General features: G+C 72.5%; 54 protein-coding genes, 1 pseudogene and 1 riboswitch (1 of these 56 cut by a window edge). Of the genes and pseudogenes, 24 read left to right on the top strand and 31 right to left on the bottom strand.

Annotated features, from left to right (window positions below; translation table 11 throughout):
* Window positions 1-116: 116 nt before the first annotated feature.
* The 3 genes from ACFV20_RS06760 to ACFV20_RS06750 all read right to left on the bottom strand — a co-directional run bounded on the left by ACFV20_RS06760 (window position 117) and on the right by ACFV20_RS06750 (window position 2,093).
* Window positions 117-590: a C40 family peptidase gene (locus tag ACFV20_RS06760; protein WP_362243388.1), complete on the bottom strand. Its 474-nt coding sequence runs from the start codon at window positions 588-590 to the stop codon at window positions 117-119.
* 3 nt (window positions 591-593) lie between these two features.
* Window positions 594-806, bottom strand: a riboswitch (cyclic di-AMP (ydaO/yuaA leader).
* 336 nt (window positions 807-1,142) lie between these two features.
* The gene (locus ACFV20_RS06755; RefSeq protein WP_385653172.1) at window positions 1,143-1,451 is read right to left on the bottom strand and encodes a hypothetical protein; all 309 of its coding nucleotides are present in this window, start codon (window positions 1,449-1,451) and stop codon (window positions 1,143-1,145) included.
* A 6-nt stretch (window positions 1,452-1,457) separates the two neighbouring features.
* On the bottom strand, window positions 1,458-2,093 hold the full coding sequence (locus tag ACFV20_RS06750) for an ATP-dependent Clp protease proteolytic subunit (protein ID WP_385653170.1): 636 nt from the start codon (window positions 2,091-2,093) through the stop codon (window positions 1,458-1,460).
* 88 nt (window positions 2,094-2,181) lie between these two features.
* Between ACFV20_RS06750 and ACFV20_RS06745 the strand changes: the two genes are divergently transcribed.
* Both ACFV20_RS06745 and ACFV20_RS06740 read left to right on the top strand, forming a co-directional pair.
* Entirely contained in the window at window positions 2,182-2,469 is a 288-nt protein-coding gene (locus ACFV20_RS06745; protein ID WP_381428773.1) for a type II toxin-antitoxin system prevent-host-death family antitoxin, read from the top strand.
* A gap of 125 nt (window positions 2,470-2,594) precedes the next feature.
* A complete protein-coding gene (locus tag ACFV20_RS06740) occupies window positions 2,595-3,731 on the top strand; it encodes a hypothetical protein (protein ID WP_385653168.1) in 1,137 nt (378 codons plus the stop codon).
* A 354-nt stretch (window positions 3,732-4,085) separates the two neighbouring features.
* On the opposite strand, the gene ACFV20_RS06735 is transcribed toward ACFV20_RS06740, so the two are convergent.
* A complete protein-coding gene (locus ACFV20_RS06735) occupies window positions 4,086-5,078 on the bottom strand; it encodes an ABC transporter permease (protein ID WP_385653166.1) in 993 nt (330 codons plus the stop codon).
* 152 nt (window positions 5,079-5,230) lie between these two features.
* Here ACFV20_RS06735 and ACFV20_RS06730 point away from each other — a divergent pair, with 152 nt between their 5' ends.
* The 8 genes from ACFV20_RS06730 to ACFV20_RS06695 all read left to right on the top strand — a co-directional run bounded on the left by ACFV20_RS06730 (window position 5,231) and on the right by ACFV20_RS06695 (window position 12,445).
* Window positions 5,231-5,872, top strand: coding sequence for a TetR/AcrR family transcriptional regulator (locus ACFV20_RS06730; RefSeq protein ID WP_385653164.1), 642 nt, complete (start codon window positions 5,231-5,233; stop codon window positions 5,870-5,872).
* 112 nt (window positions 5,873-5,984) lie between these two features.
* The gene (locus tag ACFV20_RS06725) at window positions 5,985-6,287 is read left to right on the top strand and encodes an urease subunit gamma (RefSeq protein ID WP_385653162.1); all 303 of its coding nucleotides are present in this window, start codon (window positions 5,985-5,987) and stop codon (window positions 6,285-6,287) included.
* A gap of 12 nt (window positions 6,288-6,299) precedes the next feature.
* Window positions 6,300-6,611, top strand: coding sequence for an urease subunit beta (locus ACFV20_RS06720; RefSeq protein ID WP_053674249.1), 312 nt, complete (start codon window positions 6,300-6,302; stop codon window positions 6,609-6,611).
* A complete protein-coding gene (locus ACFV20_RS06715; protein WP_385653159.1) occupies window positions 6,604-8,325 on the top strand; it encodes an urease subunit alpha in 1,722 nt (573 codons plus the stop codon). Before ACFV20_RS06720 ends, ACFV20_RS06715 begins: the two co-directional genes overlap by 8 nt.
* A gap of 10 nt (window positions 8,326-8,335) precedes the next feature.
* Entirely contained in the window at window positions 8,336-9,010 is a 675-nt protein-coding gene (locus ACFV20_RS06710) for an urease accessory protein UreF (RefSeq protein WP_385653157.1), read from the top strand.
* A 115-nt stretch (window positions 9,011-9,125) separates the two neighbouring features.
* Window positions 9,126-9,803: an urease accessory protein UreG gene (gene ureG / locus ACFV20_RS06705; protein WP_385653155.1), complete on the top strand. Its 678-nt coding sequence runs from the start codon at window positions 9,126-9,128 to the stop codon at window positions 9,801-9,803.
* A 116-nt stretch (window positions 9,804-9,919) separates the two neighbouring features.
* Complete coding sequence (locus tag ACFV20_RS06700; RefSeq protein WP_385653153.1) at window positions 9,920-10,678, top strand: urease accessory protein UreD; 759 nt, start codon at window positions 9,920-9,922, stop codon at window positions 10,676-10,678.
* Between the two features lie 159 nt (window positions 10,679-10,837).
* Window positions 10,838-12,445, top strand: a complete 1,608-nt coding sequence (locus ACFV20_RS06695) for an alpha/beta hydrolase (protein ID WP_385653150.1) — start codon at window positions 10,838-10,840, stop codon at window positions 12,443-12,445.
* Window positions 12,446-12,495: 50 nt separating this feature from the next.
* On the opposite strand, the gene ACFV20_RS06690 is transcribed toward ACFV20_RS06695, so the two are convergent.
* Window positions 12,496-13,527, bottom strand: a complete 1,032-nt coding sequence (locus ACFV20_RS06690; RefSeq protein ID WP_385653148.1) for an NAD-dependent epimerase/dehydratase family protein — start codon at window positions 13,525-13,527, stop codon at window positions 12,496-12,498.
* Between the two features lie 59 nt (window positions 13,528-13,586).
* On the bottom strand, window positions 13,587-14,303 hold the full coding sequence (locus tag ACFV20_RS06685) for a lysophospholipid acyltransferase family protein (RefSeq protein ID WP_385653146.1): 717 nt from the start codon (window positions 14,301-14,303) through the stop codon (window positions 13,587-13,589).
* Between the two features lie 360 nt (window positions 14,304-14,663).
* Between ACFV20_RS06685 and ACFV20_RS06680 the strand changes: the two genes are divergently transcribed.
* On the top strand, window positions 14,664-15,119 hold the full coding sequence (locus ACFV20_RS06680; protein ID WP_385653143.1) for an RpiB/LacA/LacB family sugar-phosphate isomerase: 456 nt from the start codon (window positions 14,664-14,666) through the stop codon (window positions 15,117-15,119).
* Here ACFV20_RS06680 and ACFV20_RS06675 read toward each other — a convergent pair whose 3' ends face one another.
* The 5 genes from ACFV20_RS06675 to ACFV20_RS06655 form a co-directional block, all read right to left on the bottom strand.
* Window positions 15,120-16,358, bottom strand: a complete 1,239-nt coding sequence (locus tag ACFV20_RS06675; protein WP_385653140.1) for a PP2C family protein-serine/threonine phosphatase — start codon at window positions 16,356-16,358, stop codon at window positions 15,120-15,122. It lies immediately after the preceding gene.
* A gap of 58 nt (window positions 16,359-16,416) precedes the next feature.
* Window positions 16,417-18,897 carry a SpoIIE family protein phosphatase gene (locus tag ACFV20_RS06670; protein WP_385653138.1) on the bottom strand — a complete coding sequence of 827 codons (2,481 nt, stop codon included), beginning with the start codon at window positions 18,895-18,897 and terminating at the stop codon, window positions 16,417-16,419.
* A gap of 155 nt (window positions 18,898-19,052) precedes the next feature.
* Window positions 19,053-20,306, bottom strand: coding sequence for an ornithine--oxo-acid transaminase (gene rocD / locus ACFV20_RS06665; protein WP_385653135.1), 1,254 nt, complete (start codon window positions 20,304-20,306; stop codon window positions 19,053-19,055).
* Window positions 20,303-21,124 carry a dimethylargininase gene (ddaH, locus tag ACFV20_RS06660; RefSeq protein ID WP_385653133.1) on the bottom strand — a complete coding sequence of 274 codons (822 nt, stop codon included), beginning with the start codon at window positions 21,122-21,124 and terminating at the stop codon, window positions 20,303-20,305. Before ddaH ends, rocD begins: the two co-directional genes overlap by 4 nt.
* Window positions 21,125-21,250: 126 nt before the next feature.
* Window positions 21,251-21,766: an Lrp/AsnC family transcriptional regulator gene (locus ACFV20_RS06655; RefSeq protein ID WP_385653131.1), complete on the bottom strand. Its 516-nt coding sequence runs from the start codon at window positions 21,764-21,766 to the stop codon at window positions 21,251-21,253.
* 122 nt (window positions 21,767-21,888) lie between these two features.
* Here ACFV20_RS06655 and ACFV20_RS06650 point away from each other — a divergent pair, with 122 nt between their 5' ends.
* Genes ACFV20_RS06650 through ACFV20_RS06635 form a run of 4 tightly spaced genes read left to right on the top strand, consistent with a single transcriptional unit; the run spans window position 21,889 to window position 25,988 of the window.
* Entirely contained in the window at window positions 21,889-22,638 is a 750-nt protein-coding gene (locus ACFV20_RS06650) for a LytR/AlgR family response regulator transcription factor (RefSeq protein WP_385653128.1), read from the top strand.
* A 2-nt stretch (window positions 22,639-22,640) separates the two neighbouring features.
* Window positions 22,641-23,036 (top strand): hypothetical protein, encoded by a 396-nt coding sequence (locus ACFV20_RS06645; protein WP_385653198.1) that lies wholly within the window; start codon window positions 22,641-22,643, stop codon window positions 23,034-23,036.
* Between the two features lie 25 nt (window positions 23,037-23,061).
* Window positions 23,062-24,777, top strand: a complete 1,716-nt coding sequence (locus ACFV20_RS06640) for a cation acetate symporter (protein WP_385653125.1) — start codon at window positions 23,062-23,064, stop codon at window positions 24,775-24,777.
* On the top strand, window positions 24,774-25,988 hold the full coding sequence (locus ACFV20_RS06635; RefSeq protein WP_385653124.1) for a sensor histidine kinase: 1,215 nt from the start codon (window positions 24,774-24,776) through the stop codon (window positions 25,986-25,988). Before ACFV20_RS06640 ends, ACFV20_RS06635 begins: the two co-directional genes overlap by 4 nt.
* A 4-nt stretch (window positions 25,989-25,992) precedes the next feature.
* On the opposite strand, the gene ACFV20_RS06630 is transcribed toward ACFV20_RS06635, so the two are convergent.
* The 5 genes from ACFV20_RS06630 to ACFV20_RS06610 all read right to left on the bottom strand — a co-directional run bounded on the left by ACFV20_RS06630 (window position 25,993) and on the right by ACFV20_RS06610 (window position 30,587).
* Window positions 25,993-26,172, bottom strand: coding sequence for a hypothetical protein (locus ACFV20_RS06630; RefSeq protein ID WP_385653121.1), 180 nt, complete (start codon window positions 26,170-26,172; stop codon window positions 25,993-25,995).
* 81 nt (window positions 26,173-26,253) lie between these two features.
* The gene (locus ACFV20_RS06625; RefSeq protein ID WP_385653119.1) at window positions 26,254-27,204 is read right to left on the bottom strand and encodes a cytochrome c oxidase assembly protein; all 951 of its coding nucleotides are present in this window, start codon (window positions 27,202-27,204) and stop codon (window positions 26,254-26,256) included.
* Between the two features lie 163 nt (window positions 27,205-27,367).
* Window positions 27,368-28,393, bottom strand: coding sequence for a 6-phosphofructokinase (locus ACFV20_RS06620; protein ID WP_385653118.1), 1,026 nt, complete (start codon window positions 28,391-28,393; stop codon window positions 27,368-27,370).
* A 203-nt stretch (window positions 28,394-28,596) separates the two neighbouring features.
* Window positions 28,597-29,325: a type 1 glutamine amidotransferase gene (locus ACFV20_RS06615; protein ID WP_385653117.1), complete on the bottom strand. Its 729-nt coding sequence runs from the start codon at window positions 29,323-29,325 to the stop codon at window positions 28,597-28,599.
* A 23-nt stretch (window positions 29,326-29,348) separates the two neighbouring features.
* The gene (locus ACFV20_RS06610) at window positions 29,349-30,587 is read right to left on the bottom strand and encodes a MurT ligase domain-containing protein (RefSeq protein ID WP_033307230.1); all 1,239 of its coding nucleotides are present in this window, start codon (window positions 30,585-30,587) and stop codon (window positions 29,349-29,351) included.
* 158 nt (window positions 30,588-30,745) lie between these two features.
* Here ACFV20_RS06610 and def point away from each other — a divergent pair, with 158 nt between their 5' ends.
* Window positions 30,746-31,285 (top strand): peptide deformylase, encoded by a 540-nt coding sequence (def, locus tag ACFV20_RS06605; protein ID WP_385653112.1) that lies wholly within the window; start codon window positions 30,746-30,748, stop codon window positions 31,283-31,285.
* A gap of 70 nt (window positions 31,286-31,355) precedes the next feature.
* Here the strand turns inward: def and ACFV20_RS06600 are convergent, their stop codons facing one another.
* Window positions 31,356-32,000 (bottom strand): TetR family transcriptional regulator, encoded by a 645-nt coding sequence (locus tag ACFV20_RS06600; protein ID WP_385653110.1) that lies wholly within the window; start codon window positions 31,998-32,000, stop codon window positions 31,356-31,358.
* 172 nt (window positions 32,001-32,172) lie between these two features.
* Between ACFV20_RS06600 and ACFV20_RS06595 the strand changes: the two genes are divergently transcribed.
* Window positions 32,173-33,399: an acyl-CoA dehydrogenase family protein gene (locus tag ACFV20_RS06595; protein ID WP_385653108.1), complete on the top strand. Its 1,227-nt coding sequence runs from the start codon at window positions 32,173-32,175 to the stop codon at window positions 33,397-33,399.
* On the opposite strand, the gene ACFV20_RS06590 is transcribed toward ACFV20_RS06595, so the two are convergent.
* From ACFV20_RS06590 to ACFV20_RS06555, 8 genes and pseudogenes are all read right to left on the bottom strand, one after another.
* Entirely contained in the window at window positions 33,396-33,917 is a 522-nt protein-coding gene (locus ACFV20_RS06590; RefSeq protein ID WP_385653106.1) for a cupin domain-containing protein, read from the bottom strand. The genes ACFV20_RS06595 and ACFV20_RS06590 overlap by 4 nt on opposite strands.
* A gap of 7 nt (window positions 33,918-33,924) precedes the next feature.
* The gene (locus ACFV20_RS06585) at window positions 33,925-35,301 is read right to left on the bottom strand and encodes a cytochrome P450 (RefSeq protein ID WP_385653104.1); all 1,377 of its coding nucleotides are present in this window, start codon (window positions 35,299-35,301) and stop codon (window positions 33,925-33,927) included.
* Between the two features lies 1 nt (window position 35,302).
* Window positions 35,303-36,367 (bottom strand): annotated as a pseudogene (locus ACFV20_RS06580) (type III polyketide synthase); the annotation flags it as partial.
* A gap of 143 nt (window positions 36,368-36,510) precedes the next feature.
* Window positions 36,511-36,747: a DUF6213 family protein gene (locus ACFV20_RS06575; protein ID WP_234749462.1), complete on the bottom strand. Its 237-nt coding sequence runs from the start codon at window positions 36,745-36,747 to the stop codon at window positions 36,511-36,513.
* Between the two features lie 25 nt (window positions 36,748-36,772).
* Window positions 36,773-38,158: an NADP-dependent succinic semialdehyde dehydrogenase gene (locus ACFV20_RS06570; protein WP_385653102.1), complete on the bottom strand. Its 1,386-nt coding sequence runs from the start codon at window positions 38,156-38,158 to the stop codon at window positions 36,773-36,775.
* A 76-nt stretch (window positions 38,159-38,234) separates the two neighbouring features.
* Window positions 38,235-38,696 (bottom strand): NUDIX domain-containing protein, encoded by a 462-nt coding sequence (locus ACFV20_RS06565; protein WP_385653100.1) that lies wholly within the window; start codon window positions 38,694-38,696, stop codon window positions 38,235-38,237.
* Window positions 38,693-40,231 carry an ATP-dependent DNA ligase gene (locus ACFV20_RS06560; RefSeq protein WP_385653097.1) on the bottom strand — a complete coding sequence of 513 codons (1,539 nt, stop codon included), beginning with the start codon at window positions 40,229-40,231 and terminating at the stop codon, window positions 38,693-38,695. The genes ACFV20_RS06565 and ACFV20_RS06560 overlap by 4 nt, the downstream gene beginning before the upstream one ends.
* A gap of 116 nt (window positions 40,232-40,347) precedes the next feature.
* Window positions 40,348-41,280: an NAD(P)/FAD-dependent oxidoreductase gene (locus tag ACFV20_RS06555; protein ID WP_385653095.1), complete on the bottom strand. Its 933-nt coding sequence runs from the start codon at window positions 41,278-41,280 to the stop codon at window positions 40,348-40,350.
* Window positions 41,281-41,357: 77 nt separating this feature from the next.
* Here ACFV20_RS06555 and ACFV20_RS06550 point away from each other — a divergent pair, with 77 nt between their 5' ends.
* The 6 genes from ACFV20_RS06550 to ACFV20_RS06525 all read left to right on the top strand — a co-directional run bounded on the left by ACFV20_RS06550 (window position 41,358) and on the right by ACFV20_RS06525 (window position 46,643).
* The gene (locus ACFV20_RS06550) at window positions 41,358-41,930 is read left to right on the top strand and encodes a helix-turn-helix domain-containing protein (RefSeq protein ID WP_385653092.1); all 573 of its coding nucleotides are present in this window, start codon (window positions 41,358-41,360) and stop codon (window positions 41,928-41,930) included.
* Between the two features lie 116 nt (window positions 41,931-42,046).
* Window positions 42,047-43,012 (top strand): NADPH:quinone oxidoreductase family protein, encoded by a 966-nt coding sequence (locus ACFV20_RS06545; protein WP_385653089.1) that lies wholly within the window; start codon window positions 42,047-42,049, stop codon window positions 43,010-43,012.
* A complete protein-coding gene (locus tag ACFV20_RS06540; RefSeq protein ID WP_385653086.1) occupies window positions 43,009-44,190 on the top strand; it encodes an acyl-CoA dehydrogenase family protein in 1,182 nt (393 codons plus the stop codon). The genes ACFV20_RS06545 and ACFV20_RS06540 overlap by 4 nt, the downstream gene beginning before the upstream one ends.
* Complete coding sequence (locus ACFV20_RS06535) at window positions 44,187-45,260, top strand: acyl-CoA dehydrogenase family protein (protein ID WP_385653083.1); 1,074 nt, start codon at window positions 44,187-44,189, stop codon at window positions 45,258-45,260. The genes ACFV20_RS06540 and ACFV20_RS06535 overlap by 4 nt, the downstream gene beginning before the upstream one ends.
* A 203-nt stretch (window positions 45,261-45,463) precedes the next feature.
* On the top strand, window positions 45,464-46,327 hold the full coding sequence (locus ACFV20_RS06530; protein ID WP_385653081.1) for a phosphatidylinositol-specific phospholipase C/glycerophosphodiester phosphodiesterase family protein: 864 nt from the start codon (window positions 45,464-45,466) through the stop codon (window positions 46,325-46,327).
* A gap of 121 nt (window positions 46,328-46,448) precedes the next feature.
* Window positions 46,449-46,643, top strand: coding sequence for a hypothetical protein (locus ACFV20_RS06525; protein ID WP_385653078.1), 195 nt, complete (start codon window positions 46,449-46,451; stop codon window positions 46,641-46,643).
* A 2-nt stretch (window positions 46,644-46,645) separates the two neighbouring features.
* On the opposite strand, the gene ACFV20_RS06520 is transcribed toward ACFV20_RS06525, so the two are convergent.
* The 6 genes from ACFV20_RS06520 to xylB form a co-directional block, all read right to left on the bottom strand.
* Window positions 46,646-47,878 carry a phosphodiester glycosidase family protein gene (locus ACFV20_RS06520; RefSeq protein WP_385653076.1) on the bottom strand — a complete coding sequence of 411 codons (1,233 nt, stop codon included), beginning with the start codon at window positions 47,876-47,878 and terminating at the stop codon, window positions 46,646-46,648.
* Between the two features lie 128 nt (window positions 47,879-48,006).
* Window positions 48,007-49,179 carry an NUDIX domain-containing protein gene (locus ACFV20_RS06515; protein ID WP_385653075.1) on the bottom strand — a complete coding sequence of 391 codons (1,173 nt, stop codon included), beginning with the start codon at window positions 49,177-49,179 and terminating at the stop codon, window positions 48,007-48,009.
* Between the two features lie 3 nt (window positions 49,180-49,182).
* On the bottom strand, window positions 49,183-49,584 hold the full coding sequence (locus ACFV20_RS06510; RefSeq protein ID WP_385653073.1) for a luciferase family protein: 402 nt from the start codon (window positions 49,582-49,584) through the stop codon (window positions 49,183-49,185).
* A gap of 118 nt (window positions 49,585-49,702) precedes the next feature.
* Window positions 49,703-50,302: an N-acetylmuramoyl-L-alanine amidase gene (locus tag ACFV20_RS06505; RefSeq protein WP_385653070.1), complete on the bottom strand. Its 600-nt coding sequence runs from the start codon at window positions 50,300-50,302 to the stop codon at window positions 49,703-49,705.
* A gap of 308 nt (window positions 50,303-50,610) precedes the next feature.
* A complete protein-coding gene (locus tag ACFV20_RS06500; protein ID WP_385653069.1) occupies window positions 50,611-51,819 on the bottom strand; it encodes an ROK family protein in 1,209 nt (402 codons plus the stop codon).
* A gap of 15 nt (window positions 51,820-51,834) precedes the next feature.
* Complete coding sequence (xylB, locus tag ACFV20_RS06495; RefSeq protein WP_385653067.1) at window positions 51,835-53,280, bottom strand: xylulokinase; 1,446 nt, start codon at window positions 53,278-53,280, stop codon at window positions 51,835-51,837.
* Window positions 53,281-53,453: 173 nt separating this feature from the next.
* On the opposite strand from xylB, the gene xylA reads away from it, so the two are divergent.
* A protein-coding gene (xylA, locus tag ACFV20_RS06490) for a xylose isomerase (protein WP_385653065.1) crosses the window boundary here: on the top strand, window positions 53,454-54,383 show its 5' portion. Its footprint extends 237 nt past the window's final position; 930 of the gene's 1,167 nt are visible here — the first part of the coding sequence; the start codon lies at window positions 53,454-53,456; its stop codon lies beyond the right edge, outside the window.

The following is a 54,383-nucleotide window of genomic DNA, read 5'->3' as shown; positions in this document are numbered from 1 at the left end:
TGGCCCGGTCCTTTTTTTTATACCCCCCCGCCTTGGGGGTGCGGTTCACCCCGCGGCGCCGGGGCCCCGCCCGGGGGGGGGGCGCCGCGCCCGCCCCCCCCCCCACGCCGGGCGGATCACTTCACGCGCCCGTACCAGACGCTCTTGGTCCAGATCTTCTGGAGCCGCACCACGTCCCCGCTCTTCGGGGAGTGCCAGAGCTTGTTCTTACCCGCGTAGATGCCGACGTGGTACACGTTGCTGCCCGAGTGGAAGAACACCAGGTCTCCCGCCTTGCGGTTCTTGGCGGAGATGTGGCGGGTCTTGTTGTACTGCTGGGCAGCCGTGCGGGGGAGCTTCTTGCCGGCCTTCTTGAACGAGTAGAGCGTGAGCCCGGAGCAGTCGAACCGGTGCGGACCGGTGGCCCCGTACTTGTAGGGTGCACCCTTCTTCGAGGCCGCTATCTGGAGTGCCTTGGTCGCCGGCGTGGCCGCCGCGGCGTCGGAGGCGAAGCCGGGTGCCACGATCGAGCCGCCCACCGCGGCGATGGTGAGCGCCGAGGCGGTGCCGGCCCGGGCCATGAGCGACGGGACACGATTGAGCGCAGTCATGCGCAACCCTTCGTCAGCCGCCTGTGAAGGATGACCTGTCGGATTCGGGCTGACAAAGTTGCCCGGCCGCTGACGCGGCTTCACCCCAAGGGCTGCTCGGGTCCGGTCATGGCGTGACCGTCCCGGCGACCCGTCGTGCTTGGGTCCTCCACTCCTGCCGATCCACTCCTGTCGACCGGTCATCCGGGCGGCGGCAGGACTCGGCGTCCGCCCGGATCGCCCCGCCACAGCGGCGGGGGCTTGTCGTCAGACAGGGATCTTGGCGCATGCGTGTCCGGATTTCCCAACGGAACCGGGGATTTGTGTTGTTACTCACCACTCACCCGTTCGGGTGGACGCGTGTGCGTTCGCACCGCTGTCCACGGGTTCGCGGACCGCCGGACCAGCGGCGGAATGCCTCATTCCGCCCGGTGTCCACGCGCGTTGCGCAACCGGAAGGGTCCGGAAATCGGTCTCCCGCCTACGCCGAACAGGGGTACGTCTTTTGGTCCGTTTCAACTCACCTCCCGACGCTCCGTCGACGGGGCGGGCGAGCGGGTCGGCGATTCCGCGTCAACTGACGGACTCCGGGGGCAGGGTGAGCCGGGCGGTGCGCCGCTCGCCGTCCAGCACCCGCAGCGCCCGGGCCAGGGTCTGCGCGTGGAGCTCCGTCTCGCCCCGCTGGTGCATCAGGGCGAGTGCGTCACGCAGCGCGGTCGCCTTGCCGACCAGGGCCTGGGCGGCGCGCAGTCCGCGGTAGGTGTCGCCGTCCTGGGCGGGGTTGATACGGCCGAGCAGGTCGACGACCTCGAGGTAACGGTCGATCAGCTCCGCCTCGGCGCGCGTCAGGGCGGGCAGGGGCGGCAGTTCGGGCGGGAGCACCTGGCCTCACCGACCGGTCGGCGGGGCCAGGGTGGCCGTGCGGCTGGGGATGATCCCGTCGATCAGGCCGTATTCCACCGCCTCCTGGGCGGTGAGGATCTTGTCCCGCTCGATGTCCGCGCTCACCTGCTCCCGGGTGCGGCCCGTGTGCAGCGCGAGCATCTCCTCCATCCGGCTCCGGACGCGCGTCAACTCCTCGGCCTGGATCGCCAGATCACTGGCCTGCCCCCGGACCGGCTCGGGCAGCGCGGGCTGATGGATCACCAAGCGGGCGTCGGGCAGCGCGAATCGCTTGCCGGGCGTGCCGGCGGCCAGCAGCAACGAGGCGGCGGCACCGGCCTGGCCCAGGCAGATCGTCTCCACGTCACAGGTCAGGTACCGCACGGTGTCGTACAGGGCAGTCATCGCGTGGAAGGTGCCGCCGGGGGAGTTGATGTAGAGCGAGATGTCGCGCTCCGGGGCCTGGTGCTCCAGGTGCATGAACTGGGCCATGACGTCGTTCGCCGAGGTCTCGTCCACCGGCGCCCCGAGGAAGACGATCCGCTCCTCCATGAGCTTCGAGTACGGATCCATCGTCCGTTGCCCGGAGCCCGTGCGTTCGGTGAACTCGGGCAGCACGTAGCGGGCGGACGGTCGGGTCATGACGAATCCCTCCTCGCGGCAGAGCCGTCTCCGGCGGCGGCTCATCTGTAAAAAATGTACAGGACGTACGTCGCGATAGGATGGGGGCATGGCCTACGAGATTCCGGTGACGCAAGCCAGGGCTGAGCTCGCCGACCTGATCAACCGCGTGGTGTACGCCGGCGAACGCGTCGTCGTCACCCGGCACGGCAAGCCTCTCGTCGCCCTCGTCTCGGCCGATGACCTGCGGCGACTCGAAGAGACCCAGGAGCTCGCGGAGGTCGCGGAGGAGCAGGTGGTCAGCGCGGTCTCCACGGTCCGCGAGGTCGCTTCCGCCCCTGGCGAACCCCAGCGGTTCGGCATCGCGGCGGAGCACCGCAGGGCCGGGCCGGCCTAGGCGGTTTCGTAGGGATCAGTGGGACGTGGATCTGGGCATGCCGGTCACGCTGCGGTTGCTGCTCCTGCGCCCACCGCGTTACCTGGAACGGGCGGAGCGAGGCTCACGGAGCGCGAGGAGCAGTGATGATCACGCAAGAGCAGGTCGATCGAATTCTCCGGCTGGACGGGAACGGACTTCCGCTCGTCTCGCTCTACATCCCCGCGGAACCGGACAGGACGGGCCGCCGCGCGTTCCTGACCCGGGTGGCGAGCCTGCTGGACCGCATCCGGCCCCTCGCGGAGGATCGCTCACTTGAGCACGCCGCGCGGCTCTCGCTCCGCGACGACATCGCGAAGATCGGGAAAGCGCTCGAGGAGGAGCCCCACAGACCGGGCACTGTCGCCGTCTTCTCCTGCAGCGGCAACGGCGTCTACGAGCAGGTGTGGCTGCCGCGAACCACTCGTGAACGCCTCGTGGTGGACGCCGATCCGTACGTCCGTCCGATGCTGGGCGTGCTCGACGAGTATTACCGCACCTGCGCGGTCATCGTGGACAAGGGGACGGGCGAGGTCTGGGAGCACTACATCGACGACGCCCGGGAGCTGGAAACGATCCGCGACCGTACGCTGCGCAAGCCCAACTACGCCGCGGGGCTCGCCGAAAACCGGGTCCGCAACAAGGCCGACGAGCTCAGCAAACGGCACTACCGGCGGCTCATCGGCGAGCTGAAGCAGCTGTTCGGGACCGGGCGCTTCGACCTGCTCGTCATCGGCGGCCACTCTTTCGAGGTACCGGCCTTCATCGAATTTCTCCCGCGCGAACTGCGGGACCGGCTCATCGGCAGCTTCACCGTCGACCGCGAGACCGCCACGCCCGAGGACATCAAGCAGAAGGTGCAGGAGCTCGTCTCCGACCACGCACACCAGGAGCAGAGGGAGCTCGTCGGCGAGATCCTGGAAGCCAAGGCGGCCCGGCTGCCCTGCGCCGTCGGGCTCGACGAGACGCTGTGGGCGGCCTCGCTGGCCGCGATCCGGACGCTGGCGGTGGACGAGGAGGCGGTTGCTCCAGGCGTCGTCTGCGACCGGGACGGGCTGCTTGCGCGCTCGGGAGAGACCTGCCCGCTCTGCGGGGAGCCGCTGCGCGAGGTCCCCGACGTCATCGACGAACTGACCCAGAGCGTCATCGACGACGGCGGCGACGTCCGGCACATCGAGCCGGAGACGGAACTTCGCGCGCACCGGGCCGGGGCACTGCTGCGCTTCGAACTTCCCCCGCAGTAGGCCGGCGCGAGATGGTCCGCCGAATCCTTTGACCACCTCGCACAACAGGAGTAATCATTGCAAATAGGACCGGTCAACCGCGACAGGGCTCCCTCGCGGAGTACCTGTCGGGCACCGGCCAGGTCCCCGGCGAGTTCTGAGATACGAGTAGTGGGTTGATCGGAAATTTCCGGGGACCGTCTGTGTGCGCATGCCCTTGGGCCCGGATCGACGCCCCGGGCCCCCTCGAAGATGACCTGCACCCGTGGTGGTGGGCGGCTAGGACCGGACCGACGGAAAGACCGTGCGCCCCCGTCCGCTACGGCGGGGACGCACGGTCCACTTCTTGGCCCCTCCGGGTCGTGCGCGTGGCGGTCAGGCCACCGCCGAGAGTTCCCGCCGCTCGGCCGCGGGTCCACCGCCCGTCTTCCGGGCCCGGAGCGAGCTGCCGAGCAGTACGGCGCCCAGGCCGAGAGCCGCCCACCAGGCCAGGGTGAGGGCCGGTCCGGTCGCCGCCGCGCCGTCGAAGTACGACACCGAGCGCAGCAGCGTCGTCCCCGCGCCCGGCGGGAGCCACTGGCCGATCGCGCCGGCCGGCTCCGGCAGCATCTGCGGGGCCGACGTGGCGCCGGAGAAGGGGTTGCCGATCAGCATCACCAGGGCGGCCCCGATGCCCGTGCCGGCGGAGCCGACGAGGGCGGCGAGCCCGGCGACGGCACCGCTGACGGCCAGCGTGGACAGGGCGAGCACGCCGGCCTCCGTCCACCAGGCGCCGCCGAGTGCCCCGAGCCAGCTGTGCGCGATCCCCGCCGCGACCACACCCACCAGGGCGGACGCGCCGAGCAGCGCGAGCACGGCACGGCGTCCGCGCAGCCCCAGCAGGGTGACCACCGCGCCGGCCGCGATGCCGGCCAGGGCGAGGGGCAGCACGGCGGCGTTCAGCACCGCGCCGCGCGGATCGCCGGACGGCGTGGGCACGACGTCGACCGTCCGCACCTGGGTGCCCTCCATGGCGGACTGCCGGCCCACGGCCTGCTGCAGGAACTGAGCGACGGCCGGGCCGGCCGCGGACGCGGTGAGCAGTTCCGGCCCCTCGGGGGTGACCACGAGCGCGCCGTACACGCTCCGGTCCTCGATGGCGTCCCGGGCGGCTGCCTCGTCGGCGTAGCGGTGGATCTCGAAGGCGCCCTCGTGCCGCTCCAGCTGTCGCTCGACCTGGGTCACCGCGGAGGGCGGTCCGGCCACGCCCAGGGGCAGGTCGCGGGGTGCGATGCGGGAGGCGGGCCAGGCGAAGGCCCACAGGGCGAGGGCTGCCAGGACGGGCACGAGGACGACGACCGCGATCACACGGCGGTTGCGGGAAGGCATGAGGGTCTCCTGAGGAGAGCGGAACCGGGCGGCGGGGCCGGGAAACGGGTCCCGGGCCACTAAAGAGAAGGATCGTTCGTTTTTCTCTGCCTTCACCGTGCTCCGGTCGCGGCGTCTTGTCAAGAATGAATATTCGTTTTACTTTGGGGATCATGGCTCGCGTGTCCCAGCAACATCTCGACGCCCGCCGCCGCCAGATCCTCGACGGCGCCGCGCTCTGCTTCGCCCGCAACGGCTTCCACGCCACGTCCATGCAGGACGTGCTGAAGGAGGTCGACCTCTCCGCGGGGGCGGTGTACCGCTACTTCAGCGGCAAGGAGGAGCTGATCGGCGCGATCGTCGCCGAGACCCTCGGTTCCGTGCGCGAGGCCTTCGAGGAGGCGGCGCGGCAGAGTCCGCCCCCGCCGCCGGACGAACTCGTCGCCTCGGTTCTCGGCAGGACGCTCGCAGCCCGTGAGTCCCTGGTCGTGGACGGCCGGCCCGCCTTTCCCCGGCTCGTCATCCAGGTGTGGACGGAGACCCTGCGCAACGAGGAGCTGGCGGCCCTCCTGCAGGAGGGCTACGGCTCGGTCCGCGCGGCCTGGGGGAGGATCGTCGAGGGCTATCAGGAGGCGGGCATGATGCGGGCGGACGTCGCCCCGGACCACGTGGCCCGCACGATGATCGCCTGCGTGCTCGGGTTCATCGCGCAGCAGTCCCTCTTCGGACCCGCCCCGGTCGAGGTCCTTCAGGACGGCCTGCGGGCCCTCACGGGCATGCGGGGCGAGGGCACCGGAGGATCACAGCTCGGTTAACGTGCCCGAAACGCGGTCCAATTAGCCTGCCGATCCGCGCCACCTGGCACTTTGCCCCGTGGCCGCGGCAACCGGCCCCGCACGGCCCGGAGTGACGACTGTGAGGTGGAACGTGCAGCTGACCCCGCACGAGCAAGAACGACTGCTGATCCACGTGGCGGCGGACGTGGCCGAGAAGCGCCGGGCCCGCGGGCTGAAGCTCAATCACCCCGAGGCGGTCGCGCTCATCACCTCGCACATCCTCGAGGGCGCCCGGGACGGCCGCACCGTCGCCGACCTCATGGCCTCCGGACGCAAGATCCTGACCAGGGACGACGTCATGGAGGGCATCCCGGAGATGATCCACGACGTCCAGGTCGAAGCCACCTTCCCGGACGGCACCAAGCTCGTCACCGTCCACGAGCCGATCGTCTGACGGGAGACCGCCGTGATTCCCGGAGAGATCCTCTTCGCCGAGGACCCGATTGCCTACAACGAGGGCCGAGAAGTCACCCGGCTCACCGTCCTGAACGCCGCCGACCGGCCCGTGCAGGTCGGCTCCCACTACCACTTCGCCGAGGCCAACCCCGGCCTGGAGTTCGACCGCGCCGCCGCGCGCGGCAAGCGGCTGAACGTCGCCGCCGGCACCGCCGTGCGCTTCGAACCCGGGATCCCCGTGGACGTGGAGCTCGTTCCGCTGGCCGGGGCCCGTGTGGTGCCCGGACTGCGCGGGGAGACCGGAGGTGCCCTCGATGCCTGAGATCTCGCGTGCCGCGTACGCCGACCTGTTCGGCCCCACGACCGGTGACCGGATTCGGCTCGCCGACACCGACCTGCTGGTCGAGATCGAGGAGGACCGCTCCGGCGGCCCCGGACTCGCCGGTGACGAGGCCGTGTTCGGCGGCGGCAAGGTCATCCGCGAGTCCATGGGCCAGGCCCGCGCCACCCGCGCGGAGGGCACTGCGGACACCGTCGTCACCGGTGCGGTGATCATCGACCACTGGGGGATCGTCAAAGCCGACGTGGGCATCCGCGACGGCCGGATCACCGGCATCGGCAAGGCCGGCAACCCCGACACCATGGACGGCGTCCACCCCGACCTGGTCATCGGCCCGGAGACCGAGATCATCGCCGGCAACGGGCGCATCCTCACGGCCGGTGCGATCGACGCGCACGTCCACTTCATCTGCCCGCAGATCGCCGACGAGGCGCTCTCCTCGGGCATCACGACCCTCGTCGGCGGCGGCACGGGCCCCGCGGAGGGCTCCAAGGCCACCACCGTGACGCCCGGTCCCTGGCATCTCGCCCGGATGCTGGAGGCGATGGAGGCCCACCCGCTCAACATCGGCCTGCTCGGCAAGGGCAACACCGTCTCCCACGAAGCGATGCTGTCGCAGATCCGCGGGGGCGCCCTCGGCCTGAAGCTGCACGAGGACTGGGGATCCACCCCGGCGGTCATCGACGCCTCGCTGACCGTCGCCGAGCGGACCGGCATCCAGATCGCCATCCACACCGACACTCTCAACGAGGCCGGATTCGTGGGCGACACCCTGGCTGCCATCGCCGGCCGGGGCATCCACGCGTACCACACCGAGGGCGCGGGCGGCGGGCACGCGCCGGACATCATGACCGTGGTCTCCGAGTCGTACGTGCTGCCGAGCTCCACCAACCCGACCCGGCCCTTCACCGTCAACACCGCCGAGGAACACCTCGACATGCTGATGGTGTGCCACCACCTCAACCCGGCCGTGCCGGAGGACCTGGCCTTCGCCGAGTCCCGCATCCGGCCGTCCACGATCGGGGCGGAGGACGTGCTGCACGACCTGGGCGCCATCTCGATCATCTCCTCCGACTCCCAGGCCATGGGACGCGTCGGCGAGGTCGTCATGCGGACCTGGCAGACCGCCCACGTCATGAAGCGGCGGCGGGGCGCACTGCCCGGCGACGGCCGGGCCGACAACCGGCGAGTCCGTCGCTATGTCGCCAAGTACACGATCAACCCCGCGCTCGCCCAGGGCCTGGCCCGGCACGTGGGGTCGGTGGAGAGCGGCAAGCTGGCCGACCTGGTCCTCTGGGAACCGGCGTTCTTCGGCGTCAAGCCGCAACTCGTCATCAAGGGCGGGCAGATCGCCTACGCGCAGATGGGCGACGCGAACGCCTCGATCCCCACTCCGCAGCCGATCCTGCCGCGCCCGATGTACGGCGCGATCGGGCGGGCCCCGGCCTCCAACTCCCTCAACTTCGTCGCCCCCCTGGCCGTCGAGGCCGGGCTGCCGGAGAGGCTGGGGCTCGGGAAGCGGTTCGCGGCGATCGAGTCGACGCGCGGGGTCACCAAGGCCGACATGCGCGAGAACGACGCGCGGCCCGAGGTGCGGGTCGATCCCGACAGCTTCGCCGTGTACATCGACGGGGAGCTGGTCGAGGCGACACCCGCAGCCGAACTTCCGCTGGCTCAGCGCTACTTCCTGTTCTGAGGGTGGTCCGATGTCGCGTGCAGCGCTGCTCGTCCTGGCCGACGGACGGTTTCCCGCGGGGGGCCATGCGCACTCCGGTGGCGCCGAGGCGGCGGTGAAGGCCGGGCGGATCAGTGGGGCGGCGAGCCTGGAGGCGTTCTGCCGGGGGCGGTTGCACACGGCCGGGCTGGTGGCGGCCGGCCTCGCGGCGGCGGCCGCCCTCGGGATCGACCCCGTCGCCCTCGACCGTGCCGCGGACGCCCGTACGCCGTCGCCCGCCCTGCGGGTCGCCGCGCGCAAACTGGGGCGGCAGCTGCTGCGGGCCGCCCGCGCGACCTGGCCGTCCGCCGAACTGGACGCACTCGGCAGGCAGTTCCCCAAGGGGGCCCATCAGCCGGTGGTGCTCGGACTGGCGGCGCGGGCGGCGGGGCTCGGGCCGCGGGACGCGGCGTACTGCGCGGCGTACGAGAACGTGAGCGGGCCCGCCTCGGCGACCGTGCGGTTGCTGAGCCTCGACCCCTTCGACGCGACCGGGGTGCTGGCCCGGCTGGCGCCCGAGGTGGACCGGGTCGTGGACCGCGCGGTGGAGGCGGCACGTCTGAGCGTGGACGGCGGCGTCGACGCCCTGCCCGCCGCGTCGGCGCCCCTGCTGGAGATCGGAGCGGAGGCGCACGCGGGGTGGCCTGTCCGGCTGTTCGCCTCATAACCGCCCTCCGGGCCCCGTGCAGATCAACTCCCCAAGGGGTGCGGGGACTTGCGTGACCCGGCCCCCACCCACCCGCACTCCGACACCAGCGCACACCACCCCGAAGGAGCCGCACATGCACCTCGACCACAACCACGACGGCCCCGCCACCGTGAGCGCGGACGCCCACCGCCCCGACGGCACCCGCAGAGCACTCCGCATCGGGCTCGGCGGCCCCGTCGGGTCCGGCAAGACCGCCACCGTCGCCGCGCTCTGCCGCATGCTGAGGGACGAACTGTCGCTCGCCGTCGTCACCAACGACATCTACACGCGAGAGGACGCCGAGTTCCTGCTCCGCGAGGCCGTGCTGCCGCCCGAGCGGATCACGGCCGTGGAGACCGGCGCCTGCCCGCACACCGCGATCCGGGACGACATCTCCGCCAACCTGGAGGCGGTGGAGGACCTGGAGGACGCGGCCGGGCCGCTGGACCTGGTGCTCGTGGAGTCCGGCGGGGACAACCTCACCGCGACCTTCTCCAAGGGGCTCGTCGACGCGCAGATCTTCGTCATCGACGTGGCCGGGGGCGACGACATCCCGCGCAAGGGCGGGCCGGGCGTGACCACCGCCGACCTGCTCGTCGTCAACAAGACCGACCTCGCCCCGTACGTCGGCTCCGACCTGGCCCGGATGGCGGCCGACGCCAAGGCGCAACGGGCCGAACTGCCGGTGGTCTTCCAGTCGCTGCGCAGCGAGGCCGGGGTGGCGGACGTCGCCGCGTGGGTGCGGTCGCGGCTCGCCGAGTGGACCGCGTGAGCGTGCGTGCCGGAGCCGGAGCCGGACCCGGAGCCGGACCCGGAGCCGGACCCGGAGCCGGACCCGGAGCCGGACCCGGAGCCGGTGCCGGTCCGCTCCGAGCCGGTGCCGGTGCCGTGGCCGGGGTGCGGTCCGTCGCGCGGATCGTCGCCCGGGACGACGGGCGGGGCGGGACCTGTCTGCCCGTGCTGGAGAGCGACGGGCCCCTGGCGCTGCGACGCACCCGGGCCGCCGGCACCGGGGCGCGGGTCATGCTGGTCGGCGCGATGAGCGGGCCGCTCGGCGGTGACCACTTCACCGTGGAGGGCCGGGTGGAGGAGGGCGCGCGCCTGTCCGTCGGGTCGGCCGCGGCCACCATCGCCCTGCCCGGACAGTCCAAGGGCGACGCGCGCTACGACGTCCGCCTCACCGTTGCCGGCCAGGGCGAACTGCACTGGCTGCCGGAGCAGTTGATCTCCGCCCGGGGCAGTGATCTGAAGGTCGACACCCGCGTGGAACTCGCCGCCACGGCCCGGCTCGTGCTGCGCGAGGAGCAGGTGCTCGGGCGCGTCGGTGAGGAACCAGGCCGCCTCACGAGCCGTCTGACCGTCCGGGTCGCCGGACAGGCCGTGCTCGACCAGGAACTGGCCTGCGGGCCCGGCGCCCCGGGCGGCTGGGACGGCCCCGCCGTACTGGCCGGGCATCGTGCGGTCGGGCAACTGGTCGTGGTGCGACCGGAGTTCGCCGCCGAGCCGGTGACGGCCGCGGTGCTGGGGGAGGGGGCCTCGCTGGTGCCGCTCGCCGGGCCCGCCGCGCTGGTGACCGCGGTGGCGCCGGACGCCCTCCGGTTGCGCCGGCTGCTCGACGAGGCCCTCGCGTCGCTCCAGCGGGCGTAGGTCGCGGAGTTCCGTCCCCAGCCCCCTGGGCGTCCGTAGAGCAGAACCGCCTCTCCGTTTATCGGATTGGCAAAGAAGGGCGCCCGGCCCTTTTGTCAGGGACCTCACAACCGGGAGGATCGCCCGTACTGATCTCGACGAGGTACGGGGAGGTCCCCCTTGAGGGGTTCGAGACCGAAGAGGCGGGTGGCGGTGCTCGGTTCGGCCGGCGCGCTCGTCACCGCCACGCTGATAGCCGGCGCCGTCGCGGCGCCCACCGCGAACGCGAGTGCCGGCGCGGGCAGCGGCCACGGCCGGGACCGCGAGGCCCGGGGCACCGCGATCGCCGCCGCCCGGGCCGCGAAGGCCGGCATCGACTGGCAGGACTGCCCGGCCGACTGGAACCTGGCCAAGCCGATCCAGTGCGGGTACGTCACCGTGCCGCTCGACTACGCCAGGCCCCACGGCAAGCAGATCAAGCTCGCCGTCGACCGCATCGGCAACACGGGCACCCAGGCCGAGCGGCAGGGCGCGCTCCTGTACAACCCCGGTGGCCCCGGCGGCTCCGGGCTTCGCTTCCCGGCCCGGGTCACCAACAAGAACGCCGTCTGGGCCAACGTGGCCAAGGCCTATGACTTCGTGGGCTTCGACCCGCGCGGCGTCGGCAAGTCCACGCCCATCTCCTGCGTCGATCCGCAGGAGTTCGTCAAGGCTCCCAAGGCCGACCCGGTGCCCGACTCCGAGGCCGACAAGCTCGCCCAGCGCAAGCTGGCCCGCGAGTACGCCGAGGGCTGCCAGGAGCGCAGCGGCGCCATGCTGCCGCACATGACCACGCTGAACACCGCGCGCGACCTCGACGTCATCCGCGCGGCCCTCGGCGAGAAGAAGCTGAACTTCCTCGGCGTCTCCTACGGCACCTACCTGGGCGCCGTCTACGGCACCCTCTTCCCGGGCCACGTGCGCCGCATGGTCGTCGACAGCGTCGTCGACCCCTCCCGGGAGAACATCTGGTACCAGGCCAACCTGAACCAGGACGTCGCGTTCGAGGGCCGCTGGAAGGACTGGCAGGACTGGGTCGCCGCGAACGACGCGACCTACCACCTCGGCACCACCCGCGCCGCCGTCCAGGCGAAGTGGCTGGAGCTGCGGGCCACCGCGAAGAAGAACCCCCTCGGCGGGGTCGTCGGCCCGGCCGAGCTCATCTCCTTCTTCCAGAGTGCCCCGTACTACGACTCCGCCTGGGCGTCCACCGCCTCGGTCTTCAGCAAGTACGTCGCCGGCGACACCCAGGCGCTCGTCGACGCCGCCGCCCCGGACCTGTCCGACACGGCGGGCAACGCGGCCTCGGAGAACAGCAACGCCGTCTACACGGCCGTGGAGTGCGCTGACGCCCCCTGGCCCACCAACTGGCGCACGTGGGACCGGGACAACACCCGGCTGCACCGCGACCACCCGTTCATGACCTGGGCCAACGCCTGGATGAACCTGCCGTGCGCCACCTGGCCGACCAAGCGTCAGACGCCGCTGCACGTCAAGACCGGCAAGGGTCTGCCCGGCGTGCTCATCGTCCAGTCCGAGCGGGACGCGGCCACCCCGTACGAGGGCGCCGTGGAGCTGCACAAGCGGTTCAAGGGCTCCCGTCTGATCACCGAGAAGGACGCGGGCTCCCACGGCGTCACCAGCCTGGTGAACCCGTGCATCAACCCGCGGGTGGACAGCTACCTGCTCACCGGCAAGCTGGACGGTGCCGACGTGACGTGCGCACCGCACGCCACGCCGAAGCCGTAGCCGTCGTCCGACGGGGGTGAGGGGCGGCCGGGACACCGGCCGCCCCTCACCTATGTCCGGCGGGCCGCGAACCAGGCGTCCTCCGCCGCGTAGTCGAAGAGGTCCGGGTAGGCGCGGGCCAGGGTCGGGAACGCCTCCCGCCAGTGCTGCTCGGACAGCCGGCGGGTGAGCCACTCGACCGTCTCCGGCAGGCTGTCCCGGTAGGTCACCACCGGCCGGTAGCCGAGCTCCCGTTCCGCGGCGGTCATGTCGCACACCACCGGCGACTCCACCGACCAGGGCGTCGCGCCCACGGACGCCGACGCCGGCCCGTCCAGGAGCACGGTCCGCGTCTCCACCCCCATGACCGCGTCCACGGCCGCCCCGATCTCCGCCACGGTCGGCGGCCGCGGATCGCAGGCGTTGAGGACCCGCGAGCCCGGCCGGGCCGCCGCCAGCCGGATCAGTTCGGCGACGTTGCGGGCGGCCGAGGTGTGGAAGAGGCTCCCGCCGCGGAAGGCGAGGACCCGCCCGCGCCGGCCGTCGAGGTTGCGCTTGACGAAGAACAGCTCGCGGGGGAGCGGGCTGTGCGGCCCGTGGACCGCGCCCGGGCGCAGCACGGTCGTGGGCAACCGGTCTGCCGCCGCGAGCAGTTCGCGTTCCAGCGCCGCCTTGCGGGTGCCGTACGTGGTGTCGCCGGGCGGGACCGTCGCCTGGTCCTCCGTGATCGGCACGGGGTACCGCGGGAGCCCGTCCGGCTCGCTCATGGTGTCGAAGCCACGGCCGGTGCCGTCGTCGTACACCGCCACCGTCGACAGCACCACGGCCGCCCCGATCCGGTCGGCCAGGTCCGTCAGCTGCCGTGCGTGCCGGGCCGAGTAGGCGACCAGGTCGACCACGAGGTCGCAGCCGTCGCCGATCAGCCCGGCGAGCGCCGTGTCGTCCTCGCGGTCCAGCCGCCGCGTCCGCACCCCGCCGGGCCCGCCCTCGTCCGGGCCGCCGCCGCGCGAGAGGGCCGTCACGTCCCAGCCGTCCTTCGCCAGGGCCTGAACCGCCGGTCGCCCGATCTGTCCGCCCGCCCCGATCACCACAGCACGTCTCATGCCGTGACCGTAGATCGCCGGGGGACCGGGCGGGAACGGTCCTCTGCCGACAGCAGAGCTCAACCGAGGGGCATGCGCCGGAACTTCCGCTCCTTGGTGGCGGCCTCCTCGGCCTTGACCACGGCCGCGTACCGGTCGACGTACTCCTGCTCGGAGAGGGAGAGGATCGCGTACATGATCTCGTCGGTGATGGCGCGCAGGACGGCCTTCTCGTTCTCCATGCCCTCGTAGCGGGAGAAGTCGAGGGGCTCGCCGAAGCGGATCGCCACGGGGCGGATGTGGGGGATGACCTTGCCGGGCGGCTGGGCCTCGAAGGTGCCGATCATCGCGCAGGGGATCACCGGGACGCCGGCCTTGAGGGCCATCACGGCCACCCCGACCTTGCCCTTGTAGAGCCGGCCGTCGTGCGAGCGGGTGCCCTCCGGGTAGATGCCGAGCAGCTCGTCCTTGGCCAGCACGCCGAGGCCCTCGCGGATGGCGGCCTGGCCCGCCTCCTTGCCGGAGCGGTCGACCGGGATCTGCCCCGCGCTGCGGAAGAAGAAGGCCGTCAGTCTGCCCTTGATGCCCGGACCCGTGAAGTACTCGGCTTTGGCGAGGAAGGTGATGCGCCGTTTGAGGATCGCGGGCATCAGGAAGTGGTCCGAGAACGACAGGTGATTGCCGGCGATGATGGCGGCGCCCTCCGCGGGCACGTGCTCCAGGCCCTCTATTCGAGGCCGGAAGACCAGTCGCAGCAGCGGGCCCAGTAGCACGTATTTCAGCAGGTAGTAGAACAAAGCGGGCGCTCCTCGACTCTCGCGGTGGACTCAGCCGCCGCGTTCCAGCAGGTCAACCGGCATGTCGTGGGGTGCCAGTGTAGGTGCAGGCACGTCCACCGGGCACCTCGTGCGGGCGGACCGCACAGATCCTTCGCCTTTTGACTGATGGTCAGTCAGACGGGTGCATCCGGTGGTGCACATGCGGTTGGGGAGGACCGCGGGACCAGCGTGCTGCGCCATCCGGGTGGCGGGCAAGCCGAACGGGTGGCCTGGCGCGATACCGGGGGTGCGTGGCGGGACGGTGGCTCTTGCCGACGGGCGGTGGCTGTGCGCCGGTGGCCCGGGCCGCCCCGCGCCCCGGCGAGTACCCTGCCAGGCATGCGGATCTCTGTTTCCTCGGACATGGACGAACCCGTCGCCCGCTCCCTGGTGGCCGCCCTGCGCGAGCGGGGCCACGAGGTACGCCTCCACGGCGCCCTGCGCCCCGGGGACGATCCGCAGTGGGCGGTGTGCTCCGAGGCCGCGGCCCGTGAGGTCGCCGAGGGCGCGGCGGACCAGGCGGTGGTGTGCTGCTGGACCGGCACGGGCGCCTCGATCGCGGCGAACAAGGTGCCCGGCGCCCGGGCGGCCCTGTGCACGGACGCCTACACGGCCGACGGGGCGCGCCGCTGGAACGACGCGAACGTGCTCGCGCTCAGCCTGCGTCTGACCTCGCAGCCGCTGCTGGAAGAGATCCTGGACGCCTGGTTCGCCGGAGAGCCCAGCGCGGACGCCGAGGACCGGCAGAACGTCGACCGGGTCCGGCTGCTCGACCACGGCAAGGCCCGGATGTAGTCACAGGCGCACGATGATCAGCGCGGTGTCGTCGGTGGCGCCCCCCGGTGGCAGCAGCTCCGCCAGTACGGTGTCGGCGAGCGTCTCGGGGTCCTGGTCCCGATGATCGCGCAGGGCGTCCGCGAGCCGGTACAGGCCTGTGTCGATGTCCTCGTGGCGCCGCTCGATCAGGCCGTCGGTGTAGAGCACGAGCGTGGCACCCGGCGCGTACCCGGTCTCCGCCTGGGGTCTCGGGATCGGGTCCGGGCGGGCGTCGAGCGGGGTGTCCGTGGCACGGTCGAGGAACTCCGTGCGGCCGTCGGCGTGGACGAGCACGGGCGGGGGATGTCCGGCGCTGCTGTAGGTGATGACATGGCGGTCGCAGTCGATGAAGGTCGTGGCGGCGGTCGCCGACTCGGCCCCGTCGATGACGTGGGCGTAGCGCCCCAGCACGTCCAGGGCCTGGGCCGGCCCGTCGGCGACCCGGGAGGCGGCGCTGAGCGCGCTGCGCAACTGCCCCATCACCCCGGCGGCCTCCAGCCCGTGCCCGACCACGTCGCCCACGGCCACGCCGATCCGGTCGCCGCCCACCAGATCGACCAGGTCGTACCAGTCGCCGCACACGTTGAGCGCGCCCACGGCCGGCCGGTACCGGACGGCGGCCCGGTGGTGGCGGACCTGCCGGGGTGCGGGGAGCATCGCCTCCTGGAGCGCCAGTGCCACCTCCCGCTCCCTGGAGTGCGCCTGGCGCAGCCGCTCGTTGAGCTCCTGCAGCTCCCGGGCGCGGGTGTACAGCTCGGCCTCCAGCACCCGCGCCCGGCCGCCCTGGTTCCCCGCCGGGTCGCCCCGGGCCCGGATCAGCTCGGTGACCTCCTCCACGCGGTGCAGGATCAGCGCGACCTTGCCGTCCGGTCCGAGCAGCGGCGCGTTCACCGGGCTCCAGTAGCGCTTGTGCCACGTGCCGGGCCGCTCGGGGTCCTCGACGTCGTAGCGCTGCAGGGCCATGGCGTCACGCTCCCCGGTGGCCAGGACGCGGTACAGCGAGGCCTCCAGGTTGCGCATGCCCGTCGCGGCCGGGTCGTTCGGATTGTCCGGGAAGACGTCGAACAGGTACTTGCCGATCAGCTGCTCGCGCGAGCGGCCGGAGACCCGGACGAACTCCTCGTTGACGTCCGCGTACACCAGGTCGGGCGTCAGGAGCGCCACCATGCCCGGCAGGGCCCGGAACACCGCGCCGTAGTCGATCGCCGTCTCCGCCATGGCTGCCGCCTCACCACCGCAGGGGTCACACCAGTTTCGCGCACGGTGCGGGAGAACCTCAACCGGGCTCGGCCGGGAAGCCGGGAAGGTCCGTCAGCGACTGCTCGGCCCAGATGACCTTTCCCTCGGGGACGAAGCGCGTCCCCCACCGCTGGGTGAGCTGGGAGACCAGCAGCAGCCCGCGCCCGCCCTCGTCCGTCGTACGGGGGTGGCGCAGATGGGGCGCGGTGGCGCCGCCGTCGAGGACCTCGCAGACCAGGGCGCGTTCCCGGATCAGCCGGAGCCGGATGGAACCGGTGGCGTACCGGATGGCGTTGGTGACGAGCTCGCTCACCACCAGCTCCGTCGTGAAGGCCAGCTCGTCCAGACCCCAGTGCGCGAGCTGCCGGGTGGCCGTGCGGCGGGCGTCGGCGACCACGGCCGGGTCCGCGGGCAGCTCCCAGGCCGCGACCTGGCCGGCGCCGAGACGTTTCGTCCGGGCCATCAGCAGCGCCACGTCGTCGTACGGGTGGGCCGGGACCAGCGCGTCCACCACGGACCGGCAGTACGACTCGAGCGGACCCGCCTGCTCCAGCGCCCGGCGCAGCCGGTCCCGGCCCGCGTCGACGGCCCACGTCTCACCCCGCGCCAGCAGCCCGTCGGTGTGCAGTGCCAGCGTGCTGCCCTCCGTCAGGGACAGCTCGACCGCCTCGAAGGGCGGGCCGCCCACCCCCAGCGGCGGCCCCTGCGGCAGTTCGACGAACGTCACCGAGCCGTCGGGCCGGACCACGGCCGGGGCGGGATGCCCCGCCGCCGCCATGGCACATCCGCCGTCGACGGGGTCGTAGATCACGTAGAGGCAGCCGGAGCCCACGGACTGCGTGCCCGGGGCACCCGCCGTCCCGGACTCCGCGCCCTCCTCCCGCGCCGAACGCGCCACCAGGTCGTCGAGGTGCGCGAGCACCTCCTCCGGCGGCAGATCCAGAGCCGCCAGGGTCCGAACGGCGGTCCGCAGCTGCCCCATGGCCGCGGCGGCGTCGATGCCGTGCCCCGGCACCTCGCCCACGACCAGCGCCACCCGGGCCCCCGACAACGGGATGAGGTCGTACCAGTCACCTCCGAGACCGGTCAGCTCGTCGGCCGGCCGGTAGCACGCGGCCACCTCGACGGCGTCCTGCTCGGGCAGCCGGTGGGGGAGCAGGCTGCGCTGCAGGACCAGCGCGGCGTCCCGCTCACGGGTGTAACGGCGGGCGTTGTCCACGCAGACGGCCGCGCGGGCGACGAGGTCCTCGGCCAGGCGCAGGTCCTCGTCGTCGAAGTGCTCCCGCTCCCGGCGCCGGTAGAAGGTCGTGATGCCCAGGGTGATGCCGCGCGAACGGATCGGCACGGTCATCACGCTGTGCAGGCCGAGCTCCAGGAACGTGGCCCGGCGGCCGCTCGGGGAGCTCGTGGTCCAGTCCCGGGTCAGCGGGTCGAGCCGCTCCGCACGCCAGGACCGCCCGGTGGCCAGACAGCGGAACGGCGGCGTACCCGCCCGGAAGGCCACCCCCTCGCCGACCTCGATGACGGCGTCCAGGAGATCCTCCTGCGCGGACCGGTAGCCGGCACGGCGCAGCTCCACCGGCTCCTCCGAGTCCTCGAGCGGCCCGGGCGCCGGCTCGCCGCCGTGCAGCACCGACTCCAGCAGGTCCACGGCTACGAAGTCGGCCAGCCCCGGCACGGCCACGTCCGCCAGTTCCTGCGCGGTGCGTGTGAGGTCGAGGCTGCGGCCGATGCTCTCGCCCGCCCGGTCGAGCAGCGCCAGCCGCTGACGCGCACGGTGCCGGTCGGTCATGTCCACGACCGTGTAGTACACGCCGATCGGATGACCCCGGTCGTCCTCGAGCCGGGTGAACGACAGCATGTGCGCCGTCTCGTGCAGCGGGGCCGAGCGCACGTGACCCACGTGTTCGTAGCCGACCACCGGCTCGCCGGTCTGAAGGACGTGCCGCATCTGCGCCTCGACCGCCTGGGCGTCCATTCCCGGCTGCACGTCTGCGAAGCGCAGCCCGAGCCGGCGTGCCGCGGGGCCGCCGCCGAACTGCTCCAGGGCGGCGTTCGACCACACGAAGCGCAGGTCCGTGTCCACGATCGCGATGCCGACCGGGGCGTTCGCCGCCATCTGTTCGAGGACGGTCCGGCTCATGCTCCAGCCGCGGGCGGAGCGGGACAGTTCCGACAGGAGCATCAGCCAGCGCTCACCGCCCTGCGCCTCCTCGGCCGAGACGACCCTGGCCGCGACCCGCACCGGCTGCCCGTTCCTGCGGCGGGCCGTCAGCAGCCCCGTCCAGCCGCCGTCCCTGCGGAACCGCTCGACCAGGTCGGGTACGCGCTCGGCGTCCTCGGCGGTCAGCAGGTCGGCCAGCTTCCTGCCGACCGCCTCGGAAGCCGGGTACGCCAGCAGCCGCCGGGCATCGCTCGTCCAGCCCGTCACCACGCCCTGTGCGTCGAGCAACAGCGGCGCCGCGTCGGCCACGTCGAACCGTTGCCGGGCAACGCCGTACACCTCGTCTGCGCCCACGGCCGACCTCTCTGTCGCTGAGAGTGGTCTACCACCTCTTGCCTCAATCTTCACCCTTACGGCCAGGAGGGGCGGCTTGTGCAGGGCCGGTCGGGGCGGCGCACCGGCCACGGAGGGAGGCTTCCCACCCCCGGCGCCCGGGCCGGACCCGTCGTCTACCCCAGTGCCTTCTCCAGCGCCCCGAGTGCCCCTGTCAGCTCCTCGGCCGTGATGGTGAGCGGTGGGGCCAGGCGGATCGTGGAGCCGTGGGTGTCCTTCGCCAGGACTCCCTGCCGCATGAGGCGTTCGCTGATCTCGCGGCCCGTGCCGAGCGCCGGGTCGATGTCGACGCCCGCCCACAGGCCGCGCGCGCGGAACCCGACGACGCCCCTGCCGACCAGCCCCGTCAGACCGTCCCGCAGGATCTCGCCCAGTTCGGCCGCCCGGCGCTGGAACTCGCCCGTCTCCAGCAGCTCCACCACCGCCGTGCCGACCGCCGCCGCCAGCGGGTTGCCGCCGAACGTCGAGCCGTGCTCACCCGGGTGCAGCACCCCGAGCACCTCCCGGCGCCCGACCACCGCCGACACCGGCACGATGCCCCCGCCCAGCGCCTTGCCCAGCAGCAGCACGTCCGGCACCACCGGCTCGTGCTCGACCGCCAGCGTGCGGCCCGTGCGGCCCAGCCCGGACTGGATCTCGTCCGCGACGAACAGACAGCCCTTGCGGCGGGTCAGCTCCCGCACCCCCGCCAGATAGCCGTCATCCGGGATGATCACTCCCGCCTCGCCCTGGATCGGCTCGATCAGCACCGCCGCCGTCGTCTCGTCGACCGCCTCCTCCATCGCGGCCAGGTCGTTGTACGGCACCACCCGGAACCCCGGCGTGAACGGCCCGAAGCCCGCCCGGGCCGTCTCGTCCGTCGAGAAGCTGACGATCGTCGTCGTACGGCCGTGGAAGTTGTCCGCCGCGACCACGATCGTCGCCCGGTCGGCCGGTACGCCCTTGACGTCGTAGGCCCACTTGCGGGCCACCTTCACCCCGCTCTCCACCGCCTCCGCGCCGGTGTTCATCGGCAGCACCATGTCCATGCCGGTCAGGGCGGCCAGCCGCTCCGCGAACTCGGCGAGCCGGTCGTTGTGGAAGGCGCGGGAGGTGAGGGTCAGCCGGTCGAGCTGGCGGTGCGCCGCATCGATCAGCGCCGGGTGCCGGTGGCCGAAGTTGAGAGCCGAGTAGCCGGCCAGCATGTCGAGGTAGCGCCGCCCCTCGACGTCCTCCACCCAGGTGCCCTCGGCGCGGGCGACGACCACCGGCAGCGGGTGGTAGTTGTGCGCGAGGACCGGCTCCTCCGCGCGGATCAGCTCCTGCGAGCCGCGTGTCCCACGCGGGTCACGGGCTCCCTGCGGGTCCTCGGTGCGGACGGGTGCGCTCATGAGCGGATCTCCCGGATCTCCTGGGTGCAGCACTTGATGCCGCCACCGGCCTTGTAGAACTCGGACAGGTCGACGGGGACGGGGACGTAGCCGCGGCCGGCCAGCTGCCCGGCCAGATGGGTCGCCCCCGGTGAGATGAACACGTGGCGCCCGTCGGAGACGGAGTTGAGCCCGAACGCCATCGCGTCCTCGCGGGTGGCGAGCACCGCGTCCGGGTACAGCCGGGCCAGCACCTCGCGGCTGCCCGGCGAGAACGCCTCGGGGTAGTAGGCGATGTTCTCGTCGTCGAGAACGAACAGCGCCGTGTCCAGGTGGTAGAAGTACGGATCCACCAGCGTCAGGCTGATCACCGGCGTCCCGAAGTACTCCTGCACCTCGCTGTGCGCCTCCCGGGTCGTACGGAAACCCGTCCCGGCCAGGATCCAGCGGCCGGCCGGCACCAGGTCGCCCTCGCCCTCGCACACCGACTCGGGGTGGTAGACGTCGTAGCCCTCCGTCTTGAACCACGCCTCGTACGGCACGGACTCGGGGCGGCGTTCGAGCGAGTGGAAGAGCGCCCCGAAGACACGGCCGTCGACGACGACCGCCGCGTTCGCGGCGAAAACCATGTCCGGAAGGCCGGGGACGGGTTTCACACTGTCCACGGTATGGCCGTGGGCCCGGTAGGTGTCGACCAGCGCCTGCCACTGGTCCAGGGCACGGATGACGTCGACGGGTTCGTCGGGATGCATCCACGGGTTGATCGCGTACTGCACGGCGAAATGTCTCGGCTCGCAGACGAGGTAGCGCCGCCGACGCGGCACACGGGAGTCGGGCACAGAGGGGTCCCTCCGCTTCCTCACGGTGTGTGACTGTGGGTTGACACAACGGTAGGAAGTGACGGCCGTGGCCGACAAGAAACAAAGATTGCGCGTTCACGCAGGAACGCTGCGTCTTGGAGCCGCTCAGCGCACGTCTGCTGCGCCGCCCGGAACCCCCTCCGGGGCCGGATGACTCGCCCCCGCCTCCGGGCTCTCCGGCAGCAGGTGGGACAGCACCATCACGCTGATCGTCTTCCGGATGAACGGCTCCTGCCGGATCCGCTCCAGCACCTCCTCGAAGTGCTCCACGTCCCGCGCCCGCACGTGCAGCAGCGCGTCCGCGCCCCCGGTCACGGTCATCGCCGCCGCGATCTCCGGGTAGTCCCGCACCACCTCGGCCAGCCGCCGCGGCGGGGCGGCGCCCTCGCAGTACACCTCGACGTAGGCCTCCGTGCGCCAGCCCAGCGCCGACGGCTTCACCGTCGCCGAGAACCCGGTGATCACACCCGTCTCACGCAGCCGGTCGACCCGCCGCTTGACGGCCGTCGCCGACAGCCCGATCGCCGTGCCGATCTCCGCGAACGACGTCCTCGCGTTCGCCATCAACGCGGTGATGATCTGCCGGTCGAGTTCGTCGAACGGCGTGGACCTGCTGTTCATGCGGGCACTGTATCCACCGGCCTCCCGGCCCGCGCCCCGCCGGGCACGCGCACCGCGTCCGGCGCGAACGTCCACCCCCGGCACATGTCCAGGCGTTCGGATCACCCCTACACTCCGGGTTCATGCTGCGTGCCCTGGCTGTCGACGACGAACGCCCCTCGCTGGAGGAACTGCTCTACCTCCTGCGCGCCGACCCGCGCATCGGCAGCGCGGAGGGTGTGGGCGACGCGACCGAGGCACTGCGGCGCATGAACCGCGCCCTGGAATCCGGCCCGGGCGGGCCCGAAGCCATCGACGTGGTCTTCCTGGACATCCAGATGCCCGGCCTCGACGGCCTCGACCTCGCACGGCTGCTCACCGGCTTCGCCCGGCCGCCGCTCGTCGTGTTCGTCACCGCCCACGAGGACTTCGCCGTCCAGGCATTCGACCTCAAGGCCGTCGACTACGTCCTCAAACCGGTCCGCAAGGAGCGGCTCGCCGAGGCCGTCCGCCGGGCCGCCGAACTGCGCGGCGCCACCCCCCGCATCCCCGTCCACGAACCCGACCCGGACCACATACCCGTCGAACTCGGCGGCGTGACCCGCTTCGTCGCCGTCGACGACATCACCCACGTCGAGGCCCGGGGCGACTACGCCCGCCTGCACACCGACAAGGGCAGCCACCTGGTGCGCATCCCGCTGTCCACCCTGGAGGAGCGCTGGCGCACCCGCGGCTTCGTCCGCATCCACCGCCGCCACCTCGTCGCCCTGCGCCACATCGGCGAACTCCGCCTCGACGCGGGCACCGTCAGCGTCCTCGTCGGCTCCGAGGAGCTCCAGGTCAGCCGGCGCCACACGCGTGAACTGCGCGACCTGCTCATGAGGAGGCCGTGACGGTGCCCCAGGACCACACCGAGCGCCGTGTCGTCGTCACCGGCCCGCCCCGGCAGACCCTCCCGCACGCCCGGCTCCGCTCACGCGGGCGCCATCCGCAGGCCTCCGGGTCCTACCGGCCGCGCACCGAGATCGACGAGCAGACCACCCTCGGCCACACCTACGTCCGCTCCCTGATGCGCACCCAACTGCGCGCCGCCCTCACCGTGCTCACCGTCCTCGGCCTGCTCGTCGGCCCGCTCCCGCTGCTCTTCGCGGCGCTGCCCGACGCCCGCCGCCTGGAATGGGCGGTCCTGGGCTTCGGCCTCTACGTCCCGCTGGTGCTGCTCGCCCGCTGGTACGTCCGCCGGGCCGAGCGCAACGAACGCGACTTCGTACGCCTCGTCGAAGACCGCTGACGCCCACCGAGAACCCCGGCCCGAGATGAACTCCAGCTACGCCATCCCCGCAGTCGCCCTGGTCGTCGTCGCGACGGTCCTGGTCGGCGCCTTCGGCCTGCGCATCTCCCGCACCACGTCCGACTTCTACGTCGCCTCCCGCACCGTCGGCCCCCGCCTCAACGCCGCCGCCATCAGCGGCGAGTACCTCTCCGCCGCCTCCTTCCTGGGCATCGCGGGCCTCGTCCTGGTCCAGGGCCCCGACATGCTCTGGTACCCGGTCGGCTACACCGCCGGCTACCTGGTCCTGCTGATCTTCGTGGCCGCCCCGCTGCGCCGCTCCGGCGCCTACACGCTCCCCGACTTCGCGGAGGCGCGCCTCGCCTCCCAGGCCGTCCGGCGGCTCGCCGGCGCCTTCGTCGTCGGGGTCGGCTGGCTGTACCTGCTGCCCCAGCTGCAGGGCGCCGGGCTGACCCTGACGGTGCTGACCGGGGCGCCCGACTGGCTGGGCGCAGTGATCGTCGCCGTCGTCGTGACCGCCACCGTCGCCGCCGGCGGCATGCGCAGCATCACCTTCGTGCAGGCCTTCCAGTACTGGCTGAAGCTCACCGCCCTGCTCGTCCCCGCGCTGTTCCTGGTCCTCGCCTGGCAGAACGACGGAGCACCCCGGCACGCCTTCGACGAACCGGCCACCTTCCGCGACCAGCGCGCCGTCCGCGTCGACGACGCGATCGACCTGCGGCTGGACCGGCCGCTGAGCGTCGTGGTGACCGGCACCGTCGACGGCCGGACCCACACCGGCACACGCCTGGAACTCACCGCCGGAACCCACCACATCGAGCGCGGCACCCGGCTCACCTTCACCCGGGGCGCCCCCGTCCCCGAGGCCCGGCGCAGCGGCGGCGGCGACCTGTCCCCGTCACAGGCCGAGAGCCGTGCGGAACGGCCGCTGTACGCCACGTACGGGCTGATCCTCGCCACCTTCCTCGGCACCATGGGCCTGCCGCACGTCGTGGTCCGCTTCTACACGAGCCCGCACGGGGTCGCCGCCCGCCGCACCACCGTCGCCGTCCTCGGCCTGATCGGCGCCTTCTACCTGCTGCCCCCCGTCTACGGCGCCCTCGGCCGCCTCTACGCCCCCGAACTGACCCTCACCTCAGACCCGGACGCCGCCGTCCTGCTGCTGCCCGACCGCATGATCGGGGGAGTGGGCGGCGACCTGCTGGGCGCGCTGGTCGCCGGGGGTGCCTTCGCGGCGTTCCTCTCCACGGCCTCGGGCCTGACCATGGCGGTCGCGGGCGTCCTCACCCAGGACGTCCTGCCGTCCCGCGGCGTACGGCACTTCCGGCTCGGCACGGTCCTCGCCATGGCCGTGCCCCTCGCGGCGAGCGTCCTGGTCGGCGGGCTGCCGGTCGCCGACGCCGTCGGGCTCGCCTTCGCGGTCTCCGCGTCCTCGTTCTGCCCGCTGCTCGTCCTCGGCATCTGGTGGCGGCGGCTGACCCCGCCCGGAGCCGCCGCCGGGATGCTGGTGGGCGGCGGCTCCGCCCTGCTCGCCGTCGCCGCGACCATGGCCGGCTACCCGGGCGAGGGAGCCGCCCTGCACGCCCTGCTCGCCTGGCCCGCGCTGTGGTCGGTGCCGCTGGGCTTCCTCACCATGATCCTGGTGTCCCTGGCCACCCCCGGCCGGGTCCCGCCCGGCACCCCGGCGGTCCTGGCCCGGTTCCACCTGCCCGAGGAACTGCGCTCGGAGGTGACGGCGTGAGCGGGTTCCTGGCAGGTCTGTGCGTCGGAGTGCTCCCGGTGCTCGCCCTCGGGGTCTGGCTCGGACGCCGGACGGCACGGGCCAAGAGCCTCGCCGGCCTCGGCACCCCCGTCGAACACGCCACCTTCGAGACCCTGCACACGGCGTCCCTCGCCGCGCCCCCGCTGCGGGCCGGTCTGACGGAGGAGACCGCCCGCAAGTCCGCCCGCAAACTGCGCTCCCTGCTCGGCACGGACGCCCTGTGCCTCACCGACCGCACCGGGGTCCTGGTCTGGGACGGCGACGGGGCGCATCACCGCGACGAGATCATGGACCGGCTCGCGGGCGCCCTGGAGTCCGGCCGCGGTGAGGCGTTCCGGCTCACCTGCGACAGCCTCGACTGTTCGGTGCGCTGGGCGGTCGTCGCCCCGCTCACCGTCGACGACCGGGTGCACGGCGCGCTGGTCGCCTGCGCCCCCCGCGAGTCCGCGGTGCTCGTCCGGGCCGCGGGCGAGGTCGCCCGCTGGGTCTCCGTCCAGCTGGAGCTCGCCGATCTCGACCAGTCCCGCACCCGGCTCATCGAGGCCGAGATCAAGGCGCTGCGGGCCCAGATCTCGCCCCACTTCATCTTCAACTCGCTCGCGGTGATCGCCTCCTTCGTCCGCACGGACCCCGAGCGCGCCCGCGAGCTGCTGCTCGAGTTCGCCGACTTCACCCGCTACTCGTTCCGCCGGCACGGCGACTTCACCACCCTCGCCGAGGAGCTCCACGCCATCGACCACTACCTGGCGCTGGTCCGGGCACGCTTCGGCGACCGCCTCTCCGTCACCCTCCAGATAGCGCCGGAGGTGCTGCCGGTGACCCTGCCGTTCCTCTGCCTCCAGCCGCTCGTCGAGAACGCCGTCAAGCACGGTCTGGAGGGCAAGGCCGTGTCCTCGGGCCGGTGCCACATCCGGATCACCGCCCAGGACACGGGCGCCGAGGCCCTCGTCGTCATCGAGGACGACGGCGCCGGCATGGACCCCGGCCTGCTCCGCCGCATCCTGGCCCGCGAGGTCAGCCCCTCGGGCGGCATCGGCCTGTCCAACGTCGACGACCGGCTGCGTCAGGTCTACGGCGACGCCCACGGCCTCGTCATCGAGACGGCCACCGGCGCCGGCATGAAGATCACCGTCCGGCTCCCGAAGTACCAGCCCGGTGTGCACTCGGCGGGCCGCCCGGCCGGAACATGAGGGGTCAGTTGCTGCGCGTGGTGACCACCAGCCCCAAGGTGATCAGGCCCAGGACGACCCAGCCGAACCACAGCCAGCCGTTGCTCCCGAGCGCCACCGTGTAGGCCGTCACCACGACGAGCCCGCCCAGCGTGAGCGCTCCCATGGTCCTCGTCGCGTTGGAACCGTTCGTGGAACCGGGCATCGCAACACCCCTCCTCATGGTCCGGTCCCTCCATGGTGCCCGGCGGACGCCCGGCGCGCACGGCCCGTACCGAAGAGGACCTCAGCGCCCCTGCGTGTTCAGCGAGGCCAGATAGGCGTTGTACGCCTCCAGCTCCTTGTCCCCGTCGCGGTCGGCGGCCCGGTCGGTGCGCCGGGCCTGCCGCTGGTCCGAGGCGTACCACTGGAACAGCAGGGCCACCAGCACCAGCACGGAGGGGATCTCGCTGAACGCCCAGGCGATGCCGCCCGCCGCGTTCTGGTCGGACAGCGCCTCGATGCCGAGCGAGCCGGGCGGGTTCTTGAACGTCTCGACCATCGGCTCGGACGCCATCATCAGCGCGATCCCGAAGAACGCGTGGAAGGGCATGCCCGCGAACAGCTCCAGCATCCGCATCAGGTAGCCCGGGCGGTGCGGGCCCGGGTCCACGCCCATGATCGGCCAGAAGAACACCAGGCCGACGGCGAGGAAGTGCACCATCATCGCGATGTGGCCGGCCTTGGAGCCCATCAGGGTGTCGAAGATCGGGGTGAAGTACAGCCCGTACAGGCTCGCGATGAACAGCGGGATCGTGAACGCCGGGTGCGTGACGATCCGCATGTACCGGCTGTGCAGGAACATCAGCAGCAGCTCACGCGGCCCCTTGCGGCCCCGCCCCGCCGTGGGCAGCGCCCGCAGCGCCAGCGTGATCGGCGCACCGAGCAGGATGAGGATGGGCGACACCATGCTGATGACCATGTGCTGCACCATGTGCACGCTGAACATGACCATGCCGTAGTCGTTGAGCCCGGTGCACATCATGAGCACGATGCTCAGCACACCCAGGACGAACGCGACCGTACGGCCCACCGGCCACTTGTCCCCGCGCCTCACGAGCCGTACGACACCCCACCCGTACAGGGCCAGCCCGGCCAGGCACGCGACGAGGAAGAACGGGTCGGCCGACCACTCCAGACCTCGCCCCAGCGTGAACGGCGGCAGATCCATGGTCATGCCGTGCCCGCTGTGATCCATTGCGCCGGCTCCTGTTTCGTGGGGGTGTGCAGCAAGTTGTCCGCCCACAAGAGTAGAACCGCCCCCGGTCATCGTTGTGACCGGGGGCGGGACGACGCCTCAGGGGCGTGGGGAACTGCGCGAGCGACCACGTACGACCCGCACTCGGCGGATCGGCGCAACCTCAGAGAACGGTCTCCGCCTCGGCGTACCGCTCGTCCGGCACCGTCTTCAGCGTCTCCACGGCCTCCGCGAGCGGCACCATCACGATGTCGGTCCCCCGCAACGCGGTCATGTGCCCGAACTCACCCCGGTGCACCGCCTCCACCGCGTGCCACCCGAACCGCGTGGCCAGCACCCGGTCGTAGGCGGTCGGCGTGCCGCCCCGCTGGACGTGTCCGAGGATCACCGGGCGGGCTTCCTTCCCGAGGCGTCCCTCCAGCTCCACGGACAGCTGCCGGGCGATCCCGGCGAACCGCTCGTGCCCGTAGATGTCCTTGCCGCCCTCGTCGAACTCCATGGTCCCGGCGCGGGGCTTCGCCCCCTCCGCGGCCACGACGATCGCGAAGCGCTTGCCGGCCTCGAACCGCTCGCCGACCCGCCTGGTCAGCTCCTCTATGTCGAAGGGCCGCTCGGGGACGACGATGGCGTGCGCACCGGCCGCCATGCCGGAGTGCAGGGCGATCCAGCCGGTGTGCCGGCCCATGACCTCCACCACCAGGACCCGCTGGTGGGACTCGGCGGTGGTCTTCAGCCGGTCCAGGGCCTCGGTCGCCACGCCCACGGCCGTGTCGAAGCCGAAGGTGACGTCCGTGACGGCGATGTCGTTGTCGATGGTCTTCGGCACACCCACGACGGGCAGCCCGCTGTCCGACATCAGCCGCGCGGCCTTGAGCGTGCCCTCGCCGCCGATGGGGATGATCGCGTCGAGGCCGAGCTCCTCGACATGGCCCTTGGCCCGCTCCACGCCGTCCCGCAGATGGGAGGGCTGGACCCGGGAGGACCCGAGGATCGTGCCGCCGCGGGCGAGGATGCCGCCCACCGCGTCGAGGTCGAGCTTGAGGTAGTCGCACTCCAGGAGGCCCTTCCAGCCGTCCCGGAAGCCGATGACCTCGTCGCCGTGGTCGACGACGGCACGGTGCACGACGGACCGGATGACGGCGTTCAGGCCGGGGCAGTCGCCGCCGGACGTGAGGACACCAATGCGCATAGCCCGAAATACCTTCTCAACGTGGGCCGGGGACCGGACCACGTTGTCCGGCTGGAATCCCCGCCACCCTAGCGGCATCGGGGGGCCGGACCGAAGCACGCGTCCGCCTGCTGGACGACCCCGCTCACCTGTGCGGATGGGCCGTCATACGGGCTGTTGACCAGCAGGTTGACGCGTGCTTCGCGCACGCTGCGGTGCTGTGCTCAGGCGGGCTGCTGAGCAGCGGCGATGCGCTCGTTGCGCAGCGCCTCGTACCAGCGGTCGTCGGTCGGCGGCAGCGCGTTGACGTCGAGGGCCAGCTTCAGCAGCAGGTCCGCGATCAGCGGGTTGCGCGCGAGCACCGGGCCGTGCATGTACGTGCCGAAGACCGTGTCGTTGTACGCGCCCTCCGTGCCGTCACCCGTGCCGTTGCCGTTGCCGAAGCGCACCCGGGCGAGCGGGCGGGCGGTGGGGCCGAGGTGGGTGACGCCCTGGTGGTTCTCGAAGCCCGTCAGCGGAGGCAGGCCGAGGCGCTGGTCGACGTCGCCCAGCACGTCGCCGACGCACCGCGCGCCCTCGCCGCGCACCGACACCACGTCCAGCAGCCCGAGGCCGGGCTCGCGCTGACCGAGGTCGTTGATGAACTCGTGGCCGAGGATCTGGTAGCCGGCGCACACCGAGAACACGATGGCGCCGTTCTCCACGGCCCGGGTCAGACCGCCGTCGCGACGCAGCCGCTCGGCGGCGAGCCGCTGCGGCCGGTCCTCACCGCCGCCGATCAGGTAGATGTCGCCGGAGGTCGGGATCGGCTGGTCACTGCGCACGTCCAGCCGGGCCACGTCCAGGCCGCGCTGCTGGGCCCGGCGTTCGACGACGAGGACGTTGCCCTGGTCGCCGTAGGTGCTGAGCAGGTCGGGATAGATCCAGACGACCCGCAGTTGGTTGTCGCTCACAAAAGTCCCCTGACGTCTCGTGCTCAGTTGCCGACCCGGCGGCGCAGGTCCTGGAACGCCGTGTAGTTGGCGATGACCTCGATTCGGCCCGGCGGGCACGCGGCCACGGCCTGGTCGAGGTTCTCGTAGACCTGGAAGTGCTGGTCGGCGACCTCCAGGCGCACCGCCAGGTCCAGCCGCCGGTCACCGACGACGCAGATCGGGTGGCCGGTCAGGCGCGAGTAGTCGACGTCCCACAGCCAGGAGGTGTCGGTGCCGTCCGCGGAGCGCGCGTTCACCGACAGGATGACCGGGGTGGGCGGCGGGTCGATCAGGGAGAACGTCTCCAGCCAGCCGGCCGGGTTCTTCGCCAGCAGCAGCCGCAGGTCGCGGCCCTGGAACTGGACGACGTCGTAGCGCCCGGCCACCGCCTGCACCTGGTACATGCGCTCCAGCGCGACCTGCGGCGGCACTCCGAACACGGCGGCGACGGCGGCCGAGGAGGCGGCGTTGGCCTTGTTGGCGCGGCCGGGCAACTGGAGGTGGATCGGCCAGGCCGAGCCGTGCGGGTCGAGCACGTGGTCACCGGAGAGCGCCCAGCTCGGAGTGGGGCGGCGGAAGCCGCACTCGCCGCAGAACCAGTCGTCGCCGGGGCGCTGCATCACGCCACCGCACGACGGGCAGGACCAGGCGTCGTCCTTCCACATCTGCCCGGCGGCGACCCAGATCACGTTGGGGGAGGACGACGCGGCCCACACCACCAGCGGGTCGTCGCAGTTGGCCACGACCACGGCCTTGGACCCCGCGAGCCCCTCCCGCCAGTTCTCGGCGAGCATGCGGGTCTCGGCGGCGCGGTCGAGCTGGTCGCGCGAGAGGTTCAGCAGGGCGATGCACTTCGGGGCGGTGTCCCGGGCGACGCCGGCGAGGTACTTCTCGTCGACCTCGATGACGCCGTAGCGGGCGTCCGAGCTGCCGGCGAGGGCCGAGGTGATGCCGGCCGGCATGTTGGCGCCGAGCGCGTTGGAGACGACCGGTCCCGCCGCGCGCAGGGCCTCGGCGATGAGCCGGGTGGTGGTGGTCTTGCCGTTCGTCGCGGAGACCAGGATCACGTCCAGGTTCTGCGCGAGCCGGGCGAGCAGGTCGGGGTCGAGTTTCAGCGCGACCCGGCCGCCGATCACCGAACCGCTGCCGCGCCCTGCGGCGCGTGACGCCGCCGCGACCGCCTTGCCCGCGGTCACGGCCAGCTTGGCCCGCGGCGAGAGCGGGTCCGAGTTGCCTGCCATCAGTTCTCGATCCTCCTTGCGTACGCGCCGCGCCTTGAAGCCTGACGGCCACGTGGTGTGGACCTCAGCCTATCGAGATCCATTCGCACTCCCGAACCGTGGCACTGTGGCGAACTCGTGTGGGAGACGCGGACCGACAGGACCTTACTCTTGCCGCCATGCGACACAGCTCCATCCCCGGCGCCCACGGCCGCGTGAGACCCCTCACCCTGCACGGCGACCCGATCCTGCACTCGCCCTGCGCGGAGGTCACCGACTTCGGCCCCGAACTCGCCCGGCTCGTCGAGGACTTGTTCGCGACGATGTACGCCGCCCAGGGCGTCGGCCTCGCCGCCAACCAGGTCGGCGAACCGCTGCGCGTCTTCGTCTACGACTGCCCGGACGACGAGGACGTCCGCCATGTGGGCCATGTGGTCAATCCCCGCCTGACCGAGGCGGACGGCGTGGTGATCCGGGGCCCGGAGGGCTGCCTGTCCCTGCCGGGCCTGGAAGCGGGCACCGAACGCCACGACCACGCGGTCGTCGAGGGCTTCACGGTGACGGGAGAACCCGTCACCGTCCACGGCACGGGCTTCTTCGCCCGCTGCCTGCAGCACGAGTGCGACCATCTGGAGGGCCGTGTCTACGCGGACCACCTGACGGGCTGGCGCCGCCGCAGGCTGATGCGACAGGTGGCCCGGGCTTCTTGGAACACCTGAGTGTCGCCGCCCCAGGGGCGCGGGGAACTGCGCGATCAGCCCCCACCGGCCGTGAGTCGAAACACCACGGTCAGAACCCGGGACCCCCCACCCGATCCCCCACAGCCGCAAGCCGACCCCACAACAGGTCGGCCAAGCTCCGCACCAACTCCGCGCGGGAACAGGGACGTTCGCCCAGCCACCAGTCGCCGGCCGCATGCATCATGCCGACGATCCCGTGCCCCCAGACCCGGGCCAGCTGCTGCCCTCCCGGCCCGAGATCCAGCCGCTCCTCGATGACCTGCGCCAGTTCCTCGCCCATCCGCCGCAGCAACGGCGCGCTGTGCTTGCCGACGTCGAACCCCTGGTCCCCGGGGCCGCCGCCCTCCGCGGGGTGCATCAGGAACCGGTACACCTGGGGTCGCGCCTCGATCGCCGCGAGGTAGGTGTCCAGCGTCGCCTCGACCCGCTCCCGGCGGTCGGCCGGCGCGTCGAGCGCGGCCCGCAGCGAGTCCAGCAGGGCGTCCGTGTGCCGCGTGGCGAGAGCGGCGTAGAGTCCGCCCTTGTCGCCGAAGTGCCGGTAGAGAATCGGCTTGGTGATGCCGGCCTCCGCCGCGATCGCGTTCATCGAGGCCTGCGGACCGTCGCGCAGCACCACCCGGTCGGCAGCCTCCAGCAGCTCGCGCCGGCGGCGGTCGGCGGACCGTTGCTGATCGGTCCGCTGCGTGGTGTCCATCGTCTCTCCCCACCCGTGCTGTTTCCATGACGCCTGCGCAAACTAACACTGAAGCGTGCCTCCGACACCGAACGGGTGCCGACCGGTCGGTAGGAGTTGACTTCCACTACCCGCCGGTAACAGACTGCTGTTACCGCAAGTAACATGCACGTGTGCCGCTGGAGGGGACGACATGGCCGAGTTCACCATGGAGCTCAACGACGAACAGAAGGAGGTCCGGGACTGGCTGCACGGCTTCGCGGCCGACGTCATCCGCCCCGCGGCCGCCGAATGGGACGAGCGTGAGGAGACTCCCTGGCCGGTCATCCAGGAGGCCGCCAAGGTCGGCATCTACTCCCTGGACTTCTACGCCCAGCAGTACTTCGACGCGACCGGCCTCGGCATCCCCATGGCGATGGAGGAACTGTTCTGGGGTGACGCCGGCATCGCCCTGTCCATCGTCGGCACCGGCCTCGCCGCCGTCGGCGTCCTCGCCAACGGCACCGAGGAGCAGATCGGCACCTGGATCCCGCAGATGTACGGCGACGCCAACGACGTGAAGGTCGCCGCGTTCTGTTCCTCCGAGCCCGACGCCGGCTCCGACGTGGCCTCCATGCGCACCCGGGCCGTGTACGACGAGGCCAAGGACGAGTGGGTGCTCAACGGCACCAAGACCTGGGCGACCAACGGCGGCATCGCCAACGTCCACGTCGTCGTCGCGGTCGTCGACGCCGGACTCGGCTCCAAGGGACACGCCTCCTTCATCGTCCCCCCGGGGACGCCGGGTCTGTCCCAGGGGCAGAAGTTCAAGAAGCACGGCATCCGCGCCTCGCACACCGCCGAGGTCATCCTCGACAACGTGCGCGTTCCCGGCTCCTGCCTGCTCGGCGGCAAGGAGAAACTGGACGAGCGGCTGGCCCGGGCGCGGGAGCGTGCCAAGCAGGGCGGGGAGCGGGTGAAGAACGCGGCGATGGCCACGTTCGAGGCCTCGCGCCCGGCGGTCGGCGCCATGGCGGTCGGCACCGCCCGAGCCGCCTACGAGGTCGCCCTCGACTACGCGAAGACCCGCGAGCAGTTCGGCCGGCCGATCATCGACAACCAGGGTGTCGCCTTCCAGCTCGCGGACATGCGCACCTCCATCGACGCGGCCCGGCTGCTGGTGTGGCGCGCCTCCTGGATGGCGGTCAACGGCAAGCCGTTCACGGCGGCCGAGGGCTCGATGTCCAAGCTGTTCGCCAGCGAGACGGCCAAGAAGGTCACGGCCCAGGCGATCCAGATCCTCGGCGGCAACGGCTACACGCGGGAGTACCCCGTGGAGCGGATGCACCGGGACGCGGCCATCTACACCATCTTCGAGGGCACGAGCGAGATCCAGCGCCTGGTCATCGCCCGCACCCTCGCCGGTGTGCCGATCCGCTAACGGTGCCTGAGCGGCGTCAGCTGCTCGATGTCGTAGCGCGCCCGTAGTTCACCGATGGCCGCCTGGTCCGGCGGGCCCCCGCTGCCGAGGATCTCCAGCAGTTCCTCGAAGTACCGCTCGTGGTCGGGCGGCGGGCTCGCCTGGAAGAACATCTTCGCCGGTGTGTCGGTGGGGTTGGCGAACGCGTGCGGGCACCCCGGGGGCACGGCGATCACCGTCCCCGGTGTCGCCCGGACCACCCGCCGGCCCGTGGGGGACTCCCACGTCCGCCAGTTGTCGGGTGTGCGGATGCGGGGCTCGAAGGCGAGGACGTCCAGCTCGCCCTCGAGCACGTAGAACAACTCCTCGCTGCGGGTGTGCACATGGGCGCCGACGTCGAAGCCCGGAGGCACGACCACCTCGAAGGTGGAGGCCGTCCGGGAGTGGGTGCCGGTCACCTTGAAGGTGACCTGCTGGGCGGAGGTCTCCATGATCCGGCCGTGGCCGGGCGGGACGAACAGTCCTTCCGTCGCGGTCATCGCCGGCTCACCAGGTCACGGGCAGGGCCACGGGCCCGCGGAGCGGCGCGCCCTTCCGGAACGGCGGCTCGCCTGCCGGGACGGCGAGCCGAAGCCCCGGCACACCGTCGAGGAGCGCGTCGACCAGGAGCTCGGCCGCCATCCGGACCGGCACACCGCCGGGGTCACCGGGGTCGAGCCCGAAGGCTACGTACGCGTCGTCCGGGGCTGAGCCGACGGTGTCGTGCCGGTCTGCCCCGGGGCTGACGGTGTCGTGCGGGTCTGCCCCGGGGCTGACGGTGTCGTGCGGGTCTGCCCCGGGGCTGACGGTGTCGTGCGGGTCTGCCCCGGGGCTGACGGTGTCGTGCGGGTCAGGACCGGGGCTGACGGTGTCGTGCGGGTCCGGGCCGCGGCCGGGGCCGGTCGTCTCCGGGGTGTGCTGCGTCGTCAGGTACGACACGTAGACCGTGTCGCCCGCGCGGATCCGCACGCCCCGGATGTCCACGTCCTCCCTGGCGATCCGGGCCGGCCCTACCGGGGCGCTGGGGGAGAGCCGGTGGAGCAGTTCGGCGACGGCCCGGGGGCGGATCTCGGGTTGGGCGCGCAGCCGTTCGACGAGCCCGGGCCGGCTCAGCAGGGCGTGGAACATCCGGCCGATGAGGCCGGTGGCCGCCTCGCCGCCGGTCTGGAGGAGGACCGCGAACCCGGCCGCCTCCTCCAGGGTGACCTCCCCGCGGCCCACGGCGGCGCCGAGCAGGGAGGCGACGTCCTCGCCGGTGCCGCCCCCGCGCCGGCCGACGAGGTCGCGGAAGTAGACGCCCAATTCCCTCCGGGCTTTCTCGCCCGCCTCGGCACCGTGCGGAGAGGACAGGATCAGCCTGGTCCAGGCGTGCACGCCCTGCCGGTCGGCGGCCGGCACACCCATCAGCTCACAGACCACCGCGACGGGGAACGGGCCGAGCACGGCCTCGGCCAGATCGGCGGGCGGGCCGTCCTGGAGCAGCTCGTCGACCAGTTCCGCCAGCATGCGCCGGGACCGCTCCCGCACCCGCTCCATCCCGTGCGCCGTGAACGCGTCGGCGACGGCGCGGCCCGGCCGGGCGTGGTCCGGCGGCTCCGAGGGGCCGGCGGTGTCACGGGCCGGGACGGCGTGCGGGGCCGGACCGGCGGGCCGCCTGTACCCGTCGTCCACACGGCGGAAGCGCGGGTCGCCGGTCACCAGCCGTACGTCGTCGGAGCGGGTGACCAGCCAGGCCCAGCCCCCGCCCCCGGGCAACTCGACCCGGGTGGCCGGGCCCTCGGCCATCAGCGCGTCCAGCTCCGGGCCGAGGCCGGCGCCGGACAGGGCGGACGAGGACCGCTCCCGGACGAGGGGAGGGCTTTCGGTGATCGTCTGCTCGCTCATGTCACATCGTCTCGTCCGCGCCGTGCCAGCGGCCCAGGGCCATCTCGGCGGTGATGCCGGGCCCGAACCCGGCGAGCAGCCCGCGCGCCCCCTGCTCGGCACCGCCCTCGTCGAACAGCCGGCGCAGCGCGTCCAGGACCACGGCGCTGGCGATGTTGCCGTACTCGGTCAGCGTGGCCCGGCTGAACCGGAAGGCGTGCGGCTCGACCCGCAGGAAGGTGCTGAGGTCGTCGAGGATGCGCGGGCCGCCCGCGTGGACGATGTAGAAGTCCAGGTCGGAGGCGTCCCACCCATGGTCGTCGGCGAGGTCGCGCAGCACCGGTGCGAGCGGCTCCATCGTCCCCGGCACCCGCTTGTCCAGCAGGAAGTGGAAGCCGGTCGCCTTCACGTCGTACGTGATCCAGTCCTCGGTCTTGGGGACCAGGTACGAGCCGTTGCGCTCCAGCCGGATGCCCTCGCCGCCGCGGCCGCGGACCACGGCGGCGGCGATGCCGTCACCGAACAGGCCGTTCGACAGCAACGAGCCGACGCCGATGTCGGTGGGCTGGTAGCACAGCGAGCAGAACTCGCACGCCACGATCAGCGCGTTGGCCTGCGGGTAGGCCGTGCAGAAGTCGTGGGCCCGGTTGACGGCGGCGCCGCCGCCCGCACAGCCGAGCTGCGCTATCGGCAGCTGCCGGGTCGTCGGCTCGAAGCCCATCTCGTTGATCAGCCAGGCCGTCAGGGAGGGCATCATGAAGCCCGTGCACGACACGTAGACGATCAGGTCCACCTCGGTGGTGAGCAGCTCGGCGTCGTCGAGCGCCCGCTGGACGACGGCGGGCACCCGGGCCTTCGCCTCGGCCTCGTACAGCTTGTTGCGGTCCTCGAACCCGGGGTGTCTGAGCGTCTCCTCGATGGGCTGCACGATGTGCCGTGTGCGCACCCCGGTGTTCTCGATCAGACGCAGGGCCAACGGCAGTTGAGGGTGTCCGGCGTGGCGCTCGCGCGCCAGCTCCAGGGTCTCCTCCATCGTGATCACGTGCTCCGGAACGGACACCGAGGGTCTGCACAAAGTCGCCATGAGCCGCGCCTGCTTTCGCCGCCCGGAAGGCCCTGAGCCCCCCGGTCAGAAGTGGGTCACCTCAAGGGGTGGTCCACTCACGATCACCCGCCGGTACGCCGACTTCGCGCGGAGCTACTCCGTACCGGGGACGCCGTGTTCCCCACTCAGGTCGCGGTCCCACTGCTGTGCGCGATGCACGCCACGTCGATCCGATCGGCCAGCTTCGCCAGCTCGATGGCCAACTCGGCGACGGTGTCCTCGTCCAGACCCGATTCCCCGCCCTCCACGAGCCGCACCCACCGGCCCCCCACCGTCCGCAGGAGCTTGCTGACATCCGCCGCAGTCACCTGCAGGGTCCCGCGGTCGTCGACGATCAGAGGCAGAGTCACTTCGCGGTTCACAGACGGGATCGTAGCCCCGCAACACTCACGCACCATGCCAAACAGTGGTGATGTTGCAGAACTCCCGGATTCCGTGCCCGGACAGCTCACGCCCGTACCCGGACCGCTTCACCCCGCCGAACGGGAACGCCGGGTGGGACGCCGTCATGCCGTTGAAGAACACCCCGCCGGCCTCCAGATCCCGTACGAACCGGTCGACCTCCGCCTCGTCCCGCGTCCACACGTTCGAACTCAGCCCGAACGGCGAGTCGTTCGCGATCAGCACGGCCTCGTCCAGGTCGGCCGCCCGGTACAGCGTGGCGACCGGGCCGAACGCCTCCTCCCGGTGGATCCGCATCTCGCGGGAGATGCCGGCGAGAATCGTCGGCGTGTAGTACCAGCCGGGCCCGTCCGGCCGTTCGCCGCCGCACAGCACCTGTGCGCCGCCGCGCACCGCGTCGTCGACCAGTTCCTCCAGGTCACGCAGCCCCTGCTCGCTGGAGAGCGGCCCGACCTGGGTGTCGTCGGCCATGGGGTCGCCGACCTTCAGCGCCTTCATGCCCTCGGTGAACCGCTCGGCGAACGCGTCGTAGACGTCGGTGTGCACGATGAACCGCTTCGCGGCGATGCAGGACTGCCCGGTGTTCTGGACCCGGGCGGTCACGGCCACCTCGGCGGCCCGGTCGATGTCGGCGGAGGGCATCACGACGAACGGGTCGCTGCCGCCCAGTTCCAGCACCGTCTTCTTGATCATCTCGCCGGCGGTGGAGGCGACCGCGCGGCCCGCCGGTTCGCTGCCGGTCAGGGTGGCGGCCTTGACGCGCTCGTCGCGCAGAATCTCGTCGACCGCGGCGGAACCGATCAGCAGGGTCTGGAAGGTGCCCTCGGTGAAGCCCGCCCGGTGGAAGAGGTCCTCCAGGTAGAGGGCGGTCTGCGGGACGTTCGAGGCGTGCTTGAGCAGGCCCACGTTGCCCGCCATCAGCGCGGGCGCGGCGAACCGGACCACCTGCCACAGCGGGAAGTTCCACGGCATCACCGCCAGCACCGGGCCGAGCGGCCGGTAGCGCACCCGTACGCGTGAGGCGCCGGAGTCCTTCACGTCGGAGCCGGCGGGTTCCTCGTCGGCGAGGAGCTCCTCGGCGTGGTCGGCGTACCAGCGCATCGCCTTGGCGCACTTCGCCGCCTCGGCCCGGGCCTGCTGGATCGGCTTGCCCATCTCGGTGGTCATCACACGCGCGATGTCCTGCTGGTCCTCATCGAGGAGGTCGGCGGCCCGGTGCAGCAGCCGGGCCCGCTCGCCGAAGGTCGTCGTCCGGTACGTGCGGAACGTGGCTTCCGCGAGCTGGAGCCGGCGCTCTATCTCCTGCTCGTCCATGGCCTCGTACGTCTTGAGCGTCTCGCCGTTCGCCGGGTTCACCGTTGCGATGGGCATGGCCGACCTCCCTCGGAGCGGGCTGTGTCTCGACCTTCCCGCGCGGCGGAGAGGACCGCAACGCGGGAAGGTCACCTCATCGGAGCGAGTGCTCCGCCAGCCGGTCGAGAAACGCCGTCTGTGCCTTCACGATCACCGCGCGGGCCCCGTCGAGGCCGAACCAGGCCACCCGGTCCAGTTCGGGGAACTCCTCCGTCCGGCCGGATCGCGGCGGCCACTCCATCCGGAACGTGCCCGGCGTGATCGTCGCCGGATCGAGGTCCGCCCGGACGGCCCAGGCCGTCACGATCTTGCCGCCTGTCTGCCGGACCTCACCGAGGTCGATGGGCTCGCCGTCGGGCGGGGGCAGACCCAGCTCCTCCTCGAACTCACGCCGGGCGGCCTCCCAGGCGGGCTCGTCCGGTTCGTACTCGCCCTTGACCACCGTCCACGCCCCGGCGTCGCGCCGGGCGAAGAAGGGGCCGCCCATATGGCCGAGCAGCACTTCGACGCCGTCGTCGCCGGTGCGGAAGAGCAGCAGGCCGGCGCTGCGCTTCACGGCCTCACCTCCGGGTGCGCGGCGAGCAGCGTCTCGACCGTGTCGGCGTCCTCGGGGCGCTTGTCCTCCCGGTAGCGGATCACCCGGGCGAAGCGGAGCGTCACACCGGCCGGGTAGCGGGTGGAGCGCTGCAGTCCGTCGTAGGCGATCTCGACGACGAGTTCCGGACGGACCCGCACCACGTGGTCGTCGCTCTCCACGGCCAGCTGCTGCAGCCGCTCGGTCTGCCAGGTGAGCATCGCGTCGGTCATGCCCTTGAACGTCTTGCCGAGCATGGCGAGGCCGCCGTCGGCGGTGCGGGCGCCGAGGTGGAGGTTGGAGAGCTTCCCGGCGCGGCGGCCGTGGCCCCATTCGGCGGCCAGGACGACCAGGTCGAGGGTGTGGACGGGCTTGACCTTCAGCCAGGACGCCCCGCGCCGGCCCGCGCTGTAGGGGGCGTCGAGCGCCTTGGCGACGACGCCCTCGTGGCCGCGCTTCAGGGTCTCGGCGAGGAAGTCCTCGGCCGAGGGCGTGTCGTCAGGCCCGGACACCAGTGTGCGCCGCACTCGCATCGGCTCGGGCACCAGCCGGGCCAGCTCCGCGTGCCGCTCGGCGAAGGGCAGGTCGAGCAGGTCGTGGCCGTCGACGGACAGCGCGTCGAAGAAGACGGGCGAGACCGGTACCGCGCGGGCGGCGGTCGCCACGTCCGTGCGGGAGCCGACGCGGCCGGCGGTCTCCTGGAACGAGCGCGGGCGCCCGGCCTCGTCGAAGGAGATCACCTCGCCGTCCAGGATGAATCGCTCGCCCCGCAACTCCAGCACGGCGGACGTCACTTCGGGCAGACGGTCGGTGATGTCGTCGAGGGTGCGGGTGTAGAGCCGTACGGTGCCGCCGTCGCGGTGCACCTGGACGCGGATGCCGTCCAGCTTCTCCTCGACCGCGCAGGCGCCCAGTTTCCCGACCGCCTCGGCCACCGAGGAGGCGCTGTGCGCGAGCATCGGCAGCACCGGGCGGCCGACGGTCAGACGGAAGCGCTCCAGGGCGGCCGGACCGTCCGCGAGCAGCGCCTCGGCCACCGCCTGGAGGGAGCCCGCGAGCATCACGGCCCGCCGCACGTCCGCGGACGGGGCGCCGGTCGCCTGGGCCAGCCCTTCCACGGCGACCGCGTCCAGGGCGCCCTGGCGGACCTCGCCGGTGAGCAGCCCGAGCAGGAACCGCTGCTCGTCCTCGGTGGCGGCGCCCATCAACTCGCCGACCAGCCGGGTCCGTTCCGCCTGGGAGCCCGGACCGGACACCCGGGCGAGCCCGGCCAGCCGGGCGTCGACCTCCCGCACGGTCAGGCCGGGCTCAGCCGCCGGGGCGACCGGGCGGCTCAGCACCTTCCAGCCGACGCCGATCCGGCCCTGCGGCAGCCGTCCCGCCAGGTACGGGATGACGATCGGTACGTCCTCCGCCTCGGCGTCCCGGAAGAGCTCCGCGAGCAGAGCCGTCTTACGGGACCGCGCCGAGGTGGCGGCGACCTCCTGGGACACTCGGGCCAGCCGGTGCAGCAGCATGCAGCCATGGTGCACCGGAGGCGGTGCCCTTACACCTGGGCGGTCGCGCCCGGCCACTCGGCGTGCCGCCGCCTCGCGGGGTGTGCGGGTGGGCTTCCGGCGGCGTGCCGTCGTTTCTACAGCCGGGCGGTCGCGTCGAGGTCGGTCATCAGCAGGTCTCCGACGATCGCCGACGCCGCGCGGTAGCCGCCGCTCGCCGCGTGCACCACCTGTTCGGCGAAGCCGATGGCGTTGCCGGCGGCCCACACGCCCGGGACGCTCGTCAGGCCGGTCGCGTCCACCACCGGATACGAGCCGAACGGCGTCTCGTGCAGTTCGGCGCCCAGGCGCTCCAGCAGGCCGGTCCGCGGGACGGCCCGCGGGGCGACGAACAGCACCGACCGGGGGTGCGTCGTACCGTCGGCGAGCCGCACGCCGGTGAGCCGGTCGTCCTCGACCACCAGCTCCGCGACCTCCCCGGGCACCACCTCCACCCCGGCCGCGGCGAGCCGGCGCAGATCCTCGTCGGTCAGCTCCTCCTCGGCGACCGTGTGCAGGAAGAACCGCACGTCCTTCGACCACTGGGACACCATCAGCGCCTGGTGCACACTCGCGGGACCGGCGGCCAGCACCCCGAACGGCCGGTCGCGCACCTCCCAGCCGTGGCAGAACGGGCAGTGCAGCACGTCCCGGCCGAACCGCTCGGCGACCCCCGGGAGCGCGGGCAGCTCGTCCCGCAGCCCGGTCGCGACGACCAGCCGCCGGGCCCGTACGGTCCGGCCCCCGGCCAGCACGGCGGTGAACAGGTCCCCGTGCTTCTCCACCTCCACCACCCGGTCCCGCACGAGCTCCACGCCGTAGTGGGCGATCTCCTCCCGGCCGATCTCCAGGAACTCGGCGGGTGGCATGCCGTCCCGGGTCAGATAGCCCTGCATGTGCGCGGCGGGCGCGTTGCGCGGTTCACCCGCGTCGACCACCAGCGTGCGGTGCCGGGCCCGCCCCAGCACCAGCGCCGCGGACAGCCCCGCCGCGCCCCCGCCGACGACGACCACTGCGTACTTCTCGGTCATGTGACCACCTCCGCTGCCGAGCGTCGCCCCGGTCCTGCGGGATTGACAAACCACTTTGCCGAACCTGCAATACGACCATGACGACGGACGAGGTACTCGCGGGCGTGGGCCCCCGGCTGCGGCAGATGCGCAAGGACCGGGAGGTCACCCTGGCGGCGCTCTCCGAGACCACCGGCATCTCCGTCAGCACCCTCTCGCGGCTGGAGTCCGGCCTGCGTAAACCCAGTCTCGAACTGCTGCTGCCCATCGCGCGCGCCCACCGGGTGGCGCTGGACGAACTGGTCGGCGCCCCGCCGGCCGGTGATCCACGCGTGCGGTCCAAGCCGATCGTGATGGGCGGGCGCACCCACTGGCCGCTGACCCGCCAGCCCGGCGGGCTGCAGGCCTACAAGGTCCTCGAACCGAAGCGCCGACAGGAGCCGGACCTGCGGACCCACGAGGGCTACGAGTGGCTGTACGTGCTGTCCGGGAGGCTGCGCCTGGTGCTGGGCGAGCACGACGTGGTCCTCACGGCGGGGGAGGCCGCCGAGTTCGACACCCGGGTGCCGCACTGGTTCGGGTCGACGGGGGAGGGGCCGGTGGAGTTCCTGAGCCTGTTCGGGCCGCAGGGCGAGCGGATGCACGTACGGGCGCGGCCGAAGGGCGCGTGACGGGCGGACCCCTGTGTGCGGGACTTTGCCCGGAGACTGTTCCCTGATCGGCAAGCGACCGCTTAGTATGCGAACCGACCCCGGTCAGACGAAGCAGTCCCCCGTGGAGGCCCCGCATGCAGGCATGGCAAGTGCACGAGAACGGCGAGCCGGGCGAGGTGATGCGGCTCCAGGACATCGAGCCGCCCGCCCCCGGCGACGGCCAGATCCTGCTGAAGGTGCGCGCGGCCAACGTCAACTTCCCGGACGCCCTGCTGTGCCGCGGCCAGTACCAGGTCAGGCCGCCGCTGCCGTTCACCCCGGGCGTGGAGGTCTGCGGCGAGACCGAGGACGGCCGCCGCGTGATCGCCAACCCGGTCCTGCCGCACGGCGGCTTCGCCGAGTACACCGTCGCGGACGCCGCCGCCCTGCTGCCCGCGCCGGACGCCCTCGACGACGCCGAGGCCGCGGCCCTGCACATCGGCTACCAGACCGGCTGGTTCGGTCTGCACCGCCGGGCCGGTCTGGAGGCCGGCGAGACCCTGCTCGTCCACGCTGCCGCTGGAGGGGTCGGCAGCGCGGCCGTGCAGCTCGGGAAGGCCGCCGGCGCCACCGTCATCGGTGTCGTCGGCGGCTCCGGGAAGGCGGCCGTCGCCCGCGAGCTGGGCTGCGACATCGTGATCGACCGGCGCTCCGAGGACGTCGTCGCCGCCGTCAAGGAGGCCACCGGCGGCCGGGGCGCCGACGTGATCTACGACCCGGTCGGCGGCGAGGCCTACGCACAGTCCACCAAGGTCGTCGCCTTCGAGGGGCGCATCGTGGTCGTCGGCTTCGCGAGCGGCACCATCCCCAGCCCGGGCCTGAACCACGCCCTGGTGAAGAACTACTCGATCCTGGGCCTGCACTGGGGCCTGTACAACACCAAGAACCCCAAGCTGGTGCGGCACTGCCACGAGCAGCTCACCGAGCTGGCCGCCCGGGGCGCGATCAAGCCGCTGGTCAGCGAGCGCGTGCCGCTCGGCTCGGCGGCCGCCGCCGTGCAGAAGGTGGCGGACGGTCTGAGCACCGGCCGGGTCGCGGTCGTCATGGAGGAGGCAGCATGACCGGCACCGAGGAACTGCGCCGCCGCACCCGCGAGTTGCTGGCCGCCCATCCACCGGCCTCCACGGACCGGCTGGACTTCCTGCGGGCCCGCTTCGACGCCGGACTCGCCTGGGTGCACTACCCGGAGGGTCTCGGCGGACTCGGTGCCCCCCGCTCCCTCCAGGCCGTCGTGGACGCCGAGTTGGAGGCCGCCGGGGCGCCGGACAACGACCCGCGGCGCATCGGCATCGGCCTCGGCATGGCCGCGCCCACGATCCTGCAGTACGGCACCGAGGAGCAGAAGCGGCGCTACCTGCGGCCGCTGTGGACGGGCGAGGAGGTCTGGTGCCAGCTGTTCAGCGAGCCGGGCGCCGGGTCCGACCTCGCCGCGCTGGGCACCCGGGCCGTGCGTGAGGGCGAGGACTGGGTCGTCAACGGACAGAAGGTGTGGACGTCCAGCGCCCATGTCGCCCGCTGGGCCATCCTCATCGCCCGCACCGACCCGGAGGTGCCCAAGCACCGGGGCATCACCTACTTCGTGTGCGACATGACCGACCCGGGCGTCGAGGTCCGGCCGCTGCGGCAGATCACCGGCGAGGCCGAGTTCAACGAGGTGTTCCTCACCGACGTCCGCATCCCGGACGCGCGGCGCCTCGGCGCGGTCGGCGAGGGCTGGAAGGTCGCGCAGACCACGCTGAACAACGAACGCGTCGCCATCGGCGGCATGCGGCTGCCCCGCGAGGGCGGCATGATCGGCCCGATCTCGAAGACCTGGCGCGAGCGGCCCGAGCTGCGCACCCACGATCTGCACCAGCGGCTGCTGAAGCTCTGGGTGGAGTCCGAGGTGTCCCGCCTCACCGCGGAGCGGCTGCGCCAGCAGCTCGTCGCCGGTCAGCCCGGCCCCGAGGGCGCCGGTATGAAGCTGGCCTTCGCCCGCCTCAACCAGGAGATCAGCGGCCTGGAGGTGGAACTCCTCGGCGAGGAGGGCCTGCTGTACGACGACTGGACCATGCGGCGCCCGGAGCTCGTCGACTTCACCGGCCGCGACGCCGGCTACCGCTATCTGCGCTCCAAGGGCAACAGCATCGAGGGCGGGACCAGCGAGGTCCTGCTGAACATCGTCGCCGAGCGGGTCCTCGGTCTGCCCGCCGAGCCGCGCACCGACAAGGACGTCGCCTGGAAGGACCTCGCCCGATGAGCGACCTGTTGTACTCGGAAGAGGAAGACGCGCTGCGCGCCGCCGTCCGCGACCTGCTCACCGACCACTGCGACGCACCCGGTGTCATCGCCCGCACCGAGTCGGACACCCCCCACCACCTGGCCCTGTGGAAGGCCCTGACCGACGGCATGGGCCTCGCGGGGCTGCTGGTGCCCGAGGCCCTCGACGGCCAGGGAGCCACCCACCGCGAAGCCGCCGTCGTGCTGGAGGAACTCGGTCGCGCGGTCGCGCCCGTGCCGTACCTGACGAGCGCGGTCGTCGCCACCGAGGCCCTGCTGGCCTGCGACGCCGACGACCTGGTGCGCGCCCTCGCGGCCGGGACGGCCATCGGCGCCCTCGCCGTCGCCCTCAACGTCGCGCCCGGCGCCGCCTACAAGGTCGTCCGGCACGAGGACGGCCTGCTGCACGGCGAACTCACCGGCATCGCGGACGCGGCCGTCGCGGACGTACTGCTCGTACCGGCCGACGACGGCGGTCTGTACGCGGTCGACGCCGGTGCCGCGATCGTCACGCCCCAGACCTCCCTGGACCTGACCCGGCCCCTCGCCACCGTCACCCTCGACGGCGCGCAGGGCCGGCTGCTGGGCGACGCCGATCCCGCCGTACGCCGCGCCCTGCGCGCCGGCGCCGGGTTGCTCGCCTCCGAGCAGTTCGGCCTGGCCGAGTGGACGCTGACGGAGACCGTCCGCTACCTGAAGGAACGCAAGCAGTTCAACCGGCCCGTCGGTGGCTTCCAGTCGCTCAAGCACCGGCTGGCCCAGCTGTGGCTGAAGGTCGTCAACACCCGCGCGGCCGCCCGCAACGCCGCCGACGCCCTGGCCACCGGCGAGGACGTCGAGGTGGCCGTCACCGTCGCCCAGGCGTACGCGGCCCCGGTCGCCGTGCACGCCGCCGAGGAGGCGGTGCAACTGCACGCCGGCATCGGCATGACCTGGGAGCACCCGGCGCACCTCTACCTCAAGCGCGCCAAGGCCGACTCGATCGCCTACGGCACGCCCGGCGCCCACCGGGAGGCCCTGGCCGCACTGGTCGACCTCCAGGCCCCCTGACACCCGTCCCGTCCACTCCGGGAGCCGCCCGGAAATACCGGAACGACCCGTCCCGGCAGGGGCGGGTCTTTTCCGTGCGCCCCCGGCCGGTGAAGTGAACGCGAAGCGGCAGTCCGGCCAACTCCCGGCCCGAGCCTGCCCCTTGAGCCCGTCCGGACCCATACTCACAGGGTTCCCGTACGGCACCTCCAGGGAGGCAGAGCATGGCCCTCACCACCCGTCGCACGGCCCTCACCACCCTCGGCGCGGCCCTCGCGGGCTCGATCGCCCTTCCCGCCGCACCTGCGGCGGCCCGCGAACGCGCGCACCGGTCCCGCCCGTTGTGGCGCGCCCACGCCCACAACGACTACGAGCACCCACGTCCGCTGTTCGACGCCCTCGACCACCGCTTCGGCAGCGTCGAGGCCGACATTCATCTCGTGGGCGACCAGCTCCTCGTCGCCCACGACCCCCAGGACCTCGACCCCTCCCGCACCCTGGAGTCCCTCTACCTCGACCCGCTCGCCGCCCGTGTCCGCGCCCACCACGGCTCGGTGTACCGGGGGCGCCGCGGCTCGCTGCAACTGCTCATCGACATCAAGACGGAGGGCGCCTCCACCTACCGCGAACTCGACCGCCACCTGCGGCGGTACCGGCACCTGTTCACCACCTCCGCACACGGGTGCGTCGTCCGCGGTCCGGTCACCGCCGTCGTCTCCGGCGATCGCGCCGCCCGCGTGCCCATGGAGGCCCAGACCGTCCGGCACGCCTTCTACGACGGTCGTCTCACCGACCTCGGCGGCCCGGCGCCCGCCTCGTTCCTCCCGCTGATCGGCGACAACTGGACGCTCCACTTCACCTGGCAGGGCATCGGCCCCTTCCCCGGCGCCGAGCGGCAGAAGCTGCGCGGCATCGTCCGAACCGCCCACGCGCGCGGGCAGAAGGTACGGTTTTGGGCCACCCCCGACCTGCCCGGGCCCGCCCGCGACGCGCTCTGGGACGAACTCCTCACCGCCGGCGTCGACCACCTCAACACCGACGACCTCGCCGGCCTGGAGGCGTTCCTCGACGCCCGGCGGGCCGCCTGAGCGGCAGCGGGACACCACACGTTCGGCGGACAGGTCAGCCGCCCGGACGAACCCTCCGCTACGCCACACTTGCGGCCGAACACCGTGAACCGGACATGGCGGTGTGGCGGAGGAGTTGACGATGGCCATTTCCATCTCTGTGGTGCTGCTGCTCACGATCCTTGCGGTGATCTTCCTGCGCAACGGCGGGCTGAAGATCTCCCACGCGCTGGTCTGTCTGCTGCTCGGCTTCTCCCTGGCCGGCACCAGCATCGCCCCCAGCATCAACAGCGGCCTCACCGCGACAGCGGAGATCGTCAGCGGCCTGCGGCCCTGAGGTCATTGCGAGAACACGCCGATGCCGTTCGGGACGGGGCGTTCGGCGCCGCCGCTCGGGTGGTTGCGCACGGAGACCGTGCTGGCACCGGACTTCCGCGCGACCAGGGTCGACGAACCGCCGCCGTCCAGGCTGAAGGCGTCCCGCGCGCCCAGGTCACGCAGGGTGCCGGCGACTTCCGCGATGGTCAGGCCGCTGCGGTAGGCGGCGGCGCCGTCCAGCGCGAGCAGCACCAGGCGGCGCCCGCCGTCGGCGATCCCGACGGCCGTGCGGACGGCCGACGTCGTGTTGTCGAGCCCCGGCAGCGGCTGCCCGCCCGAGAGCACCGGATATCCGCCGAGGGCGAGCCGGTACGCGACGCCGTCCGCCGCCACCAGGCCGTGCTCGACCTCGACCGCCTCGCCCGCGGAGAACTTGCGCAGCTGCTGGGCGCCCGCCTCACGCCCGACCAGCACGGTGGTCCCCGCGGCGATGGGCCCGCTGCCCGGGGCGTCGGCGGCGGAGGCGACCTTGCCGTCGCGGACCGTCACCTCGTAGGTGTCCGTGCTGCACGGGGCGGCACGGTCCGTGTCCGTACCGCACGTGGCGCGCACCCGGGACGCACTGCCCCACTCGGAGGTGAAGGCACCGACCGAACCCACCGGCAGCGCGTACTGGTTGAGTCCGCCGAGCGGCAGCTCCGTCCCGGCCGTACGGACCGAACCGGACAGTGTCAGCCGGTCCAGTCGCGCCCGCCCGTCGGTGCCGACGCCGAACACGTCCTCGGTGGTCGTGCCGGGCGGCAGCGCCGGCCCGAAACGCTGTCCCTTCGGCACGGCCGCCTTGAGTGCCCGCCCCGACGCGATCGCCGGACCCACACTCGCTCCGGTCGCCTCGACACCCGGGTGCTGCGTCTCGGTGATGTTGAAGAAGTCGCCGTTGACTCCGGCGACCGCGCCCTGACCGTCCGCCATCGCCGAGACCGCCGCACGGGAGGCCACGGCCCCCGGGTACAGCAGATCGACCCGTACCCGCGGATGGCCGAGGTCGACCCTCAGCACATGCGCGTGCGTCACCCCCTGCGCCGCCTTGATGTCGAACTCCTCGTACGTCACGCCAGGCGCGACCCGCCCGCCCTTCTGGACGGCGCCTGCCGGAGCCGCCCCGACCAGGGCCGCGCCGGTCAGTGCCCCGAACGCCGTGAGGAACGCCAGTACCGCTCTGCCTGCTCCGCGTCGCCTGCGACGATCTGTCACCTGTGCCCCCTGATGCCTCGTCAACTGTCGGGTCCTCGGAGGCAGTGCACCAGACCGCGGGGTCCGTCAGGGTTGCCGAGCGCGCACTACGCGGGAACGGCTGAAAAAACGCAACCCGTCCGGGTGCTTCAGCCGTCACCCGTTCCGGTGCCGAACGGCGTGGCGTGCGCCGGCGTGTGGTCGACCGGCAGGCCGGGCCGCCACAGCGTGAGGGCCTGCGCGCTGCACACGAACAGGTGCTCCGGCAGGCGGTCCAGGGCGAACCACCGCCAGCGGCCCACACTCTCCCCGGGCTGGTCCGACGGCTCGCCCCGCCAGGCGGTGACCCGGGCGGCCACGGTCATGCGGACGACACCGCCCGCCTCGTCCAGCAGCGTCCCGAGCAGCCGGACGTCCTCGGGCCGCGCCCCGAGGCCCGTCTCCTCGCCCAGCTCGCGCACGGCCGTCTCCCGCAACGACTCCCCGGGCTCCACCGACCCGCCGGGCAGCTCCCACGTCCCGCGCCGGTGCCGGCCCAGCAGCAGCCCCCGTGGTCCGTACACGATGGCGGCGACACCGAGTGCGGCGTGCGCGAGCGGCGGCTTGTCGACCCGCGGCCGGGACGAGACCCGGACGGGCCGGATCACCCGGAAGAGCCGGTAGGAGGCCCTGTTGTCGTCCTCCGGGGTGTCGAGGACGTCGATCCCCTCCACGCGCAGCCCGTACTCGGTCAGCAGCTCCGTCCAGAGCTCCGGGGAGAGCACCCACATGTGGACGGTGACCTCGCCCCCACCGGCCAGGCGCAGCACCTCCGGCCGCGAGGCGACCCGGTCCGACGGCCCGTCACCCCGGCTGTTGGTGTGCAGCACCGTGAAGCAGAGCCTGCCGCCCGGCCGCAGCGCCCCGGCCAGGGCGGGCAGCAGCCGGTGCGGATCGATGTACGGGACGGAGTTGACGGCGTAGACGACGTCGTACGGTTCGGCCGAGCGCAGGTGCTCCACCGCGTCGGCGAGGACCAGCCGCAGCCCGGGCAGCGAGCCCTGGCGGGCCCTGGCTCGCTCGTACTGCCCGGCCGAGGCGTCGACCGCGTCCACCCGCGCCCCGTGGGCCCGGACCAGGTGAGCGGCGTGCCGGGCCGGACCGCAGCCGAGGTCCAGCACCCGTCGGCCCGTCAGCTCGCCGAGCACCTCGCATCCCGGCCCGCCGCCCTCGAACCCCCAGTCGATCCGCGTCGCCTCGGGCAGCTGCGTGCCCCGTCGCAGGTGGTGTGTCCCGTACGCGTCCCAGGCCTCGGCGTTGACCGCCTCCGGTGCTTCTCCCAAGGCTCAGCCGCCCGCGACGGCGTCACGCGGCAGCACCGTGACCCGGTGGAAGTTGCACCCGGCGAGCCCAGGCCCGTCCTCGTCGGCGGCGGGCGGGGTCTGGTGCGCCTTGAGGGCGATGCTCATCAGACTCAGCAGCAGGTCGACGTCCGCCTCGCAGTCGAGGTGGACCGTCACCCAGCACGATCCGGGCAGCAGATGGATCGCGCTCGAAGCGGCGAGGTCGTAGTGGAAGCGCTGTATGGCCCGGCGGGTGAGGTGGAGGTCCACGTCCCGTGCGGAGTGGAAGTGGACGATGTCGTCACGGACGGAACGGAGCGCCCTTCCGGTGCCGCAACTCGCCGGGCCCACCCTCAGGTCGGGCCAGGCCTGCAGACGCTCCAGGGCGCGCTGGGCCAGAGTCATGGACCCATCGTCGCCTGCTCACCGGTCCGCAACCAGGGGTTGAGCGGAATGTAACCGGGACGTGAGGTGGATCAAGGCGAAGCGCCGGGTGTGCCGGCGAGCCTGAAGTGCCCGGCCGTCAGGCGGACTTGACGAGTCTGAGGTAGCGCTTCCAGTCCCAGTGCCGGCCCGGGTCGGTGTGATCGCTGCCCGGCACCTCGTGATGCCCGATGATGTGCGCCCGGTTCCTCGGGATGCCGTACCTCCGGCAGATCTCCGCGGTCAACCGGGCCGACCGCTCGTACATCATGTCGGAGAAGGATCCGGGCCGATCCACCCAGCCTTCGTGCTCGATGCCGATACTGCGGGTGTTGTAGTCCCAGTTGCCCGCGTGCCAGGCGATGTCGGACTCCCGCACGCACTGCGCGACCCGCCCGTCGGAAGAACGCACCACGTAGTGCGCGGACACCTTCTCGCCGGGGTCGCGGAAGACGGACAGGGTGCCGGCGTAGGTCGTCTGCGCCACGTGGATGACCACGTAGTGCAGCGGATGGGCCCGTGGCCGGTTCGACGGCGTGTAGTTGCCACGGCTCGCCGGTCGCCACGCGGCCCCGGGATGGTCGACGGTCCGGGGACGGGCTTCGGCCCGGGTGCCGGAGAGCAGGGCGGAGGGGAGGGCGGTGAGGGCGGCGCCCGCGAGGATGCCTCGCCTGGTGGGGAGAAGAGTGGTCCGATGCATGACTGTGTGCCTTCCGGGCTCGGGTGGAGGGTGTCTCGGTGGACACCTCGTTGCGCAGCAGGCTCGCGGCCTGCCGCCGGCGGGGTTCGTCGGTGTCTCGTACTCGACTGCGCGAAGCCGCCGTTGCGGTTCGGGCTCGCGTGATCACGTTACGGCGCCTGCCGGCCGGCGGGGAGAAAGCGGCACGAAGCGTGGACGGGCCCGCCGATGTGGACAACTCCCTCACCCGGTCGGGTGGTCGGGGCAGGAGAGACCCCGGTCGTGGTGGCGGAATCAGCCCTGGCGGCGACCACCGAAGACGCGTCGCATCAGGCCTGCCCGGCGAACGCCGCCGGGTCGTCCAGCACCGCCCGGACCACCGAGTGGGCGGCCCCCAGCAGGGGCCCCTCCGGGCCCAGCCGCGACACGGACACGGGGCACGCCGGGCCTGCCGTACGCCGCGCCAGTTCGTCCCGCAGCGAGGGCAGCAGCCAGGGAGCGAGCCCGGACAGTTCCCCGCCCAGGACCACGCTCTCCGGATCGAGCAGATTGACCGCCCCGGTCAACGCGACGCCGAGTGCCGTACCCGCCTCCCGCAGGGCCCGCCGTACGCCCTCGTCGCCCTCCGCCGCGCGTCCCGCGAGCAGCCCGACCCGGTCCTCGTCCGGTTCCAGACCGGCCGCGCGCAGGACGGCCTCCTCACCGGCGTACTGCTCCAGGCAGCCGCGCCCGCCGCAGGCGCACTCCGGCCCGTCCGGCCGGACCGGCATGTGCCCCAACTCGCCCGCGAAGCCGCGGGTACCGCGCAGCAGCCCGCCGTCCACCACGACCGCCGCGCCGATGCCGATCTCCGCGGAGACGTGCAGGAAGTCGCGCGGAGTGCCGTCACCCAGCCAGAGTTCGGCGAGGGCGCCGAAGTTGGCCTCGTTGTCCACGGTCAGCGGGGTGTCCGCCGGGAGCAGCGGACCGAGGTCGGTGTCGTGCCAGCCGAGGTTCGGGGCGCGCACGACCGTCCGGGCGTCGCGCGCCACCAGGCCCGGCACGGCCACGGCGAGCCCGGCCGGGTACAGGCCTTCACCCTCCGCCTCGCCGACGACCTGCCGGATCAGCTCGGTGAGTTCCGCGAGCACGGGGCGAGGGGAGCGGCCGCGGTTGGCTCCCTGCCGTATCGCTCGCGCCCTGGTCGCGCCGCGCAGGTCGACCGCGCAGGCCGCGAGATGGTCGACACCCACCTCCGCGCCGATGCCGGCCGGACCGCGTCCGCTGACGGCGAGCGCGGAACCGGGCCGGCCCACCCGGCCGGGCCGCTCGGGCCCGAGCTCTTCGAGGAGTCCGGAGCGGACGAGTTCGTCGACGAGCGTCGAGACGGCCGCCCGGGTCAGACCGATCCGTGAGGCGACGGCGGCCCGGGACAACGGCCCCTGCGCGCGGACCGCGTGCAGGACGCGGGCGAGGTTGCGGCGGCGCATGCCCTGCTGCGTGTCGGGCAGTGCGCCGCCCGCCCCGGCGGGACGGGCCTCGTGCAGCGGTGCGGTCATGCCTGACGCCAGTCCTCAGTGAGTGTCCGTGGATCGCTCCAGCAGGGGAGCCGCGTCGGAGAGTACCCCGGCGATCCGCGACAGCGTCTCCTCGTCCCGCTCGACGGGGTCGAGCACCGGCCCGGCGGCCGTGCCCCAGCGGCGCGCGACCGCCGCCGGATCCTCCCCGGTCAGCAGCCCCGCCGCCTGCGCGGCGGCACCGAGCGCGACCAGTTCCGCGGCCTCGGGCACCTGCACGGGCCGGCCCGAGAGCCGCCGCACGGTCTGCTGCCAGGCGGTGCCCCGGGCGCCACCGCCGATCAGCAGCAGCGGTTCCGAGGGGTCCGCGTCCTCGTCGAGGACCAGGTCGAGCGCCCCGAGCAGGGAGTGCACGGCACCGTCGTAGGCGGCCTGGAGCAGCTGACCGGCGGTGGTGTCGTGCCGCAGGCCGTGCAGCAGACCCGAGGCGTCGGGCAGGTTCGGGGTGCGTTCGCCGTCCAGGTAGGGCAGGAGCGTCACGGCCGTGCCGGGCTCCACGGCCTCGCGGTCCAGCCCCAGCAGCGCCGCGACGCGGTCGACGGCGAGTGTGCAGTTCAGCGTGCAGGCCAGGGGCAGCCAGTCGCCGTGGGCGTCGGCGAACCCCGCCACCGTGCCGCTCGGGTCGGCCGGCCGCCGCCGCGAGATGGCGTACACCGTGCCGGAGGTGCCGAGGCTCATGACCGGGACACCCGGTCGCACCCCGAGGCCCATCGCGGCGGCGGCGTTGTCGCCGGTGCCGGGCGCGACCAGCGTGCCCTTCGAGAACGGCAGATCGTGGCTGTCGCGCACCGTGCCGGCGATCTCGCCGGGCCGGACCACGCGCGGCAGCAGGGCCGGGTCGAGCCCCACGTGAGCCAGGATCGCCTCGTCGTAGGACTCCGTCCTGGACGCCCACCAGCCCGTCCCGGAGGCGTCGCCGCGGTCGGTCGTGCCCTGCCCGGTGAGCCGCTCGGTGAGGTAGTCGTGGGGGAGGCGCACGGCCTTGGTGGCCCGGACGGCCTCGGGCTCGTGCTCGGTCAGCCAGGCCCACTTGGTGACGGTGAAGGAGGCGGCGGGGACGCTTCCGGTGCGTTCGGCCCAGACCTTCGCCCCGCCCAGCTCCTCCGTCAGCCGGCGGGCCTGCGGAGCCGACCGCACGTCGTTCCACAGCAGGGCGGGCCGCACCGGCTCGCCCCGGCCGTCCAGGGTGACCAGGCCGTGCTGCTGCCCGCCGACCGACACCGCGGCGGCCTCGTGCGCCGCCTCACCGCACTGGCGCAGGGCCTCGCAGAGCGCGTCCCACCACTCGCGCGGATCGCTCTCCCGCCCGGCTCCCGAGGAGACCGTGTGGGGCGCCTGGCCGCTCGCGACCACCCGGCCGGTGGACGCGTCGACGACCAGCGCCTTGGTGGACTGGGTGGACGAGTCCACCCCGACGACGAGCGGACCCTCGGCTGCTGACATCGGGCTTCTCCCTACTGCGCGCGGGCACGTGACTCCGTTCGGAGGCACCTTGTCTCTTCCCGGAGAGGTGCTGTGTCTTCCCGGAGAGGTGCCGTGTCTTCCCAGGAAGGTGCTCGCATACTAATTTGTAAATCGGCATGACGAAATAGTCTCAGCGAGCAAGGAGCCGCGGCATGAGCTTCCAGCCCACCCCCGAGGACAGGTTCACCTTCGGCCTGTGGACCGTCGGCTGGCAGGGACGGGACCCCTTCGGCGACGCCACCCGGCGCGCCCTCGACCCGGTCGAGACGGTGCAGCGCCTGGCCGAGCTGGGCGCCCACGGCGTCACCTTCCACGACGACGACCTGATCCCGTTCGGCTCGAGCGACACCGAGCGCGAGAACCACATCAAGCGCTTCCGGCAGGCGCTGGACGCCACGGGCATGAAGGTCCCGATGGCCACCACCAACCTCTTCACGCACCCGGTCTTCAAGGACGGCGCCTTCACCGCCAACGACCGTGACGTGCGCCGCTACGCGCTGCGCAAGACCATCCGCAACATCGACCTCGCCGTCGAGCTCGGCGCCCAGGTGTACGTGGCCTGGGGCGGCCGTGAGGGAGCCGAGTCGGGCGCCGCCAAGGACGTCCGCGCCGCCCTGGACCGGATGAAGGAGGCCTTCGACCTGCTCGGCGAGTACGTCACCTCCCAGGGCTACGACCTGCGCTTCGCGATCGAGCCCAAGCCGAACGAACCGCGCGGCGACATCCTGCTGCCGACCGTCGGCCACGCCCTGGCGTTCATCGAGCGCCTGGAGCGCCCGGAGCTGTACGGCGTGAACCCGGAGGTGGGCCACGAGCAGATGGCCGGGCTGAACTTCCCGCACGGCATCGCCCAGGCCCTGTGGGCGGGCAAGCTGTTCCACATCGACCTCAACGGCCAGTCCGGCATCAAGTACGACCAGGACCTGCGCTTCGGCGCCGGAGACCTGCGCGCCGCGTTCTGGCTCGTCGACCTGCTGGAGTCGGCCGGCTACAGCGGCCCGCGCCACTTCGACTTCAAGCCGCCGCGCACCGAGGACCTCGACGGCGTCTGGGCCTCGGCGGCCGGCTGCATGCGCAACTAC

The organism is Streptomyces sp. NPDC059696, assembly GCF_042733745.1.
In the GTDB taxonomy this organism is placed as follows: Bacteria; Actinomycetota; Actinomycetes; order Streptomycetales; family Streptomycetaceae; genus Streptomyces.
The sequence above is the reverse complement of the archived record's forward strand: the minus strand, read 5'-3'. Positions and strand labels throughout refer to the sequence as shown.

Coding starts and splice junctions, on each gene's coding strand:
- ACFV20_RS06625 (WP_385653119.1), bottom strand. CDS start 27,204: ATGGATCACAGCGGGCACGGCATGACCATGGATCTGCCGCCGTTCACG.
- ACFV20_RS06650 (WP_385653128.1), top strand. CDS start 21,889: ATGCTGCGTGCCCTGGCTGTCGACGACGAACGCCCCTCGCTGGAGGAA.
- ACFV20_RS06505 (WP_385653070.1), bottom strand. CDS start 50,302: ATGCATCGGACCACTCTTCTCCCCACCAGGCGAGGCATCCTCGCGGGC.
- xylB (WP_385653067.1), bottom strand. CDS start 53,280: ATGTCAGCAGCCGAGGGTCCGCTCGTCGTCGGGGTGGACTCGTCCACC.
- ACFV20_RS06595 (WP_385653108.1), top strand. CDS start 32,173: ATGGCCGAGTTCACCATGGAGCTCAACGACGAACAGAAGGAGGTCCGG.
- ACFV20_RS06735 (WP_385653166.1), bottom strand. CDS start 5,078: ATGCCTTCCCGCAACCGCCGTGTGATCGCGGTCGTCGTCCTCGTGCCC.
- ACFV20_RS06570 (WP_385653102.1), bottom strand. CDS start 38,158: ATGCCCATCGCAACGGTGAACCCGGCGAACGGCGAGACGCTCAAGACG.
- ACFV20_RS06560 (WP_385653097.1), bottom strand. CDS start 40,231: ATGCTGCTGCACCGGCTGGCCCGAGTGTCCCAGGAGGTCGCCGCCACC.
- ACFV20_RS06690 (WP_385653148.1), bottom strand. CDS start 13,527: ATGAGACGTGCTGTGGTGATCGGGGCGGGCGGACAGATCGGGCGACCG.
- ACFV20_RS06750 (WP_385653170.1), bottom strand. CDS start 2,093: ATGACCCGACCGTCCGCCCGCTACGTGCTGCCCGAGTTCACCGAACGC.
- ACFV20_RS06590 (WP_385653106.1), bottom strand. CDS start 33,917: ATGACCGCGACGGAAGGACTGTTCGTCCCGCCCGGCCACGGCCGGATC.
- ACFV20_RS06535 (WP_385653083.1), top strand. CDS start 44,187: ATGAGCGACCTGTTGTACTCGGAAGAGGAAGACGCGCTGCGCGCCGCC.
- ACFV20_RS06510 (WP_385653073.1), bottom strand. CDS start 49,584: ATGACTCTGGCCCAGCGCGCCCTGGAGCGTCTGCAGGCCTGGCCCGAC.
- ACFV20_RS06675 (WP_385653140.1), bottom strand. CDS start 16,358: ATGGCGGAGACGGCGATCGACTACGGCGCGGTGTTCCGGGCCCTGCCG.
- ACFV20_RS06540 (WP_385653086.1), top strand. CDS start 43,009: ATGACCGGCACCGAGGAACTGCGCCGCCGCACCCGCGAGTTGCTGGCC.
- rocD (WP_385653135.1), bottom strand. CDS start 20,306: ATGAGCGCACCCGTCCGCACCGAGGACCCGCAGGGAGCCCGTGACCCG.
- ACFV20_RS06730 (WP_385653164.1), top strand. CDS start 5,231: ATGGCTCGCGTGTCCCAGCAACATCTCGACGCCCGCCGCCGCCAGATC.
- ACFV20_RS06555 (WP_385653095.1), bottom strand. CDS start 41,280: ATGACCGAGAAGTACGCAGTGGTCGTCGTCGGCGGGGGCGCGGCGGGG.
- ACFV20_RS06740 (WP_385653168.1), top strand. CDS start 2,595: ATGATCACGCAAGAGCAGGTCGATCGAATTCTCCGGCTGGACGGGAAC.
- ACFV20_RS06500 (WP_385653069.1), bottom strand. CDS start 51,819: ATGACCGCACCGCTGCACGAGGCCCGTCCCGCCGGGGCGGGCGGCGCA.
- ACFV20_RS06545 (WP_385653089.1), top strand. CDS start 42,047: ATGCAGGCATGGCAAGTGCACGAGAACGGCGAGCCGGGCGAGGTGATG.
- ACFV20_RS06530 (WP_385653081.1), top strand. CDS start 45,464: ATGGCCCTCACCACCCGTCGCACGGCCCTCACCACCCTCGGCGCGGCC.
- ACFV20_RS06655 (WP_385653131.1), bottom strand. CDS start 21,766: ATGAACAGCAGGTCCACGCCGTTCGACGAACTCGACCGGCAGATCATC.
- ACFV20_RS06620 (WP_385653118.1), bottom strand. CDS start 28,393: ATGCGCATTGGTGTCCTCACGTCCGGCGGCGACTGCCCCGGCCTGAAC.
- ACFV20_RS06600 (WP_385653110.1), bottom strand. CDS start 32,000: ATGGACACCACGCAGCGGACCGATCAGCAACGGTCCGCCGACCGCCGC.
- ACFV20_RS06680 (WP_385653143.1), top strand. CDS start 14,664: ATGCGGATCTCTGTTTCCTCGGACATGGACGAACCCGTCGCCCGCTCC.
- ACFV20_RS06745 (WP_381428773.1), top strand. CDS start 2,182: ATGGCCTACGAGATTCCGGTGACGCAAGCCAGGGCTGAGCTCGCCGAC.
- ACFV20_RS06760 (WP_362243388.1), bottom strand. CDS start 590: ATGACTGCGCTCAATCGTGTCCCGTCGCTCATGGCCCGGGCCGGCACC.
- ACFV20_RS06585 (WP_385653104.1), bottom strand. CDS start 35,301: ATGAGCGAGCAGACGATCACCGAAAGCCCTCCCCTCGTCCGGGAGCGG.
- ACFV20_RS06710 (WP_385653157.1), top strand. CDS start 8,336: ATGTCGCGTGCAGCGCTGCTCGTCCTGGCCGACGGACGGTTTCCCGCG.
- ACFV20_RS06715 (WP_385653159.1), top strand. CDS start 6,604: ATGCCTGAGATCTCGCGTGCCGCGTACGCCGACCTGTTCGGCCCCACG.
- ACFV20_RS06630 (WP_385653121.1), bottom strand. CDS start 26,172: ATGCCCGGTTCCACGAACGGTTCCAACGCGACGAGGACCATGGGAGCG.
- ACFV20_RS06550 (WP_385653092.1), top strand. CDS start 41,358: ATGACGACGGACGAGGTACTCGCGGGCGTGGGCCCCCGGCTGCGGCAG.
- ACFV20_RS06610 (WP_033307230.1), bottom strand. CDS start 30,587: ATGGCAGGCAACTCGGACCCGCTCTCGCCGCGGGCCAAGCTGGCCGTG.
- ureG (WP_385653155.1), top strand. CDS start 9,126: ATGCACCTCGACCACAACCACGACGGCCCCGCCACCGTGAGCGCGGAC.
- ACFV20_RS06525 (WP_385653078.1), top strand. CDS start 46,449: ATGGCCATTTCCATCTCTGTGGTGCTGCTGCTCACGATCCTTGCGGTG.
- ACFV20_RS06640 (WP_385653125.1), top strand. CDS start 23,062: ATGAACTCCAGCTACGCCATCCCCGCAGTCGCCCTGGTCGTCGTCGCG.
- def (WP_385653112.1), top strand. CDS start 30,746: ATGCGACACAGCTCCATCCCCGGCGCCCACGGCCGCGTGAGACCCCTC.